At 65.2% G+C, this 53,701-nt stretch carries 57 protein-coding genes, 1 tRNA gene and 1 riboswitch (2 of these 59 only partly in view); of the genes, 37 read left to right on the top strand and 21 right to left on the bottom strand.

Annotated features, from left to right (window positions below; translation table 11 throughout):
* A protein-coding gene (locus ACXAJT_RS04665; RefSeq protein WP_475233339.1) for a DUF1194 domain-containing protein crosses the window boundary here: on the bottom strand, positions 1-622 show its 5' portion. Its footprint begins 95 nt before the window's first position; only the first 622 of its 717 coding nucleotides appear in the window; its start codon is at positions 620-622; its stop codon lies off the left edge, out of view.
* Between the two features lie 207 nt (positions 623-829).
* Between ACXAJT_RS04665 and ACXAJT_RS04660 the strand changes: the two genes are divergently transcribed.
* Entirely contained in the window at positions 830-1,168 is a 339-nt protein-coding gene (locus tag ACXAJT_RS04660) for a hypothetical protein (protein ID WP_475233338.1), read from the top strand.
* On the opposite strand, the gene ACXAJT_RS04655 is transcribed toward ACXAJT_RS04660, so the two are convergent.
* From ACXAJT_RS04655 to ACXAJT_RS04640, 4 genes are all read right to left on the bottom strand, one after another.
* The gene (locus ACXAJT_RS04655) at positions 1,153-1,374 is read right to left on the bottom strand and encodes a hypothetical protein (protein ID WP_475233337.1); all 222 of its coding nucleotides are present in this window, start codon (positions 1,372-1,374) and stop codon (positions 1,153-1,155) included. The two genes, ACXAJT_RS04660 and ACXAJT_RS04655, sit on opposite strands and share 16 nt — an antisense overlap.
* Positions 1,375-1,494: 120 nt before the next feature.
* Entirely contained in the window at positions 1,495-3,453 is a 1,959-nt protein-coding gene (gene parE, locus ACXAJT_RS04650) for a DNA topoisomerase IV subunit B (RefSeq protein ID WP_475233336.1), read from the bottom strand.
* Positions 3,454-3,556: 103 nt separating this feature from the next.
* The gene (locus tag ACXAJT_RS04645) at positions 3,557-3,751 is read right to left on the bottom strand and encodes a hypothetical protein (protein ID WP_475233335.1); all 195 of its coding nucleotides are present in this window, start codon (positions 3,749-3,751) and stop codon (positions 3,557-3,559) included.
* Positions 3,752-4,038: 287 nt separating this feature from the next.
* Positions 4,039-4,644 carry an outer membrane protein gene (locus ACXAJT_RS04640; protein ID WP_475233334.1) on the bottom strand — a complete coding sequence of 202 codons (606 nt, stop codon included), beginning with the start codon at positions 4,642-4,644 and terminating at the stop codon, positions 4,039-4,041.
* A 416-nt stretch (positions 4,645-5,060) separates the two neighbouring features.
* Here ACXAJT_RS04640 and ACXAJT_RS04635 point away from each other — a divergent pair, with 416 nt between their 5' ends.
* A complete protein-coding gene (locus ACXAJT_RS04635; protein ID WP_475233333.1) occupies positions 5,061-5,507 on the top strand; it encodes a BrnA antitoxin family protein in 447 nt (148 codons plus the stop codon).
* Between the two features lie 768 nt (positions 5,508-6,275).
* Here ACXAJT_RS04635 and ACXAJT_RS04630 read toward each other — a convergent pair.
* Together ACXAJT_RS04630 and ACXAJT_RS04625 are read right to left on the bottom strand one after the other, a co-directional pair.
* Positions 6,276-6,755 carry a dihydrofolate reductase gene (locus ACXAJT_RS04630; protein WP_475233332.1) on the bottom strand — a complete coding sequence of 160 codons (480 nt, stop codon included), beginning with the start codon at positions 6,753-6,755 and terminating at the stop codon, positions 6,276-6,278.
* 9 nt (positions 6,756-6,764) lie between these two features.
* Complete coding sequence (locus ACXAJT_RS04625) at positions 6,765-7,595, bottom strand: thymidylate synthase (RefSeq protein WP_475233331.1); 831 nt, start codon at positions 7,593-7,595, stop codon at positions 6,765-6,767.
* A gap of 258 nt (positions 7,596-7,853) precedes the next feature.
* On the opposite strand from ACXAJT_RS04625, the gene ACXAJT_RS04620 reads away from it, so the two are divergent.
* From ACXAJT_RS04620 to htpX, 5 genes are all read left to right on the top strand, one after another.
* The gene (locus ACXAJT_RS04620; protein ID WP_475233330.1) at positions 7,854-8,882 is read left to right on the top strand and encodes a hypothetical protein; all 1,029 of its coding nucleotides are present in this window, start codon (positions 7,854-7,856) and stop codon (positions 8,880-8,882) included.
* 125 nt (positions 8,883-9,007) lie between these two features.
* Positions 9,008-10,309, top strand: a complete 1,302-nt coding sequence (locus ACXAJT_RS04615) for a hypothetical protein (RefSeq protein ID WP_475233329.1) — start codon at positions 9,008-9,010, stop codon at positions 10,307-10,309.
* Positions 10,310-10,497: 188 nt separating this feature from the next.
* A complete protein-coding gene (locus ACXAJT_RS04610; RefSeq protein ID WP_475233328.1) occupies positions 10,498-10,932 on the top strand; it encodes a VOC family protein in 435 nt (144 codons plus the stop codon).
* Between the two features lie 15 nt (positions 10,933-10,947).
* Complete coding sequence (locus tag ACXAJT_RS04605) at positions 10,948-11,676, top strand: DUF1194 domain-containing protein (RefSeq protein ID WP_475233327.1); 729 nt, start codon at positions 10,948-10,950, stop codon at positions 11,674-11,676.
* A 68-nt stretch (positions 11,677-11,744) separates the two neighbouring features.
* Positions 11,745-12,782, top strand: coding sequence for a zinc metalloprotease HtpX (gene htpX / locus ACXAJT_RS04600; RefSeq protein WP_475233326.1), 1,038 nt, complete (start codon positions 11,745-11,747; stop codon positions 12,780-12,782).
* A gap of 13 nt (positions 12,783-12,795) precedes the next feature.
* Here the strand turns inward: htpX and ACXAJT_RS04595 are convergent, their stop codons facing one another.
* The 3 genes from ACXAJT_RS04595 to ACXAJT_RS04585 form a co-directional block, all read right to left on the bottom strand.
* The gene (locus ACXAJT_RS04595; RefSeq protein ID WP_475233325.1) at positions 12,796-13,293 is read right to left on the bottom strand and encodes a winged helix DNA-binding protein; all 498 of its coding nucleotides are present in this window, start codon (positions 13,291-13,293) and stop codon (positions 12,796-12,798) included.
* 117 nt (positions 13,294-13,410) lie between these two features.
* The gene (locus tag ACXAJT_RS04590; RefSeq protein WP_475233324.1) at positions 13,411-13,701 is read right to left on the bottom strand and encodes an FAD assembly factor SdhE; all 291 of its coding nucleotides are present in this window, start codon (positions 13,699-13,701) and stop codon (positions 13,411-13,413) included.
* Between the two features lies 1 nt (position 13,702).
* A complete protein-coding gene (locus ACXAJT_RS04585; protein ID WP_475233322.1) occupies positions 13,703-14,098 on the bottom strand; it encodes a helix-turn-helix domain-containing protein in 396 nt (131 codons plus the stop codon).
* A 91-nt stretch (positions 14,099-14,189) separates the two neighbouring features.
* Here ACXAJT_RS04585 and ACXAJT_RS04580 point away from each other — a divergent pair, with 91 nt between their 5' ends.
* The gene (locus ACXAJT_RS04580; RefSeq protein WP_475233321.1) at positions 14,190-15,392 is read left to right on the top strand and encodes a pyridoxal phosphate-dependent aminotransferase; all 1,203 of its coding nucleotides are present in this window, start codon (positions 14,190-14,192) and stop codon (positions 15,390-15,392) included.
* Positions 15,392-15,808 carry a hypothetical protein gene (locus ACXAJT_RS04575; protein WP_475233320.1) on the top strand — a complete coding sequence of 139 codons (417 nt, stop codon included), beginning with the start codon at positions 15,392-15,394 and terminating at the stop codon, positions 15,806-15,808. The genes ACXAJT_RS04580 and ACXAJT_RS04575 overlap by 1 nt, the downstream gene beginning before the upstream one ends.
* Before the next feature lie 3 nt (positions 15,809-15,811).
* Here ACXAJT_RS04575 and ACXAJT_RS04570 read toward each other — a convergent pair whose 3' ends face one another.
* A complete protein-coding gene (locus tag ACXAJT_RS04570) occupies positions 15,812-16,732 on the bottom strand; it encodes a LysR family transcriptional regulator (protein WP_475233319.1) in 921 nt (306 codons plus the stop codon).
* 191 nt (positions 16,733-16,923) lie between these two features.
* Between ACXAJT_RS04570 and betC the strand changes: the two genes are divergently transcribed.
* The 4 genes from betC (at position 16,924) to ACXAJT_RS04550 (ending at position 21,693) form a co-directional block, all read left to right on the top strand.
* On the top strand, positions 16,924-18,447 hold the full coding sequence (betC, locus tag ACXAJT_RS04565) for a choline-sulfatase (RefSeq protein WP_475233318.1): 1,524 nt from the start codon (positions 16,924-16,926) through the stop codon (positions 18,445-18,447).
* A 108-nt stretch (positions 18,448-18,555) separates the two neighbouring features.
* On the top strand, positions 18,556-20,217 hold the full coding sequence (locus ACXAJT_RS04560) for a BCCT family transporter (protein WP_475233317.1): 1,662 nt from the start codon (positions 18,556-18,558) through the stop codon (positions 20,215-20,217).
* Positions 20,218-20,355: 138 nt separating this feature from the next.
* Positions 20,356-20,787: a hypothetical protein gene (locus ACXAJT_RS04555; protein WP_475233316.1), complete on the top strand. Its 432-nt coding sequence runs from the start codon at positions 20,356-20,358 to the stop codon at positions 20,785-20,787.
* A gap of 114 nt (positions 20,788-20,901) precedes the next feature.
* Positions 20,902-21,693: an inositol monophosphatase family protein gene (locus ACXAJT_RS04550; protein WP_475233315.1), complete on the top strand. Its 792-nt coding sequence runs from the start codon at positions 20,902-20,904 to the stop codon at positions 21,691-21,693.
* A 119-nt stretch (positions 21,694-21,812) separates the two neighbouring features.
* Here the strand turns inward: ACXAJT_RS04550 and ACXAJT_RS04545 are convergent, their stop codons facing one another.
* The 3 genes from ACXAJT_RS04545 to putA form a co-directional block, all read right to left on the bottom strand.
* Positions 21,813-22,208, bottom strand: a complete 396-nt coding sequence (locus ACXAJT_RS04545; protein WP_475233314.1) for a GFA family protein — start codon at positions 22,206-22,208, stop codon at positions 21,813-21,815.
* Positions 22,193-22,969: a rhomboid family intramembrane serine protease gene (locus ACXAJT_RS04540; protein ID WP_475233313.1), complete on the bottom strand. Its 777-nt coding sequence runs from the start codon at positions 22,967-22,969 to the stop codon at positions 22,193-22,195. Before ACXAJT_RS04540 ends, ACXAJT_RS04545 begins: the two co-directional genes overlap by 16 nt.
* 103 nt (positions 22,970-23,072) lie before the next feature.
* Entirely contained in the window at positions 23,073-26,501 is a 3,429-nt protein-coding gene (gene putA / locus ACXAJT_RS04535; protein WP_475233312.1) for a bifunctional proline dehydrogenase/L-glutamate gamma-semialdehyde dehydrogenase PutA, read from the bottom strand.
* 105 nt (positions 26,502-26,606) lie between these two features.
* Here putA and ACXAJT_RS04530 point away from each other — a divergent pair, with 105 nt between their 5' ends.
* The 3 genes from ACXAJT_RS04530 (at position 26,607) to ACXAJT_RS04520 (ending at position 27,884) form a co-directional block, all read left to right on the top strand.
* On the top strand, positions 26,607-27,086 hold the full coding sequence (locus ACXAJT_RS04530) for an Lrp/AsnC family transcriptional regulator (RefSeq protein WP_475233311.1): 480 nt from the start codon (positions 26,607-26,609) through the stop codon (positions 27,084-27,086).
* Between the two features lie 32 nt (positions 27,087-27,118).
* Positions 27,119-27,745, top strand: coding sequence for an META domain-containing protein (locus ACXAJT_RS04525; protein ID WP_475233310.1), 627 nt, complete (start codon positions 27,119-27,121; stop codon positions 27,743-27,745).
* Between the two features lie 53 nt (positions 27,746-27,798).
* Positions 27,799-27,884: transfer RNA gene (locus ACXAJT_RS04520), tRNA-Leu, on the top strand.
* 106 nt (positions 27,885-27,990) lie between these two features.
* Here the strand turns inward: ACXAJT_RS04520 and ACXAJT_RS04515 are convergent.
* The gene (locus tag ACXAJT_RS04515) at positions 27,991-28,392 is read right to left on the bottom strand and encodes a hypothetical protein (RefSeq protein ID WP_475233309.1); all 402 of its coding nucleotides are present in this window, start codon (positions 28,390-28,392) and stop codon (positions 27,991-27,993) included.
* 298 nt (positions 28,393-28,690) lie between these two features.
* Here ACXAJT_RS04515 and ACXAJT_RS04510 point away from each other — a divergent pair, with 298 nt between their 5' ends.
* Both ACXAJT_RS04510 and ACXAJT_RS04505 read left to right on the top strand, forming a co-directional pair.
* Positions 28,691-29,107 carry a hypothetical protein gene (locus ACXAJT_RS04510; protein WP_475233308.1) on the top strand — a complete coding sequence of 139 codons (417 nt, stop codon included), beginning with the start codon at positions 28,691-28,693 and terminating at the stop codon, positions 29,105-29,107.
* 2 nt (positions 29,108-29,109) lie between these two features.
* Positions 29,110-30,345, top strand: a complete 1,236-nt coding sequence (locus ACXAJT_RS04505) for an HlyD family secretion protein (protein WP_475233307.1) — start codon at positions 29,110-29,112, stop codon at positions 30,343-30,345.
* Here the strand turns inward: ACXAJT_RS04505 and ACXAJT_RS04500 are convergent.
* Positions 30,339-30,992: an isochorismatase family protein gene (locus ACXAJT_RS04500; protein ID WP_475233306.1), complete on the bottom strand. Its 654-nt coding sequence runs from the start codon at positions 30,990-30,992 to the stop codon at positions 30,339-30,341. The genes ACXAJT_RS04505 and ACXAJT_RS04500 overlap by 7 nt on opposite strands.
* 323 nt (positions 30,993-31,315) lie before the next feature.
* Between ACXAJT_RS04500 and ACXAJT_RS04495 the strand changes: the two genes are divergently transcribed.
* Entirely contained in the window at positions 31,316-32,830 is a 1,515-nt protein-coding gene (locus tag ACXAJT_RS04495) for an acetyl-CoA hydrolase/transferase family protein (protein WP_475233305.1), read from the top strand.
* Positions 32,831-32,946: 116 nt separating this feature from the next.
* Here the strand turns inward: ACXAJT_RS04495 and ACXAJT_RS04490 are convergent, their stop codons facing one another.
* The 3 genes from ACXAJT_RS04490 to fabA are packed head-to-tail and all read right to left on the bottom strand — an operon-like array spanning position 32,947 to position 35,508.
* Positions 32,947-33,738: an enoyl-ACP reductase FabI gene (locus ACXAJT_RS04490; protein WP_475233304.1), complete on the bottom strand. Its 792-nt coding sequence runs from the start codon at positions 33,736-33,738 to the stop codon at positions 32,947-32,949.
* A 16-nt stretch (positions 33,739-33,754) separates the two neighbouring features.
* Positions 33,755-34,984: a beta-ketoacyl-ACP synthase I gene (gene fabB, locus ACXAJT_RS04485; RefSeq protein ID WP_475233303.1), complete on the bottom strand. Its 1,230-nt coding sequence runs from the start codon at positions 34,982-34,984 to the stop codon at positions 33,755-33,757.
* Positions 34,985-34,998: 14 nt separating this feature from the next.
* The gene (gene fabA, locus ACXAJT_RS04480) at positions 34,999-35,508 is read right to left on the bottom strand and encodes a bifunctional 3-hydroxydecanoyl-ACP dehydratase/trans-2-decenoyl-ACP isomerase (protein WP_475233302.1); all 510 of its coding nucleotides are present in this window, start codon (positions 35,506-35,508) and stop codon (positions 34,999-35,001) included.
* Between the two features lie 188 nt (positions 35,509-35,696).
* On the opposite strand from fabA, the gene irrA reads away from it, so the two are divergent.
* Complete coding sequence (gene irrA / locus ACXAJT_RS04475; protein WP_475233301.1) at positions 35,697-36,113, top strand: iron response transcriptional regulator IrrA; 417 nt, start codon at positions 35,697-35,699, stop codon at positions 36,111-36,113.
* 161 nt (positions 36,114-36,274) lie between these two features.
* On the top strand, positions 36,275-36,961 hold the full coding sequence (locus ACXAJT_RS04470) for an FAD-binding oxidoreductase (RefSeq protein WP_475233300.1): 687 nt from the start codon (positions 36,275-36,277) through the stop codon (positions 36,959-36,961).
* A 41-nt stretch (positions 36,962-37,002) separates the two neighbouring features.
* On the opposite strand, the gene ACXAJT_RS04465 is transcribed toward ACXAJT_RS04470, so the two are convergent.
* The gene (locus ACXAJT_RS04465; RefSeq protein WP_475233299.1) at positions 37,003-37,872 is read right to left on the bottom strand and encodes a hypothetical protein; all 870 of its coding nucleotides are present in this window, start codon (positions 37,870-37,872) and stop codon (positions 37,003-37,005) included.
* A 111-nt stretch (positions 37,873-37,983) separates the two neighbouring features.
* Between ACXAJT_RS04465 and miaB the strand changes: the two genes are divergently transcribed.
* The 15 genes from miaB (at position 37,984) to ACXAJT_RS04390 (ending at position 52,070) form a co-directional block, all read left to right on the top strand.
* Entirely contained in the window at positions 37,984-39,321 is a 1,338-nt protein-coding gene (miaB, locus tag ACXAJT_RS04460) for a tRNA (N6-isopentenyl adenosine(37)-C2)-methylthiotransferase MiaB (protein ID WP_475233298.1), read from the top strand.
* A 266-nt stretch (positions 39,322-39,587) separates the two neighbouring features.
* Positions 39,588-40,199, top strand: a complete 612-nt coding sequence (locus tag ACXAJT_RS04455) for an OmpA family protein (protein ID WP_475233297.1) — start codon at positions 39,588-39,590, stop codon at positions 40,197-40,199.
* Between the two features lie 13 nt (positions 40,200-40,212).
* Positions 40,213-40,524: a hypothetical protein gene (locus tag ACXAJT_RS04450; RefSeq protein WP_475233296.1), complete on the top strand. Its 312-nt coding sequence runs from the start codon at positions 40,213-40,215 to the stop codon at positions 40,522-40,524.
* Positions 40,525-40,684: 160 nt separating this feature from the next.
* Positions 40,685-41,665, top strand: coding sequence for a PhoH family protein (locus ACXAJT_RS04445; protein WP_475233295.1), 981 nt, complete (start codon positions 40,685-40,687; stop codon positions 41,663-41,665).
* 78 nt (positions 41,666-41,743) lie between these two features.
* Positions 41,744-42,259: an rRNA maturation RNase YbeY gene (gene ybeY / locus ACXAJT_RS04440; RefSeq protein WP_475233294.1), complete on the top strand. Its 516-nt coding sequence runs from the start codon at positions 41,744-41,746 to the stop codon at positions 42,257-42,259.
* A gap of 23 nt (positions 42,260-42,282) precedes the next feature.
* Positions 42,283-43,257, top strand: a complete 975-nt coding sequence (locus ACXAJT_RS04435) for a hemolysin family protein (protein WP_475233293.1) — start codon at positions 42,283-42,285, stop codon at positions 43,255-43,257.
* 118 nt (positions 43,258-43,375) lie between these two features.
* On the top strand, positions 43,376-44,806 hold the full coding sequence (gene lnt / locus ACXAJT_RS04430; RefSeq protein WP_475233580.1) for an apolipoprotein N-acyltransferase: 1,431 nt from the start codon (positions 43,376-43,378) through the stop codon (positions 44,804-44,806).
* Positions 44,807-44,843: 37 nt separating this feature from the next.
* A riboswitch (SAM-SAH riboswitch) is annotated at positions 44,844-44,892 on the top strand.
* Between the two features lie 3 nt (positions 44,893-44,895).
* Positions 44,896-46,077 carry a methionine adenosyltransferase gene (gene metK, locus ACXAJT_RS04425; RefSeq protein WP_475233292.1) on the top strand — a complete coding sequence of 394 codons (1,182 nt, stop codon included), beginning with the start codon at positions 44,896-44,898 and terminating at the stop codon, positions 46,075-46,077.
* A 113-nt stretch (positions 46,078-46,190) separates the two neighbouring features.
* The gene (locus ACXAJT_RS04420) at positions 46,191-47,090 is read left to right on the top strand and encodes an EamA family transporter (RefSeq protein ID WP_475233291.1); all 900 of its coding nucleotides are present in this window, start codon (positions 46,191-46,193) and stop codon (positions 47,088-47,090) included.
* A gap of 79 nt (positions 47,091-47,169) precedes the next feature.
* Entirely contained in the window at positions 47,170-47,958 is a 789-nt protein-coding gene (locus tag ACXAJT_RS04415) for an exodeoxyribonuclease III (protein WP_475233290.1), read from the top strand.
* A gap of 127 nt (positions 47,959-48,085) precedes the next feature.
* The gene (gene cls / locus ACXAJT_RS04410) at positions 48,086-49,504 is read left to right on the top strand and encodes a cardiolipin synthase (protein ID WP_475233289.1); all 1,419 of its coding nucleotides are present in this window, start codon (positions 48,086-48,088) and stop codon (positions 49,502-49,504) included.
* 11 nt (positions 49,505-49,515) lie between these two features.
* Positions 49,516-50,202 carry an endonuclease/exonuclease/phosphatase family protein gene (locus ACXAJT_RS04405; RefSeq protein ID WP_475233288.1) on the top strand — a complete coding sequence of 229 codons (687 nt, stop codon included), beginning with the start codon at positions 49,516-49,518 and terminating at the stop codon, positions 50,200-50,202.
* An 87-nt stretch (positions 50,203-50,289) separates the two neighbouring features.
* Positions 50,290-51,201 (top strand): thioredoxin, encoded by a 912-nt coding sequence (gene trxA, locus ACXAJT_RS04400; RefSeq protein ID WP_475233287.1) that lies wholly within the window; start codon positions 50,290-50,292, stop codon positions 51,199-51,201.
* Positions 51,202-51,228: 27 nt separating this feature from the next.
* Positions 51,229-51,873, top strand: coding sequence for an LON peptidase substrate-binding domain-containing protein (locus ACXAJT_RS04395; protein WP_475233285.1), 645 nt, complete (start codon positions 51,229-51,231; stop codon positions 51,871-51,873).
* Entirely contained in the window at positions 51,870-52,070 is a 201-nt protein-coding gene (locus ACXAJT_RS04390) for a Trm112 family protein (protein WP_475233284.1), read from the top strand. The genes ACXAJT_RS04395 and ACXAJT_RS04390 overlap by 4 nt, the downstream gene beginning before the upstream one ends.
* A gap of 97 nt (positions 52,071-52,167) precedes the next feature.
* Here the strand turns inward: ACXAJT_RS04390 and ACXAJT_RS04385 are convergent, their stop codons facing one another.
* Complete coding sequence (locus ACXAJT_RS04385) at positions 52,168-53,139, bottom strand: threonine ammonia-lyase (RefSeq protein ID WP_475233283.1); 972 nt, start codon at positions 53,137-53,139, stop codon at positions 52,168-52,170.
* Between the two features lie 109 nt (positions 53,140-53,248).
* On the opposite strand from ACXAJT_RS04385, the gene ACXAJT_RS04380 reads away from it, so the two are divergent.
* Positions 53,249-53,701, top strand: partial view of a DUF1643 domain-containing protein gene (locus ACXAJT_RS04380; RefSeq protein ID WP_475233282.1) — the 5' portion only. It continues 60 nt past the right edge of the window; the window shows 453 of its 513 coding nt (coding positions 1-453); it begins with the start codon at positions 53,249-53,251; the stop codon falls past the right edge of the window.

Raw genomic sequence — 53,701 nt, 5'->3', positions numbered from 1 at the left:
GGGTCTCTGCGGTGACCACGAAGGCTCCGGTGCCGCCGATAATCAGGTCTTCGTAGCGCGCTTCCAGCCCGCCATGGGCGCGGCCGGGATCATCCGGGCTCAGGATCGGCAGCGCATTGATCGTGACACCTGCGGCGAGGACTTCGTCGCGCGCCTCGGCGATCGTCGGGCCGGTCCAGTTGTTGGCGCTGTCGCCGGAAAAATCAATGACCCGTCGCCAGCCGTCGAAAGCATTGGTTTCCATCTGCCGCAGACCTTCCAGCAGCGCCGCGCCGATGGCGTTGCGGCCATAGGCCTGACGCGGCTCATCAAGCAGGGCGGCGGCAAACCCGCGCGCCGCCTCCGGACCGTCGATCAGCGTCCAGTCCACCACCTGCGCCTGATTGGAGGCCCACTCCACGTAGGTGATCGCGATATGCCCGTAGGCGGTGCCGGCGATGACCGACAGAACCTCTGGGTCGGTGATCGCCTGCGCGTAACCCTCGCGCTGGAACTGCAGTTCCGACGGGGTGATTGAGCCCGAGGCGTCGGCCAAAAGCACAAGCTCGAGGTCGGTGTCCTGCGCCAGCGCCGGAAGGGCAATGGGCGCAGCAATGGCAAGTGGAAGCAATATTGAACGCATCGGCATCTCCGTGCGTGGGCAAGGGGATGCCGACAGGGTGCCACTCCGTGCGCGTTCTGCCTAGCCTTACGTTTGACGCCTTACGTTTGACACAGACCACCGCCACGGCACGATTGCGCGACGGGTCAGGATGCGTCAGAGTCGAAGCACTGTCGACGGCACGTCAGAGGGGATGCGTACGCTGCCACAGCACTAGGGAGTTGCCGCGTGGCTATCTCGGAGAAGTCGTTACTTGCTGCTGAACTCGCCCTCGGGCTTCTGCCGCCGCAGGAGCAGGATGAGGGGCTGCGCGCTGCTGCGCAGGATCCTGAACTCAGCGCCGAGTTGGATTTCTGGGAAAGCCGGTTCATCGGCCTTGCCGGGCCCGCCGAAGAGGTAGCCCCGCCGCCGCGCGTGTTCAACGCGATCCAAGCCCGGCTCTTCGCCGAGGAAGCGCCGCGCAGCTTCTGGCAGGAGATGCTCGCACCAGAGAACCGCGCATGGCTGGTGCTTGCCATCGCGGTCAAACTGGGCGTGATCGGGCTACTGGTCTACGCGCTTTTCTGAACGGCCTGAGCCGTGCCGCCAAGGGCGCGGCCCAAGGTCATCCAGATGGCGATGGCCGCGACGACGGTCGCAAGCAGGGCCACCAGCAACAGGTCGAGCCGACCGCTCAGCCCATCTTTCAGAGCGTAGAACGCGACGGCAATCAGCGGAATGTGCACCAGCACGAAACTGGTGATCTGTAAGCGCAGAAGCATCGATTTGGTCATGGGTCGCCGGTCGTAAGTGAGGTGTCCACCGCAAGGGTGAGACATCCGCCAAGGGAAAACAACAGATTTACACACAGAAGTCGCAGCGTCGCGGACGCTGCGAAGCACAGATAGAGGGACTTACACGTCCAGTTCTTCGACGAAACGCGCGTTTTCCTGAATGTACTGGAAGCGCAACTCGGGCTTTTTGCCCATCAGCCGCTCGACCAGATCGCCGGTTTCGCCGGGCTCGTCCTCGTCGATGGTCACGCGGATCAGCTTGCGGGTGGCGGGATCCATCGTGGTTTCCTTCAGGTCCTTGGCGTCCATTTCGCCCAGACCCTTGAAGCGCTGCACGTCGATCTTGCCCTTGCCGCCAAGGCCCTTGGTCATCATCAGGTCTTTCTCGGCATCGTCTGCCACATACACGCGCCGCGCGCCCTGCGTCAGCCGGTAGAGCGGCGGGCAGGCGAGGTAGAGATGGCCGCCGTCGATCAGCGGGCGCATCTGCGTGAAGAAGAAGGTCATCAGCAGCGAAGCGATGTGCGCGCCGTCGACGTCGGCGTCGGTCATGATGATGATCTTGTCGTAGCGCAGGTCGTCGATGTTGAACTTGGTGCCAAGCCCGACGCCAAGCGCCTCGCAAAGATCGCGGATTTCTGCGTTCGAGCTGAGCTTGTTCGACGCCGCGCCCAGCACGTTGAGGATCTTGCCCTTCAATGGCAGCAGCGCTTGGGTCTCGCGGAACCGCGCACCCTTGGCCGATCCGCCCGCCGAGTCGCCCTCGACGATGAACAGCTCGGTGCCCTCGCGGTTCTTGTTGGTGCAGTCTGTCAGCTTGCCGGGCAGGCGCAGCTTCTTGGTGGCCGACTTGCGGGCGGTTTCCTTTTCCTGACGGCGGCGCAGGCGCTCTTCGGCGCGCAGCACGAGGAAGTCGAGAATAGCGCCCGCCGATTTGGTGTCGGAAGCCAGCCAGTTGTCGAAGTGATCGCGCACCGCGCCTTCGACGAGGCGCTGCGCCTCGGTGGTGGCCAGCCGGTCCTTGGTCTGGCCAACGAACTCCGGCTCGCGGATGAAGCACGACACCAACGCGCAGCCGCCGGTCATCAGATCGTCTCGGGTGATCTGGTTCGCCTTCTTGTTGTTGACCAACTCGCCATAGGCGCGGATGCCCTTGAGGATGGCCGACCAGAAGCCCGCCTCATGCGTGCCGCCCTCGGGGGTGGGGACGGTGTTACAGTAGGACTGGATGAAGCCGTCGCGCGACGGGGTCCAGTTGATCGCCCATTCCACCTTGCCCGGAGCGTTGAACTTCTCGCGGAAGTCGACGGTGCCCGAGAAGGGCTTTTCGGCATAGGTGCTGGCTGTGCCCAGCGTCTCGGTCAGGTAATCGGCAAGACCACCGGGGAAGTGGAAGGTCGCCTCGGTCGGCGTGTCGCCTTCCTCGATGGCGGACTTCCAGCGGATCTCGACCCCGGAGAAGAGGTAAGCCTTGGACCGCACCATCTTCAGCAGGCGCGAGGGTTTGAACCGGTGATGGCCGAAGATGTCCTCGTCGGCGTGGAAGGTCACCGTCGTGCCGCGACGGTTCGGCGCGGCGCCGATCTTCTCGGCGGGGCCCTGCGGAATGCCGCGCGAGAAGCGCTGCTCGAAGAGCTCCTTGTTGCGCGCCACCTGTACGACCATGGAATCCGACAACGCGTTCACCACCGAGGCGCCCACGCCGTGCAGGCCGCCCGAGGTCTCATAGGCGTCGCCCGAGAACTTACCGCCCGCGTGCAGCGTGCAGAGGATCACCTCGAGCGCCGATTTGCCGGGAAACTTGGGGTGCGGATCGATCGGGATGCCGCGCCCGTTGTCCCGTACGGTGAGGGCGTAATCGCCGTGCAGCTCGACCTCGATGCGGTTGGCGTGACCTGCCACCGCCTCGTCCATGGCGTTGTCGAGAATCTCGGCCACCATGTGGTGCAGCGCGCGCTCGTCGGTGCCGCCGATGTACATGCCGGGGCGTTTGCGCACCGGTTCAAGCCCCTCGAGGACTTCGATCGAGGAGGCGTCATAAGAGGCGGCTTCGGTCGCGGCGAGAAGATCGTCTGCCATGTGGTTGCTGCTCGTTCCCGGATTCTGATTGGCATTGATTATGGCAGAGCGAAGGGAGCGGGAAAAGCCCCGCACCCCATCATCATGGGTATGACGCTGTGGATCAGGCCGGATCTTGTGGTTTGATGCTGGACCAATGGGCGCCCATTGCCACGATGCAGGAGGTGCCCGAGGCATAGGATATGACCATGGTCCAGTTGTCGCGCGCATCGAGCCAAAGTTCGACAACCTCGTCGGGACTGCGCAAGCCGGTGGACGCGAGGGTCGCGCCCTGCTGCCGTTTCAAGCGCTTGGTCATCTGCGGCGAGGGCTCGCAGATGGCGTCCGCAATGGGCGAGACGGCCGAAGCAGGGGTGCCGCTGAGCCCCAGAGCGCACATGCCGAGAGAGAGCAAGGTCAGGACCCGCGGGGCCTGATGGGAAGGAAGCTGCCGAGGAATCATGAGAGAGCGCCACATACAAAAGAGTGTAACGCTTTCATGAAAATTCCCCTAACGCCGAGGCGCCGGAGCAAAATATAAAGCGCCCGGCCGCGCAGAGCGGGCCGGGCGCCAAAGGCTCGCGGGCGGTGTGCCCGCGAAAGACCTTAGAAGCGGTAGTTCAGCGAGACGTTGAACTGGGTGTTCTTCAGTTCCATGTCGTCGGCGTCAAAGTCGGTGAACTCGTTGTAGGTGAGCTCGGTGCCGACGGTCCAGTTGTCGTTCAGGAAGGTCTCGGTACCGATGCCCGCGAAGTAGCCGTCGGAGTCGCCGCCGTCGATGCTGCCGCCGTCGGTGTAGGCTTTGGCATAGCCGCCGGTGCCGTAGACCATGGTGTCGCCCAGATCGTAGCCGACACGTGCACCGGCACGCATGATGCCGTCCAGATCGCCTGCGTCGCCAAGCTCTGCGTCGGTCCAGTCGTACTGAACACCACCACCGACGATCCAGTCGCCGAAGTCGTAGTCGTAGTACGCTTTCAGGCCATAGGTCATCGCGTCATCGTAGTCGTCGGGCGTGCCGTCGGTGTCGAAGGCGCCGTAGCCCAGCTGGATGCCGCCAGAGAAGCCGGTCCAGTCGCGCGCGGGGGCGACGGGCACGGGCGCCGGCGTGGGGACGGGCTCGACCACGGTCGGCTCGAGGCTGCCAGCGAAGGCGGGGGCTGCGACGGTGCCGGCGAGGAGAGCCGGGAGGGCGATTTTTGCGAATTTCATCGGGTCTGCTCCATATTCTTTATGGTTCATCATGTGTTGTCCAAGCTCGCTTTGGAGCGTGTGACTGAGGGTACAACCAAACTTTCACTCGGAACGATCCACACATATCGGTCACATGAACGTGCTGTGGCGGAACCACCACGAAAATCGCCAGCGGCACTGGGTCTCGGCCAAATGCAGCCGCCGCGTGAGCGGCTGGTGGCAGGTTTTGGCTTACGTCTGAAAGATTTCGGAACCCTGCGGTGAGCGGTTTACGCGGGGTGATCCGGCGCTGGCGAGAGACTCAGATGGGGCCGCGTGAGCGGGGGCACACGGCATGCACAATCGATGCACAGCGCATGCGCACGGCGCGCTGGGCGCGCGTTAACCATCAAGCGGGAAAGTGGGGCGGAGCGAAAGAGACCGAGGAGAGCGCCATGCGCCGCAAGTTGACCGAGATGAGCAAGACCGAGCGGATGAACTTTCAGTTCGCCGTGGATGCGATGGAGATGGTGGAGCGCGACCTGCTCGATCGCATGTGGGACCGCCGCGGCTGTCCGCCCGAGTGGCACTCGATCTGCCGCGAGACCGACCGGCGGGATCTGCGGCGCACCCGCTGCACCATCGCGCTCGATGCGGATGTGGTGAAATTCTTCAAGGCGCTCGGCCCGGGGTATCAGAGGCGCCTCAACCGGGTGCTGCGCGCCTTCATGCACTACCGGCTGGCCAAGGTGCTCGACGGGCCGGACACATCGGACTTCATCATGCGCCCGGAACTGGTCGAAGAGCAGGCCCGCAAAGAGCGGACCCGCTGGGGCGACACGCAGAATGATATCGTGCGGACCGAAGTGGCACCGGACCCGACGCGGCATTTGAAGGGGTGAGGGGTATGCTTGAAGTGATCTGACTTACTCGAAGCAATTTGAGCGAGGTGGTTACGCTTTTGGAAACTATTGGAGTGGACTGGTGGTGAGATTCGGAGAGACCTCAACAGAACCCCCGCTTCCACCTGTCGCGTCTCCATCGCGTCCAACGGTGGCGTCTCCGCCCTGCATGCAAGAGGTAAGGGTGAAAATCGAAATTAATATAATGACATATCTGTTCATCTGACTCTCCCAAAATGCTCTCATATTGAAAGGCCACCTATTGGAAATCCATTGAAGCCCGGACAGTAGCACGGGGCGCCACGCGGGACGGAGCTTGGCAAAAAGCAATATCCGAAATTCGTTTGGCATTGAGTTGCGAAGATTTGGGGCGCTGGCGTGGGGTGTGCCCGAATTGTACGGGCTTCAAAATCTATGGGGCTGTCTGGGTTGCCGTTTCTATATACGTCCAATGTAGAGCCGTCGCTGTTTATTGTCGTTCTCTCTATGGCCGCCCCGCCGGATGCATCCCCGTCACGGCCAACATATCCATCCCCGCCTTTGATCGTGCAGGATGATAACAAAAATGCCATGAAGAAAATTAGGCTCAATGGGCGCATTAAATTCACCCGTGTGCAGCAGGGTTCTTATATATAATAGAGATAATATATAAGGGCAGCCTCAAAAGTCAATGCGTTTGCCCCCCATTTTGCGGGGCCGAATTGGCGCGACATTCATAGCGGCTATCGCAGATGCTGCCATTGCAGCGTGCGCCTAGTTGCACTAGGGCTAGGTAGTCCTCACCAATTCCCGCACCACGCACTGCGGTCCGTCTCCGCCCAGTTCCTTCCGCCCCAGCTCGCGCCACGCCGCCTCATCAAACGCCGGGAAGAAGGCGTCTGCGCCGTCGACCTCCAGATCGACCTCGGTGACCAGCAGGCGGTCGGCCTTTGGCAGCAGCCCCTCGTACACCGAGGTGCCGCCCATGCCGTAGACGCGGAAATAGCCCTCGGATTTCGCCAGATCCAGCGCCTCATCGAGCGAGCCGACAACGTACTCGGTCAGCGATGTGTCGCGTGAGACGACGATATTCAGGCGGTTCTTCAGCGGCTTGACCGGCAGGCTCTGCCATGTGCGGCGGCCCATGATGAGCGCGCCGCCGGAGGTCTCGCGCTGGAACATCTTGAGATCCTCGGCCTTGAACCACGGGATGTCATTGTCACGGCCAATGGCGCCATTGCGGGCGCGGGCGACGATCAGGGTCAGCATGGGCGGGCCTCAGACGGCCACCGGGGCCTTGATGGCCGGGGCGGGGTCGTAGTTTTCGAAGATGAAATCCTCGAATTTGAAGTCGAAGAGCGAGGGCACGTCGCGCGCGAGCTTAAGTGTCGGCAGCGGGCGCGGATCGCGCGACAGCTGCGTTTCCACCTGTTCAAGGTGGTTGAGGTAGATATGCGCGTCACCGATGGAGTGGACGAAATCGCCGGGCTCGTAGCCGGTGACATGCGCCAGCATCACCGTGAGCAGCGCATAAGAGGCGATGTTGAACGGCACCCCGAGGAACATATCCGCCGAGCGCTGATAGAGCTGCAGATGCAGCTTGCCGCCGATCACCCGCACCTGCCAGAGCGTGTGGCAGGGGGGCAGGGCCATCTCGCCGATCTCGCCGGGGTTCCACGCCGAGACGATGAGGCGGCGGCTGTCGGGGGTGGTCTTGATCATCTCGACCAGCTGCGCGATTTGATCGACCTCGCCGAGCAGCACGCGGGTGGCACCGTCGTCACCGACCTCTTCGCGGATGGTCGGAAAGTGGCGCCATTGATGGCCGTAGACCGGGCCGAGATCGCCGTTCTCATCGGCCCATTCGTCCCAGATCGAGACGCCATTGTCCTTGAGATACTTGATGTTGGTGTCCCCGGCGAGGAACCACAGCAGTTCGTGGATGATCGAACGCAGGTGCAGCTTCTTGGTGGTGACCAGCGGGAAGCCCTCGGACAGCGGATAGCGGCACTGCATCCCGAAATACGAGATCGTGCCGGTGCCCGTGCGGTCGGTCGAGCGGGTGCCGAGATCGCGCACGGTGCGCAGGGCGTCGAGATACTGGCGCATGGGGCCTCCGGGCTGGTCGTGGTGTCCCTTGGCAATAGCGGATCAGGGCGCCGAGGCAAAGCAGGTTCCGCGCGCTCTCGGGGATTTCCGCCCCAGATGTGGGGGTGAATGGCGGCCGCGCGCCGAGATGCTGTGGCGGCAGAATTGCCTCACTTCGTTGATAACAGGCCGCGCGGATGAATCCCGAAGTTGAATGGCGGGAATTCTCTCAGCAATGTGATGGCAATCGAGCAGGGTATTGGCGTGTGGGAGGGTTTCATGCAGAGACTTTGGGCACTTGCGGCGATGGCCGCGTTTCTCGCCGGGTGCGGGGCGACCAGCGACAGTGATGACGACGACTGTATCCGCGACAATCCGTTGCAGGAGTGCGAGACAACCGAAGACGACGACGGCACCGATACGCCCGATGATGTGGACGCGACGGTGGCGAGCTTCAGCTTCGCCGAAGACATGAGCAGCGTCACGGTGCGGATCAACGGGCTCGACACCACGCCGCTTGAGGCGGTCTATGCGCGCAACAACCGTCTGACGGACGCGCTCGATCTCGACGATTATGTGGCCTTCTCGGTGCAGGAGGATCCTCTGGATCGCTTCTTCCTCGCGCTTGGCGGCATGAGTGCCGACGGCAGTGTCTCGGCGGCGGCGGTCGGCGATGGTGGCCAGTTCAACAATGTTTTCCAAGATGGTTCCTATAGCCGCGACGGCGACTTCGACCCGCCCGATTTCAACGATGAAACGAACCCCGAGGTGGGGCAGGTGAGTTACGCCGGAGACTATGCCGCGGTGACCAATCTGGTCACCGGTGGCGGCGTCGATCTGCAGTCAGTGGGCTCCTTGCCCGAGGATTACGAGAACCTCGACCTGCCGGGCGAGCCGTTCCCGATGACCGGTGTGATCTTTCTCAACGTGAACTTCGCCGATGCGGCGGTGAATGGGCAGATCATGAACCGCTCGCTGATCGACATCCGAGGTTATGGCGGCGCCACCGAAGCGGGCAAATCTGGAATCACCGACGTCATTCTGACCGAGGGTACGATCAACGCGGACGGCATCTTCAATGGCTCGGCCGAGAATCCCGACGAAGAGGGGATCGGCAGCTTTTCCGGGATTTTCGGGGGGGAAGACGCGACCTACGCGGCGGGCACCACCGAGCTTTCGTGGACCCTCACGGCGCCGTTCGGCGTCGGCGAAGAGGAGTTCGACATCGAAGAAGTGGGTATGTTCGTCCTGACACAATGCGGCAAGAGCGGTGCGCGCGAGGACATCTGCTCGTTGGTGCGGCCGTAACGCCGCCGATGGTCCTGCCGCGCCTGTTGCTGGCGGCCGTCTTGTTGGCCGGTGCGGTCCTCGCGCCGGCCGTTCCCTTGGCAGCCGCGCCCGATACCCCCGCTTCCACTTCCACAGAGCGGGTGATGACCCTCTCGGCGGCGCAGTTGCGCATCGCTGCGCTGCGCGCCGTACAGCAGGGGCGCTTTGCTCTGGCATCGGAGCTAGGAGCGCTATTGCTGCGGGTCGATCCCGAAGATGCCTATGGGCATTTTGTGATCGCGCAGGCCCAGCTGCGCGGCGGGAATACCGAGCAGGCCCGCCGCGCCGCGCGTCAGGCGCTGCGCTATGCCGACACCGAGGTGCAAAAACATGAGGCGGCGCGGGTCATCGCGGCGGCTTACGCGCGGGACGAACGGTTCTTTCTGTCACAGGTGTGGATGCGCCGCGCGCTGATGGTGGCGCCGAGCGAGGCGCTGGAGGCGCGGGCTGGCCGCGAGTTCCAGCTTCTGCGGGGGATGTCGCGGCTGCGCTTGTCGGCCAATCTGGGTGTCGCGCCGTCGTCCAACGTGAACGGCGGTGCGTCCGAAGAGATCAGCACGGTGGACGGTCTGCCGCTGGTCGGGATCCTTTCGCCTTCGGCGCAGGCACTGGCCGGCACCGAGGCGCAGGGCGAACTGGCGCTGAGCTATGCGTTGTTGCGCGACGCGCGCTCGGAAACCAGATTGCGCGGTTTCAGCTCTGTGCGGCGGGTCTGGTTAAGCCCGGACGCGCAGGACAAGGCGCAGGACGTGGACAACGGAGATTTCGGATCCTCGGCGCTGGAGTTTGGTTTGCAGCACCGGCGCAGGTTAGGCGCCAAGGGGCCGCTCTTGGGGGCCAGCGCCACGCTGGGCCGTGCTTGGCAGGGCGGGGAGCGTGCCTATGACTACCGGCGGGGCGCGCTGAGCGCGATTCAGCGCGTCGGAAAGCGCAGCGCTCTGATCCTCGGCGCGTCATGGCAAGGTCAGCGCGACGCGGATTTCGCGCTTAACGACGTGGCCACGCGCGGGGCGCAGCTTGGGTTGAGCCATGATTTCGGCGCGCCGGGGAAGGTCACGCTGATGCTGCAGGGTGGACGGGCGGAGTCGGACAATGGCCAGATCACCCGCACCACGCGCGGCGCGCGATTGTCCTACGCGCCGGCCGAGCCGCTGGGACCGGTCGAGTTGGATTTGGCTTTGTCTGCCTTTGAGCACCACTACCCCGATTACGAGGTGCTGGTGCCTGTGCCAGGTGGGCGCGAGGACAGAACCTTTCGCGCCGATATCGACGTTGCGTTTACCCAGTTGGATTATGCCGGGTTCATGCCGGTGCTCAACATCAGCGGCGCGCGCTCGGACAGCAATGTCAGCCGGTTCGAGACGGAAACCCTTTCGTTCAGTCTCGGCTTTAAGTCGCGCTTCTGAATGCGCTTCTGAATGTGAAGTCTCGACAAGCGGGCCGGGCCTGCTAGCCTATTGGTCCGGACCTGTGTGCTGCGGCCCTACGGGGCGCGCCCGGACCGGCCCGCCTTGCGGGGCGCGTGGGGTGCGGTGCGAGGCTGCGCCGCAGGTCAGAAATCGAAGACCACAAGACCAAGAGGAAAGGGCAAGAAATGCCGATCCGCTACCTGCACACGATGGTTCGCGTGAAGGATCTCGATAAATCCATCGCCTTCTATGAACTGCTCGGCCTGAAAGAGCGCCGCCGGATCGAGAACGAGAAGGGCCGCTTTACGCTGGTCTTCCTCTGCCCGCCCGAACAGGACGATGGCACAGCCGATGTCGAGCTGACCTACAATTGGGACGGTGACGAGGGGCTGCCTTCGGATTCGCGCCACTTTGGCCATCTGGCCTATACGGTGCCCGACATCTACGAGGCCTGCCAGACGCTGATGGACGCTGGCGTGACGATCAACCGCCCGCCGCGCGACGGTCACATGGCCTTCGTGCGCTCGCCGGACAATGTTTCGATCGAACTGCTGCAGCAGGGCGACGCGAAAGAGCCGGCCGAGCCTTGGGCGAGCATGCCCAACACCGGCCACTGGTGAGCCGAGCCGGTGGGCGTGCGTCTCTCTGCGGTTCTGGGCCTCGGTTTGGGGCTTTTGGGCACTGACGCTCTGGCGCAGCAGACGCATTGCCGGCTGGCGCTACTGCTGGCGCTCGATGTCTCTTCTTCGGTGGATGACAGCGAGTACCGGCTGCAAAAAGAGGGGCTGGCCGGCGCGCTACGCGATCCTGACGTGCGGCGCGCGATCCTCGAGGGCGGCGGAAGCGTCGCCCTTTCGGCCTATGAGTGGAGCGGGCGCAATCAGTCACAGCTGGTGATGGACTGGACCATGTTGAGCGATGAGGCGGCGATCGACGCCGCCGTCGTGCGGCTGCTGAGCGCGCCGCGCAGCTACAACCGCTACCCCACGGCGATGGGCTATGCGCTGGGGTTTGGTGCAGGCATTCTGGAGACCGCGCCGGTCTGCGACCGGCGGGTGATCGATGTCTCCGGCGACGGCATCACCAATGACGGCTTTCGCCCGCAGCAGGCCTATTCGCATTTTCCCTTTGAGGGGGTCACGGTGAACGGGCTGGCGGTGATGGGCTCTGATCCGCGCGTGGTGGAGTATTTTCAGGGCGAGGTGCGGCACGGGCCCGGCGCCTTTGTCGAGATCGCCGCGGGCTACGAGGATTTTCTGCGCGCCATGACCCGCAAGCTGTTTCGCGAGGTCAATGACATGATGGTGGGCGAATTGGCGCCCATACCCGCGCCTGCGGCGCCCGAGGACACCGAACTGCGCTGAGCGGCGCTTGGTTCGCGCGGCGCGCGGCCCTATATCGGGCGCAAGAACATCTGCGCGGAGTGTGATCCATGGGATATGCAAAGACGGCCCTTCTGATGGCTGCGATGACCGCCCTGTTCATGGGGCTGGGCTATCTGATCGGGGGCAGCACCGGCATGGTGATCGCGCTGATCTTTGCGGGCGGGATGAACGCCTTTTCGTGGTGGAATTCGGACAAGATGGTGCTGCGCATGCATGGGGCTCAGCCGCTTTCGCCCGGCGACCGCTACGGTCTGCATGAGATGGTGACGCAGCTGTCGCGCAACGCCGGGCTGCCGGTGCCCAAGGTCTATCTGATGGACACGCCGCAGCCCAACGCCTTTGCCACCGGTCGCAACCCTCAGAATGCCGCCGTGGCGGTAACCTCGGGGCTGATGCGCAGCCTATCGCGCGAGGAACTGGCCGGGGTGGTGGCGCATGAACTGGCGCATATCCGCAACCGCGACACGGCGATCATGACGGTGACGGCGACGTTTGCCGGGGCGATCTCGATGCTGGCGAACTTTGCGTTCTTTTTTGGTGGCTCGCGCGATGAGAACCGCATGGGGCTGGTCGGCACGCTGGCGATGATGTTCCTTGCGCCGATGGCGGCTGCGCTGGTGCAGATGGCGATCAGCCGGACACGCGAGTATGCCGCCGACAAGGCGGGGGCCGAGATTTGCGGCAATCCGATGTGGCTGGCTTCGGCCCTTGGGCAGATCCAGCGCGGCGCGGCGCGGGTCGACAATCTGCGGGCCGAGGCGAACCCGGCCACCGCGCATATGTTCATTATCAACCCGCTGCATATGCACAAGCGCGACAATCTATTTGCCACGCACCCGGCCACCGAAAACCGCATCGCCGCGCTGAAGGAACTGGCCGCGCAGGGCGGCTTCGCACAGGCGGGGCAGGCTCGACCAGCGCAAAATCAGGGCCAAAGCAGCGCTGTGCGCGGGGCAGGGCCGGCGGACTGGTCCGGTGCGGGCGCGGAGTTTGATGGGGAGGAGTCGAACCGGCCCAGCGTTGCGGGACGTCCTAGGCCGGTGCCGCGCAAGCGCCGGGACCGCAGTGACGGACCGTGGAGCTGACCCGGTCGCGCGCCTAGTAGATGTAGCGGATCTGGTCAGTCCAGAACCGTTCGAGGCGGCGCAGGCCCATGTTCACATCCTCGAGCCCTTCGAGATCGACGATCTTTCGCGCCTCCAGCCCCTCTGAGTGGCGGCGGAACAACTCGTCCACCAGATCGCGGATATGGCGGCCCTGATCGGTCAGGCGCACCCGGACCGAGCGGCGGTCTATCTCGCACCTTTGGTGGTGCATATAGCCCATATCGACCAGTTTCTTGAGATTGTAGCTGACGTTCGAGCCCTGATAGTAGCCGCGCGATTTCAGCTCGCCCGCGGTCACCTCATTGTCACCGATGTTGAACAGCAGCAGCGCCTGCACGGCGTTGATCTCGAGGATGCCGACGCGTTCGAACTCGTCCTTGATCACGTCGAGCAGCAATCGGTGCAGCCGTTCAAGCAGTGAAAGGGTTTCCAGATAGCCCGCCACAAAGCCCGTGACCGGCCGGTTTCCGAGGGAAGCGTGGATGCTCATGACCGTCTCCGCCAGTGCCGAATGCCCTAAGGTTCTGGCGGGAAAAGACCAAGAATGGGTTAAATCTAGTCAGATGTGCCGAAAAGCGCAAAGGTCGCGCCTTTCGGCGGGGCGCGCTCAGCCTGCCGAGGCGACGCGCGCGATGTCGGAAATCAGCGGGCGCAGCTCTTCGGGCGCGGGGCGCTGGCCGGAAATCCACTGGTAGAGATCGGGGTCGTATTCCTCGAGCAGCGCCTCATAGGCGTCGAGCTCATCGGCGGTCATCGCGTCGAGCTTGGCGTCGCAGTAGCGCACCAGCAGGATGTCCATTTCCTTGGTGCCACGGCGCATGGACCGCATCCGCAGCCGCTTGAGCCGGTGCTCGCGGGTTTCGCCGCTGGTGTTTTCGGGCGTCGTCTGAGCCGTCATCTCAGGCCCCTTCCTTCAAGAGCTTGCGCAGTTTCTTCTCGAGGCGGCCGAGGCGCTCGCCCGCAGCGCGCATTTCACCGCGCAGCGTGCGAAGTTCAAGCAGCGTTTCATCGAGGTCGGGGGAAATCTGCGGCTCTTCCTCGCTTGGGGCCGACAGCCCGTCGCCTTCGCCGGTGATCAGCCAGACCATCGAGACATTGAGCAGCCCTGCGAGCATCTGCAGCCGATTGGCGCGCGGCTCGGACAGGTCGTTTTCCCAGCCTTGCAAGGTCTTGAGCCGCACCCCCAGCCGTTTGGCCAGAGTGTCCTGCTCCATGCCCGCGGCCTCGCGGGCAGCGGCGAGACGGTCGCCGAATGTGGCGGCGTCGGGGCCGTACCAGTCGTTTTCGTCTTCCATGACATCTCCTGTCGCGACGTTGGGGAAGTCGCTTGAACGGTGTCGGAGCGCAGCCTATGACATGAGGCGCAGCAATACAAACGGTGGTCTAATGTCCTTTCTTTCCGACACCCTCTCCCGCGTGAAACCTTCGCCGACCGTGGCGGTGACCCAGCTGGCCAACGATCTGAAGGCCGCGGGCAAGGACGTGATCGGCCTTGGCTCGGGTGAGCCGGACTTCGACACGCCCGATCACATCAAGGCCGCCGCCATTGCCGCGATGGACGCGGGCAAGACCAAATACACCGCGCCCGACGGCATCATCGAACTGAAGCAGGCGATCTGCGCCAAGTTCAAGCGCGACAACGACCTGACCTACACGCCCTCGCAGATCTCGGTCAGCACCGGCGGCAAGCAGGTTCTGTTCAACGCGCTTCTGGCAACCCTGAACCCGGGTGACGAGGTGATCATTCCGGCGCCTTACTGGGTGAGCTATCCGGACATGGTCAAGCTGGGGCAGGGCGAGCCGGTGTTCATCGATGGCGCACCCGAGCGCGGCTACAAGATCACCCCCGAGCAGCTTGATGCGGCGATCACGCCGAAGACCAAATGGTTCCTGTTCAACTCGCCGTCCAACCCCTCGGGCGCGGGCTATTCGCGCGCCGAGCTGAAGGCGCTGACCGACGTGCTGATGAAGCACCCGCATGTCTGGGTGCTGTCCGACGACATGTATGAGTACCTCGCCTACGACGATTTCGAGTTCTGCACCCCCGCAGAGGTCGAGCCGGCGCTCTACGAACGGACGCTGACCGTCAACGGTGTGTCTAAGGCCTATGCGATGACCGGCTGGCGCATCGGTTATGCCGGCGGCCCCGAGCATCTGATCGCCGCGATGCGCAAGATCCAGTCGCAGAGCACCACCAACCCCTGCTCGATCAGCCAGTGGGCCGCGGTCGAGGCGCTGAACGGGCCGCAGGAGTTCCTTGGCGAGTGGGTCGAGGTGTTCAAGCGCCGCCGCGATCTGGTGGTCAGCGCGCTCAACGCGGTGGACGGTATCGAGTGCCCGACCCCCGAAGGCGCGTTTTACGTCTACCCGACGATCGATGGCCTGCTGGGCAAGACCTCGGCGGGAGGCACCAAGATCGACAATGACGAGGCCTTTGCCAAGGCGCTGCTGGAAGAGACGGGCGTTGCCGTGGTGTTCGGCGCGGCCTTCGGCCTGTCGCCGGCGTTCCGCATTTCCTACGCCACCTCGGATGAGGCGCTGACCGAGGCCTGCAAGCGCATCGCCGCATTCTGCGCAGGGCTGAGCTGATGAACGGGGCGCTGCCGGACTTCTATTACCGGGTCCGCGACAACGGAGCGATGGTGTTCCGCGTGGACGGCGAGAACCGGCAGCGCCGCATCGAGATGGACCAGATCGCTGTGGTCAATCTCAACAAGGGTGAGATCAAGCCGCATGGCGATCACGTCCTGACCCCCGAAGAAACCGCCGAGATCACCGCGTGGATGGAGGCTCGGCGGGCACTGCTGGCGCGGCGCACGCTCGACGACGTGCATCGCACGGTCGATGCGTTGAACGGCACCGCGCAATGGGCGCAGGCGAAGGCCAGCGATGCCGAACTGGACGAAGTCACTGAAGCGCTTCTGCTGGCCATGCACGATCTGCGCAGCGTGCTGGTGCGTCGGCGCGCCGACCGTGTGCTGAAGGGCGGCGACGCAGGAGAGTGAGCCTCAGTCTCCGAACTGCGCGCAGATCCAGTCGAACACCGCGCGCACTTCGGTCGAGGGCTGGGGGGCGACCATGCGCACCACATAGCCCCGCGGGCTTTGCAGTTCGACGGGCAGGGCCGGAACCAAGGTGCCGGCCTCGATCCGGCTGTCGGTCAGTCCGCGCCATCCCAGAGCGACCCCAAGACCTCGTTCCGCCGATTGTATGACGTGATCATAGCTGTTGAAGCTGATCCGCTCGCCGCGGGTTTGCGCCGCGCCTTCACCGCTCTGGGCCAGCCAGCTGCCCCATGTGAACCACGGTGCGTTGCCCGCCGAAGTGAGCTCGATCAGCGGCAGCGCTGGCAGCTGCTCGGGGCGCTCCAACTCGGGATGGCTGTGGAGAAATGCGGGGCTGCATACCGCCTGAACGCGCTCGGGGAAGAGGCAGCGCAGCCTGTCGGTGTCATTCTGCCGGGTTTCCATGCGCACCATCAGGTCGATCTCTGGGCCGGGGGCGTTGTCGCGAAGCTGCCGGGTGAGCAGCGAGATTCCAAGGTCGGGGAACTCTGCGCAGAGCGAAGGAAACACCGGCAGGAAGCGCAGCCCGGCGAAGGCGAGGTCGGTTTCGATCACCACCGTGCGGCGGCGCGCGGGGCGCTGCAACCGGGCGAAGGCTGTGGCGGCTTCACCCAGATGCGGCGCGATGGCGTCGTGCAGTTCTTGCCCGGCGCGGGTCAGGCTGACGCCGCGCCGCTCGCGCAGCAGCAGCGGCTGGCCCAGCGAGTCTTCCAGCGCCTTCATCCGCTGGCTGAGCCGCGGCTGCGACAGCCCTGCGATCTCGGCAGCGCGCGACAGCTGACCACTTTGCGCAACCAACAGGAAGAGGCAGAGATCGGCGCTGTACCGGCTGAATGTGCTATAAGAATTGCCAATATCAGACATAAGCAGATTTCGCGGTTATTTCGGCCAAAAGTCAACTATCGTCCCCGAAACTTATATCACGACACCGAAGGCAATCGCTGCATGACCTCGGCTCCACGCGGGACCGGGGGAGATGCGTGGCGGATGCTGGACGGCAGCCGCGCGACGGCTGCTTGGTTTCACTACAAGACACCGAAAGGACTGCGCCCCGGATGAGCACTCAAGGCCGCCCGAATATCCTGATTTTCATGGTCGACCAGCTGAACGGCACGCTGTTTCCAGATGGCCCCGCCGACTGGCTGCACGCCCCGAACCTCAAGGCGCTGGCCGCGCGTTCGACCCGGTTCCGCAACGCCTATACCGCCTCGCCGCTCTGCGCGCCGGGGCGGGCGAGCTACATGTCGGGCCAGCTGCCCTCGCGCACCGGGGTCTACGACAACGCCGCCGAGTTCGCCTCGTCGATCCCCACCTACGCGCACCATCTGCGTCGCGCGGGTTACCAGACCTGCCTGTCGGGCAAGATGCACTTCGTCGGGCCGGATCAGCTGCACGGCTTCGAAGAGCGGCTGACCACCGACATCTACCCGCCCGATTTCGGCTGGACCCCGGACTACCGCAAGCCCGGCGAGCGCATCGACTGGTGGTATCACAACATGGGCTCGGTCACCGGCTCGGGCGTGGCCGAGATCTCCAACCAGATGGAGTATGACGACGAGGTCGCCTACAACGCCACGCGCAAGGTCTATGACCTCGGGCGCGGCAAGGATGACCGCCCGTGGTGCCTGACCGTCAGCTTTACCCACCCGCACGACCCCTACGTGGCGCGGCGCAAGTACTGGGACCTCTACGAGGACTGCGAGCACCTTCTGCCCGAGGTCGGCGCGATGGCCTACGAGGATCACGACCCGCATTCGAAGCGCATCTTCGACGCCAACGACTGGCGCAGCTTCAACATCACAGAGGACGATGTGCGCCGCTCGCGCCGGGCCTATTTCGCCAATATCTCCTATCTCGACGACAAGATCGGCGAGGTGATGGAGGCGCTGCGCGGCACTCGGCAGGAAGAGAACACCATCATCCTGCTGGTCTCGGATCACGGCGACATGCTCGGCAACCGCGGCCTGTGGTTCAAGATGTCGTTCTTCGAGGGTTCGGCCCGCGTGCCGATGATGATCGCCGCGCCGCAGATGGCGCCGGGCCGGGTCGACACGCCGGTGAGCAACATCGACGTCTGCCCGACGCTCTGCGATCTGGCGGGCGTGGCGATGGACGAGATCACCCCGTGGACCGACGGTCACAGCCTCGTGCCGCTGGGGCAGGGCGAGACGCGCGAGGCGCCGGTGGCGATGGAATACGCCGCCGAGGCCTCTTACGCGCCGCTGGTCTGCCTGCGGCAAGGGCGCTGGAAGTACACCCGCTGCGCGCTGGACCCGGACCAGCTGTTCGATCTTGAGGCCGATCCGAACGAGCTGACCAACCTCGCCGCGGACCCGGCGCACGCCGACACGCTGGCGCATTTCACCGCCATGGCCGATGCGCGCTGGGACCTGCAGGGTTTCGACGCCGACGTGCGCAAGAGTCAGGCGCAGCGCTGGATCGTCTACGAGGCGCTGCGCAACGGCTCTTATTTCCCGTGGGATTTCCAGCCACTGCAGAAGGCGTCGGAGCGGTACATGCGCAACCACATGGACCTCAACGTCGTGGAGGAGAACGCGCGCTTTCCGCGCGGCGAGTGAGCCGCGGTGAAATCCTCTGGCGCGCGGGGTTCCCGCGCGCCCAACCCGGCCGCTCAAAGGGCGCCGCGACCGGGAAACACCAAAGCCCGATCAACAGGGACATCCCGAATGGCAAAAATTGAACCTCCCCTTTCAGACTTGCCGATCAAGACAGCCGACAAGGGCTTCTACAACGGCTTCTCGCTCGACGTGACGGTGACCTCGAAACTCGCGGTGGGCGGGCTGGTGCTCTGGGCCGTCGCCTTCCCCGAGCAGGCCGGCAATGTGCTTGGCGGCCTCAACACCTTCATCCTCGCCAACTTCGCCACATGGTACATCTACGTCATGGCCTTCTTCGTGCTGGTCTGTCTGGCGCTGGCGCTCTGGCCGGCGGCGGGCAAGCTCAAGCTTGGCCATGACGGTGAGGAACCGGAGTTCGGCAACTTCTCGTGGTTTTCGATGATGTTTGGCGCGGGCATCGGGGTCGGCATGCTGACCTGGGCGGTGGCGGAGCCGATCTACCACTTCCGCAACAACCCCGAGGTGATCCAGGGGCTGGCCAATGGCGAGAGCATGAACAACTTCATGAACGCCTATAAGTACAGCTATCTGCACTGGGGCTTCTCGGCGTGGTCCTCCTATGCCATCGCCGGGCTGGCGCTGGGGTATTTCACCTATCGCCGCGGCTTGCCGCTGACCATCCGCTCGTCGCTGACCCCGCTTTTCGGCTCGGCGCTGTCGGGCGTGCTGGGGCATGTGGTCGACATCGTGGCGGTGATCGCCACCATCCTTGGCGTGGCGCAGACGCTGGGCTTCGGCGTTGAACAATTCGTCGCAGGCATGAGCAAGATCGGCATCGGCGACTGGCTCGTGACCGAAGAGGGCAACGCCTCGTCTGCCGGCATCATCGTCGCTCTGGTGGTGATCATGGGCGCCTCCACCCTCTCGGCGCTGTCGGGCGTCGGCAAGGGCATCAAGTGGCTGTCGAACCTCAACATGGGGCTGTCGATCTTCCTGCTCGCCTTCCTGATGATCTTCGGCTCCACCTGGTTCGGCATGCAGGCGCTGTTCATCGGCATGTTCGATTACGTCATCGCGCTGCCGAAGATGCTGTTCACCGTCTACCGCGCCGATGGGTCCGAGACCGGCGACGCGCTCTCGGGCTGGCAGGGTGCGTGGACGGTGTTCTACTGGGCGTGGTGGGTGGCCTTCGCGCCCTTCGTCGGCCTGTTCCTCGCACGCATCTCGCGTGGCCGGACGATCCGCGAGTTCGTGCTGGGCGCGATGATCGTGCCGTCGATCATGTGCTTCGTATGGTTCTCCTTTGCCGGCGGCACGGCGATCGACATGGAGCTTTCGGGGCTGGCGGACGGCGCGATCTTTGCGTCCACCGACGGCGCCAAGATCTTCACCATGACCGGCATCATGCTGGGCGACGTGCTGGGCTGGATCATGGCGGTGATCATCGTGATCTTGCTGATGACCTATCTCGTCACCTCCGCCGACTCGGCGGTGCTGATCGTCAACACGATCAACGCGGCGGGGGATGAGGGCCCGAAGGCGCGCCCGCGCATCATCTTCTGGGGCGTGACGCTGGGCCTTGTCGTCGGTGCGCTGCTGCTGGTCGGCGGTCTGACCGCGATCCAGACCGCCATGGTGATCGGCGCGCTGCCCTTCTCGGTGGTGATGCTGCTGATGTGCGCGGGGCTGTTCAAGGCAATCTACCGCGACGGGCTGCGTGCCCGCCAAGGCGTGCCCTCGGTGACCGTGGAACTGCCGCCCGCCGAGTGATCTTCATCGGGACGGGAAACGCTGGCCGGCGCAGTATTGCGCCGGCCATTTTTGTTTCGCGCGAATCTCGGCGCGCGCGCAGGTGTCGATCTGTCTTCAAAAGACGAAAATGCCTGCGATTGTTTCCGGCGAGATCGGATGTCCGCCAAATTGCGGCGAAATTTTGACTTAGACGCGAGCGCTGCTAACCTGATCGGAAGACAGCCGGATTTTCCGTGTGTGAGGAAGAAGATGCGAGTTCTGAAGTTTTGCGCCGCACTGGCGGCAACCACCTTTTCCGCGGGCGCGGCCCTCGCGGGCGGTCAGGGCTATCCGGGCGACATGTATCTGCCGGGGCAGGCAGGCTTTGCTGTGGGCGGCAGCGATGCGCCGTTGATTCAGGCCTATCCCGGCCCCAACATGTGCCACGAAGGCAAGCAGCCGGTGATCGCGGGCGGGCAGATCTGGTGCGGGATACCGACCGGCGGCAGCTACTATAATCCGGCAGATTACGTGGCGCCGCGCGCCGCTTCGGCGCCGTTGCCCCGGGCCTATGCGCCGGTGGGCGAAAAGGGCATCGCCTCACAGTGAAGGCTGGCAGGATCGCGGCCCAAATCGCATCGGCAGATAGGGGCCATAGAGCCTTGGCTTTTTCCGGCGAGCCGCGTATACGCGCGGCTTGAACCAATTCCGGGAACCATCGCCATGCAGGGCAGTGCCAACCTCAACATCATGATCAAGGCCGCGCGCAAGGCGGGCCGCTCGCTGGTCAAGGACTTCCGCGAGGTCGAAAATCTTCAGGTTTCGATGAAGGGGGCGGGAGACTTCGTCAGCCGCGCCGACATCGCCGCCGAGAAGATCCTCAAGGACGAGCTGCTGGGCGCGCGCCCGACCTACGGCTGGCTCGGCGAAGAGGGCGGCGGTCAGGACGGCGAGGATCCGACCCGTCGCTGGATCGTCGATCCGCTCGATGGCACCACCAACTTCCTGCACGGCCTGCCGCATTGGGCGATCTCGATCGCGCTTGAGCACAAGGGCAAGATCGTCGCCGGCGTGGTCTTCGACCCGGCCAAGGACGAGATGTTCTACGCCGAGAAGGGCGCTGGCGCCTGGCTGAACGACTCGCGCCGCCTGCGCGTCTCGGGCCGTCACCGGATGATCGAGGCGATCTTCGCAACCGGCGTGCCCTTTGCTGCCAAAAAGACCCTGCCGGCGACGCTGAAGGACTTCGCCCGCCTGATGCCCGAATGCGCCGGTGTGCGGCGCTGGGGCTCGGCGGCGCTCGATCTGGCGTATGTGGCCGCCGGTCGTTACGACGGCTACTGGGAGCGCGAACTGAACATCTGGGACATCGCCGCGGGCTCGCTCATCGCGCAGGAAGCTGGCGCGATGCTCGAGGGCGTGCGTGAGGATCAGGACCCGCTGCAAACCGGCTCGATCCTCTGCGCCAGCAACAACATCTTCGATCCCTTTGCCAAGGTGATCCGCGAGCTCTGACGCCGCGCCGCGTATTTTTCGGACCGATGAAAGGGGAGCCGTAGGGCTTCCCTTTTTCTTTGCGCTTCTTCTCTTTGAAAATACGCCCGCCGGAGGCGGTCCGGATCGCGTCACCCGGCTCAGCGGTCGGAAGGATGATTGACCCCGTCGGTCCATGGGATGTCGTAATCGGAAGGGTTCACCCCTTCGATCGCCCCCATGTTCACCCCGTACTCGTTGGGGTTCGAACGGCGGCGGTGGTACATGTAGATGCCGCAGACCGAGCAGAAATGGTGCTGCGCGGTGTTGGTGCCGAACTGGTAGAGCGTCAGCCTGTCGGCGCCCTTCACCACTTCGATCCCGTCCAGCGGTGCCGAGACCGCGGGGGCACCGCGGCGGCGGCAGAACGAGCAGTCGCAGCGGCGGGCGGTGTTCAGCCCGTCGCTCAGGGTCACCCGCAACTCGCAGGCGCCGCAGTGGCAGGTGACCTTCACCGGCGCGGCTCCGACCGGTGCGTCTTTCAGTGGCGTGACCATGGGCCCTTCCTTCCGTTGGTCCGGCGTCCGGCGCGCGGGACATGCGTCCGGCCCATAACATAGCGCGCCTCGGGGTGGGGAGGGGTGCCGTGGGTGCGACTCCAGAACGCCGGGCCGCCGCGCGCCAGCCAGACCGGCGCGATCATCAGCGTTCCAGCGACAAAACCGCCCACATGCGCCCAGTAGGCGACACCGCCCTCGGCTCCGGTACTGCCGATGCCGCTGAACACCTGCATGCCGAACCAGACCGCCAGCAGCAGCCATGCCGGCACCGGCAGGACTTTGAAGATAATGATCAGGATGATCAGAATATCGACCCGCGCCTTGGGGAACATCAGCAGGTAGGCGCCCATCACCCCGGCAATGGCCCCTGAGGCGCCGACCGTGGGGACGCCTGAGGTGGGGTCGGCCAGATATTGCAGCAGGGCTGCGGCGATACCCGCGGCGAGGTAGAACAGCAGGTAGCGCGCGTGTCCCAGCGCGTCCTCGATATTGTCGCCGAAGATGAACAGGAAGAGCATGTTGCCCAGAAGGTGCATCACCCCGCCGTGCAGGAACATCGAGGTCAGGATGCCGGTGTAGCCATAGCCCTCGGAGATATGTGCCGGGAACAGGGCCCAGCGGTCGAAAAAGGCGTTGAGCGCGCGCGGATCGCTGAAGAGCCCCCAGTAGCTGAGGAAAATCGCCACATTGGCGAGGATCAGCGCGTAGGTGACATAGGGCGTGCGGCCCGAGGGGTTGTGATCGCGGATCGGAAACATCGCGCAAAGAGTGACGCGGCGGAGCGCGGCGTCAAGGGGCGAGCGGCGTCGCGGCCGTTGGCCGGGACGGGATCGGGCCGTCCCGGAGGGCGGCCCGCTTGGCTTACATGTTGCCGCCGAGCAGAGCGGCGTTGCCGCCCGAGGCGGTGGTGTCGATGCAGACGTGGCGTTCGGCGCGGGCGTGGCCCTTGTCGGGCGCGCCGGTGATCAGCGTCAGGATCGGCCCCTCGCGCCCGGCGAGGGCCTGCCGGTACGCGCCGGCCTCTGCCGCATCCCCCCACCACAGCGCCGCCGAGATGCCGTTCAGCGCTGCCAGCGTGTCAGGCGTGATCTTGCCGTGGGCGGTGATCGCCACACCGCCAAGGGCGCGGATCGCCTCGGCCTGCGCGTCGGCGGCCTCCTGTCCCGGGCCCATGCACAGCACCGGCTCGCGCGCCAGCGTCATGTACTGGTTGGCCTCGCCGGTCGGGCCGGGCAGGTCGTGACGCTCGGGCTGCGGGGCGCGGCCCGCGGTCTTAAGCGCCTCGCTCAGCCGCGCCGGGACCTCGTCGGTGCTCCAGCTGCCGCCCGCCATCGGCGCGGGATGCGCGCGGAAGCGATCGACGTAGAGCGGCCCGCCTGCTTTGGGGCCGGTGCCCGACAGGCCTTCGCCGCCGAAGGGCTGGCTGCCGACGATGGCGCCGATCTGGTTGCGGTTGACGTAGATATTGCCCGCGTGCACCCGCTCGGTGACGTGCTGAACCCGGTCGTCGATGCGGGTTTGCAGCCCGAAGGTAAGGCCGTAGCCGCGCGCATTGATCCGGTCGATCACCTTGTCGAGATTGTCCGATTTGAACGTGGCGACATGCAGGATCGGGCCGAAGATCTCGCGCTCCAGATCATCGATGCCCGAGACTTTGATCAGCGTCGGCGCCACGAAGTGGCCGGTGCCGGGGACGTTGATCTGCTTGATCATGCGGCCATGGGCGCGCGCGGCCTCGACATGGGCGACGATGCCGTCCTTCGCCTCGGCGTCGATCACCGGGCCGAGGTCGGTCGACAGGTGCCACGGGTCGGCCGGTTTCAGCACGTCCATCGCGCCCTTCAGCATCTCGATGAAATGCGGCGCGATGTCTTCCTGCACGTAGAGGCAGCGCAGCGCCGAGCAGCGCTGGCCCGCCGACTGGAAGGCCGACTCGACGATCGCCTGCACGGCCTGCTCGGGCAGGGCGGTGCTGTCGACGATCATCGCGTTGAGCCCGCCGGTCTCGGCGATGAAGGGGGTGCCCGGCGCGAGATGTTTGGCGATGGATTTGTGGATGATCTGCGCTGTCTCGGTGGAGCCGGTGAAGGCAACACCTTTCACCGCCGGGTTGGAGGTGAGGGCGGCGCCCACGTCACCGGCGCCGGGCAGCAGTTGCAGCGCGCTCTTCGGCACACCGGCCTCGTGCAGCAGCTGCACCGCGCGGTGGGCGATGAGCGGCGTCTGCTCGGCGGGCTTGGCCAGCACGGCGTTGCCTGCCGCAAGCGCGGCGCTGAGCTGGCCGGTGAAGATCGCCAGCGGAAAGTTCCACGGGCTGATGCAGGCGAAGACGCCCTGCGGCCCGGCGCCTTCGGAGCGGGCGGCGTAGTAGCGCAGGAAGTCCACCGCCTCGCGCAGTTCGGCGACGGCATCGAGCTGGGTCTTGCCAGCCTCTCGGGCGAGCACGGCGAAGATCTCGCCGAAATGCGCCTCGTAGAGATCGGCGGCCTTGTTCAGCACCGCCGCGCGCTCGGTGGGCATGGCGGTCCACGGCTGCGCAGCGGCGGCAGCGGCGGCCACCGTCTCAGGCGTGGCCCATGTGATCTCGCCGGTTTGTTGCAGCGTGGCCGGGTTCACCACGTCCTCGGTCGCGCCCATCGGCGCCTCGCAGGCGAGCAGCGGGCCGGCCTGCCAGATCGACGCGGCAAAGGGCGCGCGCGCCGCCTCGATCCGGTCGATGGTCGGACGGTCGGTGAGGTCGAACCCTTCGGAGTTGGCGCGCTCGGGCTGGAACAGCTCGGGGCCGCGGGCGAGGCCGCGCGTGTCCGTGGCGGCGAAGGGATCGGCAGCCACGGTCTCGGGCGCGACGCTTTCGTCGACGATCTGGTTCACGAAAGAGCTGTTGGCGCCGTTCTCCAGCAGGCGGCGTACGAGATAGGCCAACAGGTCACGGTGCGCGCCGACGGGCGCGTAGATGCGGCAGCGGGTCTTTTGCGTGTCGTGGACGATCTCGTGCAGCCGCTCGCCCATGCCATGCAGGCGCTGGAACTCAAAGCTGTCGCGGTCATTGCCGGCCATGTGCAGGATCGCCGCGACGGTATGCGCGTTGTGACCGGCGAACTGCGGGTAGATGCGGTCGGTCATGCCCAGCAGCTTGCGGGCATTGGCGATGTAGGAAATGTCGGTGTTGTGCTTGGCGGTGAACACGGGGAAGTCGGTCAGGCCCATGACCTGCGCGCGCTTGATCTCCATGTCCCAGTAGGCGCCTTTCACGAGACGGACCATGATCTTGCGGTCGAGCCGCTCGGCGGTGGCGTAGAGCCAGTCAAGCGTCTGGCTGGCGCGCTTGCCGTAGGCCTGCACCACCACGCCGAACCCATCCCAGCCGTCGAGCGCGCGCGAGGCCAGCGCGGCCTCGATCACGTCGAGCGAAATGGCGAGGCGGTCGGCCTCCTCGGCGTCGATGTTGAGGCCGATCTTCACCCGTGCGGCCATCTCGCAGAGTTCCACCAGACGCGGCACCAGCACGCGCATGACATCGGCGTGCTTGGCCTCTTCATAGCGCGGATAAAGCGCCGAGAGCTTCACCGAGATGCCGGGGTTGTCGCGCAGATCGTCCGTTTTGGCGGCCTTGCCGATGGCGCGGATGGCGTCGGCGTAGGCGGTGAAATAGCGTTGGGCGTCGGGCTCGGTGCGGGCGGCCTCGCCGAGCATGTCGTAGGAATAGCTGTAGCCTTTGGCCTCCATCTGCGCGCCGCGTTTCATGGCGCTCTGGATGGTCTCGCCCAGCACGAACTGCGCGCCCATCTCTTTCATGGCACGGCCCACGGCCTTGCGGATCACCGGCTCGCCGAGCCGGCGCATGGCCGAGCGCAGGTGGCCAACGGGGCCGGGGCGCTGGTCGGGGTCGAGCACCTTGCCGGTGAGCAGCAGCGCCCATGTCGAGGCGTTGACCAGCGGCGAGGTCGAGCGGCCCATGTGCTTGCCCCAGTCCGAGGGGGCGATCTTGTCTTCGATCAGCGCGTCGATGGTCTCGGCGTCGGGGACGCGCAGCAGCGCCTCGGCAAGGCACATCAGCGCGATGCCCTCGTCGGTCGACAGGCCGTATTCGGCGAGGAAGACCTCCATCAGCCCCGGCTTGGCGCTGGAGCGGATGCCGCGCACAAGGTCCGCGCCGCGGGTCACGATCTGGGCGCGGTCGGCCTCGCTCAGCGCTGCAAGGTCGCGCATGCGGGCGACGGTCTCGGCCTCGTCGGCATAGGTGGCGGCATCCATTTCGGCGCGCAGGTCGTGCAGGGTGTCGTAGGGCATGGTTCTCTCCGGGCGTTTGCTCTAAGATACAGCAGGTCTGGCAGTCGATTTTCCTTAAAAGGGTATTTCTAGGGGGCGGGTGATCCGAAAATGATGGAAGTCACGATGCAAAACGTCACGGACGAATTCGATAGGTTCGACCGTGCGATTCTCACCACGCTGGCCGAGGAAGGGCGGCTGTCGATCACCGAACTGGCGCGGCGCATCGGTCTGTCTAAGAGCCCGACGCAGGCGCGGCTGCGGCGGCTGGAGGATCTGGGCGTGATCCGTGGCTATCGGGCCATTCTGGACCCGATTCAGCTGGGGCTCGATCATGTGGCCTTTGTCGAGGTGCGCATGTCCGACACGCGCGAGACCTCTCTGGATGCCTTCAACAAGGCGGTGGCGGCGATTCCCGAAATCGAGCAGGTCCATCTGATTGCAGGGAATTTTGATTATCTTCTCAAGGTGCGGACCTCGGATATGCGCAGTTACCGGCGGGTTCTGGCCGAAAAACTCTCGACCCTGCCACATGTCTCGACCACCTCGACCTATGTCGCCATGCAGGCGGTGAAGGAGGACGGGCTGGCAGAGATCTCTGTCTGAGGCCGCGTCCCCGGCGCCAAAGGAGTACCCAGATGAGACATTCTGCGATTTTTGCTCTTTGCCTCGTGTCCGGGCCGCTGGCAGCGCAGGAGCTTCCGATGCATGTGGCGCTGACCTGCGACGAGGGCGCGGCCACGCTCACCCTGCAAGGTGAGGTCGGCACGCTGCATTTCAGCGGGGCCGAGATGCCGGTGGCGCAGGTGCCTGCGGCCTCGGGTCTGCGGTTCGAGGCGATCGACGATCCGGAAACCTTTGTCTGGACCAAGGGCGAGGAGGCGATGCTGCGCGTGACGGCTCAGGACCTGCGCAATTGCACGGTCAGCGCCACGTCCAAGATCACCGGCGGAAGTTGGCGCGTTGCTACGCTCGATGCTGCGCCGATCACCGGCAAGCCCCCCGAGATCAGCTTTGGCGAGGACGGAAGTCTGACCGGCAACACGGGGTGTAACAGCTTCACCGGCGCCTGGGCGACGGAGGAAGGCATGTTCGAGCTTGGTCCGCTGGCGACCACCCGCAGGGCGTGCGCGCCAGAGATCATGGCGCAGGAAGATGCGTTTCTTGCCCTGATGTCCGCGCTGTCCGACGTGCGTTTCGGTCCGGACGGAGACCTTTGGCTGATCGCCGATGATGTGACGCGGGCGACAGCGATGCGCGAATGATCCTCTCTGCAGCCTCTGGTCAAGCAGGGCAAAATCCGGCACAGAGGGCACGGGCCCGCGTGGTGGAATGGTAGACACAGGGGACTTAAAATCCCTAGCCAGGAATGGCGTGCCGGTTCGAGTCCGGCCGCGGGTACCATGTTTGAGGCGCATCAAGCCTCGGTCCGTCCTGTGACGCGGCCCGCCATGTGCGGCACGCCGCGCGGGCGGCGTGCCAAGGCGTGCAAGGGGATCGCCGGAGCGCCTCAGTTGCTGCCGATCAGCGCTTTGATGCGCGCGGTCTTTTGGTCGTCGTTCTCGTCGCCAGCAATGATCGCAAGCGCGTCGCCCATTTGCTGACCGGTCATCATTGCGACCTCTTCAGGCGAGACATATTCCTCGATGCGGCCAATCTGCTCGTCGGAAAAGGTCATCGGTTCGGCGGAGCCGCCGCTTGCGATGAACTCGATCCGCGAGCGCTTTTCGGCATCCGTGTCAGAGCCGTTGGCCGCCGCGAAGGCCTCGGCTACCTGCTCGTCGGTCATCATCGAGACGTCGACATCCGGCGCGTATTGCGTGATCGCCGCGGCCTGTTCGGGGGTTGCCTCTGCGAAAGCGGTGGTGGCGGTCAGGCCAGAGAGGGCGAGGATTGCAAAAAAGCGTGTCATTAAGGTCTCCCGTCGTGGGCACAAAGTGGTCAGGTCAATCTCGGTCGGCTGTCAGGCCGGTCCGGCGCTGCCGGGGCGGCACCGGGGTCTTGTTACCTGCCGGGTCATAAGTTTCCCGGCGATACCGGAGGCCACGCAATACGTCGCGGTGCCCCGGGCTTGGATGATGGTAGGGCCCGACGTTGCGTAAACCAGTGCCGCCGCAATTGCTGCGGCTCGCGCGGCGTCGAAAAAGCTAACCCTGCTTGCGCGAATCTGCCTATCGTGACGCAATTAATTGAAATTCATGGAGTTGGCGGTGGAGTCTCAAAAGATCCACCCATTGGCTCCCGACCACATTCCTGGATACGTGGCCGGAGCGGATGGCAGTGATGTATTGTTCACGGCGATGACGATATTCGGGATCGTGCTGATCATCGGGCTTGGCGTTCTTTATCTGACGCTGCATTCGATCCCCGAGCGCATGGCGCACAAGTCGAGCCACCCGCAACTGCAGATCGTCGGCATCCTCGCGCTGTTGGCGCTGTTCACCCACAACAACCTCTTCTGGGTCGCGGCGGTGCTGGTCGCGGGCTTCCAGTTTCCCGACATGCTCTCACCGCTGCAGTCTATCGCGCGGTCTCTGGCGCGGCTGTCGGGGCGACCGGTCGACGAGGATGTTGCCGAAGGCGATGCGCCCCAGCCAGCCTTTCGCCACCGCGACGAGGAGGTCTGAGCATGCTCGAAGCCATTCTTTGCTCGCTGGTCTCGCTGCTGCCGGACTACCTCTATCGCCGCTATGCGCAGGGGAAGCGGTTCGGGCATGAGCTGACGCTGTTCTCGGTCTGGTACGAACTGCGCTGGGGGCTGACGCTCTGGATATTCCTGACCGTGTCGCTGATCACCGTGCTGTTCTACTACCACCCGGCCAGCATCTCTGTGTCTTCCTATTTCCGCACGGTGACGATCCTGCCGCAGGTGAGCGGGCGGGTGTCGGAGATCTACGTGGAAAACAACCAAAGGGTCGCGGCGGGTGATCCACTGGTGCGGCTCGACGGGCTGTCTCAGCAGGCGCAGGTGGATGCCGCGCTGGCGGTGGTGGCCGAGACCGAGGCCTCTGCCAAGCTGGCGCAGACCGATTTGGCGACGGCGGATGCGGGGATCGCGCAGGCCCGAGCCGGATTGGCGCAGGCGCAGGAGGAGTTGCAGCGCAATGAGCAATTGCGGGACGAGGGCTCGAGCGCGGTGCGGCTGGTCGACATCGAGCGCTTCGAGAACATCGTCGACCAGCGCGAGGCGCAGCTGCGCGCCGCCGAACTGCAGAAAGAGAGCGCCCAGCAGCAGATCGACGAGGTGCTGCCCGCCAAGCTCGAAAGCGCCCGCGCGCAGTTGGCGCTGGCCCGCGCCGAAATGGACAAGACGCTGATCTCTGCCGGGGTCGATGGGCGCATCGAGCAGCTGGCCCTGCAGGTGGGGGATTTCATCACCCCGTTGGCGCGTCCTGCGGGCATCTTCGTGCCCACCGGGGCAGGGGCCGAGCGCTTTCAGGCCGGGTTCAACCAGATCGCCGCGCAGGTGATCCATCCGGGTATGGTTGGCGAGATGGGCTGCATGAGCAAGCCGCTCGACATTATCCCGATGGTGGTGACCGAGGTGCAGGACGTCATCCCCTCGGGCCAGCTGCGCCCCTCGGACCGGCTGGTTGACCCGCAGGACGACGTGCGCCCTGGCAGCGTGCTTGTCTACCTTGAGCCGCTCTACAGCGAGCAGCCGACCAACGTGCCGCCGGGCAGCAGTTGCACCGTCATGCTCTATACCGACAACCACCACAGGCTCGAGCATGAGGAGATGAGCACCGGCAAGCGCATCTTCCTGCATGTGGTCGACACGATTGGCGTGGTGCATGCGGCGGGGCTGCGGCTGCGCATGCTGTTCCTGCCGGTGCAGACGCTGGTGTTCTCCGGCGGTCACTGATCGGGCAGGGGCGTTCGGGCGGCCTGCGGCAGAGCTTCGAGATGGTCCAGAACGTCGGCCAGTGGCAGCACATCGGCATAGCGCCGCCCCATGTCGCCGAGGTTGGCGGCATGGGTCTGCGGGTCATGATCGCCGCTGCATTCTTCCGGGATGATGACCCGGAACCCATGCGAGAAGGCATCGATGACCGAAGCGCGGATGCAGCCGGAGGTGGCGCAGCCGGTGACGATCACCGTGTCCACGGCCTCTTGCGTGAAGAAGCTCGATACGCCGGTCTGGAAGAAGATCGAGGGGGCACGCTTGATCACCTGCGTGTCGTAGGTGGGGTCGATGATGCGCGGGTCGAACTCGCAGCCCGGGGTGCCGAGGATCCAGTTCTCGACATCGGCGATCTTCCAGCGCAGGGCATCGCGGGTGGAGGTATAGCCGGTCACGCAGTTGGCGACCGGCAGCCCGGCGGCGCGGGCCGGGCCGAGCAGGCGGGCGGTGGCCTCCACCGCTGCATCGATCCGGGCGCCGCCGCCGATCGGGAAGGCTGGGTCGGTGAGGCTGCGCTGGAAGTCCACCACAACGATGCCGCAGCGGCGGCCAAAGCCGATCCTGCTGCTGTCGAAACCGAGTGCGGCGTACCGGCTGTGCATGTCCATGAAAGATATCCTTGAATAAGTCCGGACAAGATGAGCCGCGTCGCAGCCTGTCTGTCAACGCGGATAGCGTGTCTGCGGGGCGGCCATCCCGCGATGTTCCGCGGATGCCCAAGCGCTCAGCATGAGTGTATAAGCTAGTCGCTGGCGTATTGGCTCTGATGGATGGGTATGCGCTTATTGCATACCCGGCCTGCGGGGCAGATCTCCGTCTGGCCGCGCCGGGGAAGAGTTGCATAGATGTTGCCCAAGGCGCTCTGGCGCCGCGGCACTGGCGCGCGCCGGTGCGGCGCGGCTGGACCCGGGCGCGCACCGGAGGAGCAGATATGAACACGCACGCCCGCATCGCCTTTCCCGATCTCCGCGCCAAGACGATGAGCGCCGAGGATGCTGCCGCCTTTATCCACGATGGCATGACCGTCGGCATGAGCGGTTTCACGGGGTCGGGCTATCCCAAGTCCGTACCCACGGCGCTGGCCGCAAGGATCGATGCCGCCCATGCCGCCGGTGATCCCTTCCGTGTGAAGGTCTGGACGGGCGCTTCCACGGGCCCCGAGCTTGACGGTGCTTTGGCGGGTGCGCATGGCATCGAATTCCGCATGCCGTATAACTCCGACCCCATCGCCCGCGAGCAGATCAATTCGGGCGAGATGAACTACGTCGACATGCATCTCAGTCAGGTGGCGCCGGTGGTCTGGGAAGGGTTCCTCGGCAAGCTTGATGTGGCGGTGGTCGAGATCTCGGGGATCACCGCAGAGGGCGATCTCATCCCGTCGAGTTCGATCGGCAACAACAAGACGTGGCTCGATCAGGCCGAGAAGGTGATCCTCGAGGTCAATCGCTGGCAGAGCGATGCGCTGAACGGCATGCATGACATTTACTACGGCACCGCGCTGCCGCCGAACCGGGTGCCGATCCCACTGGTGCGCCCCGACGACCGTATCGGCCAAAAGCATTTCCGCATCGACCCCGAAAAGGTGGTTGCCGTGGTCGAGACCGACGCGCCGGACCGCAATCTTCCGTTCGCCGAGCCCGACGCGGTGGCGCAGGCGATTGCCGGTCATCTGCTGGATTTTCTCGCCCATGAGGTGGCGCGCGGCCGCCTTCCGCCCAACCTGCTGCCGCTGCAGTCGGGCGTGGGGAACGTGACCAACGCGGTGCTGTCGGGGCTGATGGAGGCACCGTATCACGATCTGACCGCGTATACCGAAGTGGTGCAGGACGGCATGCTGGATCTGCTGGATGCGGGCAAGCTGCGTATGGCCTCGGCCACGGCGTTTTCGCTGAGCCCGGATGCGGCAGAACGCTTCAACAACGACGCCATGCGCTATCGCGACAAGCTGATCCTGCGCCCGCAGGAGATCTCCAACCACCCCGAACTGGTGCGCCGCCTTGGCTGCATCGCGATGAACGGGCTGATCGAGGCGGATATCTACGGCAACGTCAATTCGACGCATGTCATGGGCTCGCGCATCCAGAACGGCATCGGTGGTTCGGGGGATTTCGCGCGTAATGCTTACCTGTCGATCTTCATGACGCCCTCGACCGCGAAGGGCGGCAAGATCTCGGCCATCGTGCCGCAGGTGGCGCATGTGGATCATATCTCGCAGGACGTGCAGGTGATCGTCACCGAGCACGGTCTCGCGGACCTGCGCGGGCTGGCGCCGCGGCAACGCGCCGGGGTGATCATCGACCGCTGCGCCCACCCCGACTACAAGCCGATGCTGCGCGACTACTACGCGCGCGCCCTGCAGGGCTCCTTTGGCAAGCACGCGCCGACGCTGCTGAACGAGTCGCTGAGTTGGCATCAGCGCTTCGTCGAGACGGGGTCGATGAAGTAGGGCGGGGATCCCATCCGTGCGGCGGTTTTGCCTCGACTCCGGGCCATAGACGCTCGATGGCAAGAAAAAAGCCCGGCCAATGGCCGGGCTTTTGCATCTCGAGAGAGGGCAGGGCCTCAGATGTTCTCGGCCTGCGGCATGCCCAGGATGTGGAAGCCGCCGTCCACGTGCAGGATCTCGCCGGTCGTATAGGCGCCCGCGTCCGACACCAGATACACCGCGGTACCGCCCACCGCTTCGAGCGTCGCGTTGGAGCGCAGCGGGGTGTTCTGCTCGGTGAACTTGTAGGTCTTGCGGGCACCGCCGATCGCCGCGCCAGCGAGCGTCTTCATCGGGCCGGGCGAGATCGCGTTGACGCGGATGCCGTCGGGGCCGAGGTCGTTCGCAAGATAACGCGTCGCCGATTCCAGCGCCGCCTTGGCCACGCCCATGACGTTGTAGTTCGGCACCACCTTGATCGATCCGTCGTAAGTGAGCGTCAGCATCGTGCCGCCGTTCTCGACCATCAGCGGGTGCGCGCGCCGCGCCACTTCGATGAACGAGTAGCACGAGATGTCCATCGAGTTCTTGAAGTTCGAGCGGCTGGTGTTGAGGAACCGGCCGGTCAGCTCGGACTTGTCGGAAAACGCGATGGCGTGCACCACGAAGTCGATGGTCGGCCAGCGCGCGCCCAGCTGTTCGAAGGCGGCGTCGAGCGAGGCGTCGTCGGTGACGTCCACATCGACCATGAAGTCCGACCCGACGCTCTGTGCCAGCGGCTCGAGCCGCTTGCCGAAAGCCTCGCCCTGATAGGTGAAGGCAAGCTCCGCCCCCGCCTCGTGCAGGGCCTTCGCGATCCCCCATGCGATGGAGCGGTCATTCGCCACCCCCATGATCAGCCCGCGCTTGCCCTTGAGAAGCTCGCCCATGTCCGTCTCTCGCCTGTTATTCTTGATATTTGCTCAGCAGCATCGAACCGTTCGTGCCGCCGAAGCCGAAGGAGTTGGTCATCACCGTGTCGAGCCCTGCGGTCTCGACGAGGCTGGTGGCAATTTCTTCGGGTTTCAGCGCCGGGTCCAGCGTCTCGACGTTGATCGACGGCGCGATGAAGTCGTTCTGCAGCATCAGCAGGCAGTAGATCGCCTCCTGCGCGCCGGTGGCGCCTTGGCTGTGGCCGGTCATCGACTTGGTCGAGGACACCGGCGGCGTGCTGCCGTCGCCAAAGACGCGGCGTACCGCTTCGATCTCGCCGACGTCGCCGACCGGGGTCGAGGTGCCGTGGGCGTTGATGTAGCCGACCTGACGGCCTTCGGGCAGGGTCTGCAGCGCAAGACGCATGGCGCGCTCACCGCCCTCGCCCGAGGGGGCGACCATGTCGTGGCCGTCGGAGGTGGCGGCATAGCCGGTCACTTCCGCGTAGATCTTCGCGCCGCGCGCCTTGGCGTGCTCGAGTTCTTCCAGCACGACGATGCCGCCGCCCGCCGAGATCACGAAGCCGTCACGGCCCTCGTCGAAGGCGCGCGAGGCCTTCTCGGGGCTGTCGTTGTACTTCGAGCTCATCGCGCCCATGGCGTCGAAAAGGCACGACAGGGTCCAGTCAAGCTCTTCGCCGCCGCCGGCGAACATCACGTCCTGCTTGCCCATCATGATCTGCTCTGCGGCGTTGCCGATGCAGTGCAGCGAGGTCGAGCAGGCCGAGGTGATCGAGTAGTTGATGCCCTTGATCTTGAACGCGGTCGACAGGTTTGCCGAGATGGTAGAGCACATCGCCTTCGGCACAGCGAAGGGGCCGACGCGCTTGGTGCCGCCGGTTTTCAGCACGGTCTGATGCGCGGTCAGCAGCGCCGAGGTCGACGGCCCGCCCGAGCCGGCGACGAGGCCGGTGCGCGGGTTGACCACATCCGACTCTTCAAGACCGGCATCGGCGATGGCTTGGCTCATCGCGATATGGGCGTAGGCCGCCCCCGGCCCCATGAAGCGCAGGGTGCGCTTGTCCACGTGCTCGGCCACGTCCAGATCAATCGCGCCGGCGATCTGGCTGCGGAAGCCGTGTTCCTTCATCTGCTCGTTGGCTGTGATGCCCGAGCGGCCCGCCTTCAGCGAGGCGAGCACTTCTTCGGCGTTGTTGCCGATGGACGATACGATGCCCAGTCCGGTGACGACGACTCGACGCATGGGAAACCTCCCTCTCAGCTCTCGGACAGAGCGACTTTCATGTCTTTGACTTGATAGATGACCTCACCATCCGCCTCGACGATGCCGTCGGCAACGCCCATGGTCAGACGGCGGGTCTGCACGGCCTTGGTGAAATCGATCTTGTAGGTCAGCATTTTCCGCTCGGGGCGAACCATCCCGGTCAGCTTCACCTCGCCCACGCCAAGCGCGTAGCCGCGGCCTTGCCAGCCGCGCCAGCCGAGGTTGAAGCCGGTCAGTTGCCACAGGCCGTCAAGGCCGAGGCAGCCGGGCATGATCGGGTTGCCTGGGAAGTGGCATTCGAAGAACCACAGGTCCGGCGTGATGTCGAATTCCGCCACCACGTGGCCCTTGCCGTGCTGCCCGCCGTCACCGGAGATATCGGTAATGCGGTCCATCATCAGCATGGGCGGCGCCGGAAGCTGTGCGTTGCCCGGTCCGAAGAGCTCGCCACGCGCGCATTTCAGAAGATCTTCCTTGCCGAAGCTGGTGGGATAATCGGCCATGCAGGCGCGCCCCTTTGTCCTTTGTTTCAGGTTGCGCCCCCTCTATCACCGCGAAACCGCGCCATGCAAGCCTGCGCATCGATGCGTCACGTCGCGGTGCGGGGACTTGGCGCGAAGGATTTCCGTTTGAAATAGGGGGGGCTGGTCCCCTATATATGGCAGGCACAGACAGCCAAGCGGACCAAGCAATGACTTCCGAAGCCATCCAGAGAGGCAGCGACTGGTTGAACCAGGCAGGGCTCCGGCCCACACGGCAGCGCGTGGCGCTGGCGGCGCTGCTTGTTGGTGACGGCAAGGATCGGCACGTCACGGCGGAAAGCCTTTTTGCCGCGGCGCAGTCGCAGGGCGAAAGCGTGTCGCTGGCCACGGTCTACAACACGCTGCGCGCATTTTGCGAGGCGGGGCTGATTCAGGAAGTGACCGTCGACGGCAACCGCAGCTATTTCGACACCAACACCCATGACCACCCGCATTTCTTCTGGGAAGGCGAGGGGCATCTGACCGACGCACCGTCGGAAGATCTGGTGATTTCGAAGTTGCCGCAGGCGCCCGACGGCGCAGAGATCGCCTCGGTGGACGTGGTGATCCGGCTGCGCAAGAAGTAAGAGCGGCGCGATCGCGTCTTCAGGGGCGCTGCCCCTCTTGGCCGTTGGCCAATTCACCCCGGCGTATTTGGAAAGAGAAGAAGCGGGCAGAGCTTTGCGCTGCGCGGGAACCCTGCGCGCGACACGGGCGTTTTTCGGGCAACCTAGAAAGGAGGCCCATCATGAGCCGCAAGCTGACCCTGCAATCCATCGAGCCTGTTACGCATGACGTGAACCATCTGGTGTTCGACAAGCCCGAAGGCCTGGAGTTCACCCCTGGGCAGGCCGTTGACATGGCGCTCGACCGCGACGAGTGGCGTGACGAGCAGCGCCCCTTCACCTTCACCTCGCTGCCCGGCGAAGACCGTCTCGAGTTCGTCATCAAGTCCTATCCCGAAAGCGCCGACGGCCACGACGGTGTGACAGAGCGTATCGGCAAGCTGCAGCCCGGAGACACGGTGCTGGTTGAAGAGCCGTGGGGCGCGATCGAGGATAAAGGGGATGGTGTGTTCATCGCCGGCGGTGCCGGGGTGACGCCCTTCATCGCGATCCTGCGCAAGAAGTTGGCCGAGAAAGGAACGCTGGAGGGCAACACGCTGGTGTTCTCCAACAAGACCGAGGCTGACATCATCCTGCGCGAGAGCTTTGAGCAGATGTCCGGGCTGAAGACCCGCTTCATCGTCACCGACGAAGAGAGCAGCCCTCTGCACCGCGCGAAGATTGATGCTGATCTGCTGGCCGAGGTGGTCTCTGCCGAGCGCGACGTCTGCTACGTCTGTGGCCCGGACCCGATGCTCGACGATATGGCCGCGGCGCTGAAGTCCATCGGCGTGGACGAGGAGCGGATCGTTATGGAAGAGTTCGACTGAGCAGGTATTGCCCGAGGACGAAAGGCGGCGGGGAGCCGGGCTCAGAACCACTGTCCCGGCTCGATGAGCCCCAGATCCAGCAGTTGCCGCGAATGCCACTCGAAGCGCGCTGAGTTGTGCCAGCGAAAGCTGTCGATATCGTCGCTGGAACCGGGGTTGCGCTTCAGCGCCTTGGCGGTGCGGAACGAGGCCAGTGCCGCGGTGATGTTGTTGTGCCACGGGCAGGCGTAGGTGTTGTATTCCTCGTCCGAGAACGTGTGGTCCTCACGCAGCAGCAAGCCGGGTTTGGCGCGGAACAGGGCAATACGGTCGATCTTGCGCCGCTGCGCCGGGACGTGTTCCTCGTAGCGCCAGCGCAGCCCGCCGAAGAAATCCAGCTGCCGCTCTTTGGGGTGGCCGCTGCGCAGCCCATCGCTGCGGGCGAGAGCATAATAGCCGGAGCGGTCGAGCCACGCATCATCCAGCGACACCGCGTCCGGCGCCTCGTCGAGATCGCCTGCGTAAAGGTCCACCACATGCGTGAGCATGGCATCGCGGCGCTCTTCGCTGTGAAACGCCAGCAACTCGCCGATGCTGCGGGTCTCGCAGAACGGGTAGAACAGGAACTCGGCATTGTAGCAGTAGTGCATCCAGCGGCCCGGCGCGGCCGCGATGACCCGGCTGATAGCGCGCTGCACCGCGCCGGGAGAGTGGGTGTCAAAGCTGATGCGCGCGCAGCGCTCGGCGACATCCGGGGCGAGCACCAGATGCGGCGGCATGAACAGCAGCACCGGCGCGAAGCCTAGCTGCACCAGATGCCGGGCGGTGGTGTCGATCTCTGCCTGATCCTCGCAGAACACCATGCCGAGCGGACGCTTGCCCGACCCAGTCACGCCGCGTTTCAGCGCCTCGTTCAACCCGCTATAGTGCATCCGCTCTTCGCCCGGCGTTTTTCGCGACAGTCAGGGAAAAGCCGATGCATTGCAAGTCGGGGCCTGTTTGCGGTATGCGCACGCCTTGAACCGCGGAACCGGAGTCGCCCCATGTCCCAGTCCAAGACGTCCCACACGAAGACCTCGGAGCCCAAGAAGCTCTTTATCAAGACTTACGGCTGTCAGATGAACGTCTATGACAGCGAGCGCATGGTCGAGGCGCTTGGCGGTCAGGGCTATGTGGAAACGCAGAGCCCCGACGACGCGGATATGATCCTGCTCAACACCTGCCACATCCGTGAAAAGGCGGCCGAGAAGGTCTATTCCGAGCTGGGCCGCTACAAGGGGCTGAAGGCCGAGAAGCCAGACCTGAAGATCGGCGTGGCGGGCTGCGTGGCGCAGGCCGAGGGTGAAGAGATCATTCGCCGCCAGCCGATGGTCGATCTGGTGGTCGGCCCGCAGAGCTATCACCGGCTGCCCGAACTGGAAGCCAAGGCCGGGGCGGGGGTTAAGGCGCTGGACACAGACTTCCCCGAGGAGGACAAGTTCGAGAAGCTCAAGCAGCGCCCGAAGGCAAAGCGCGGGCCTTCGGCGTTCCTCACCGTGCAGGAAGGCTGCGACAAATTCTGCGCCTTTTGCGTGGTGCCCTACACCCGCGGTGCCGAGGTCTCGCGCCCGGCAGAGCGGGTGATGGCCGAGGCGCGGGATCTGGTCGAGCGCGGCGTGCGCGAGATCACCCTGCTGGGGCAGAACGTCAACGCCTACCACGGGCACGACAAGGGGCTGGCCGGGATCATCCGCGATCTGGCGAAGATCGATGGGCTCGAGCGCATCCGCTTCACCACCTCGCACCCCAACGACATGGACGACGCGCTGATCGCCGCCCATGGTGAGGTCGAAAAGCTCATGCCCTACCTGCACCTGCCGGTGCAGGCCGGGTCGGACAAGATCCTCAAGCGGATGAACCGCCAGCACACCGCCGAGAGCTACCTCAAGCTCATCGAGCGCCTGCGCGCTGCGCGCCCCGACCTGCACATGTCGGGCGATTTCATCGTCGGCTTCCCCGAGGAAACCGAGGCGGACTTTCAGGCCACGCTCGATTTGGTCGAGGCGGTGCAATACGGCTCGGCCTTCTCGTTCAAATACTCCGAACGTCCCGGCACGCCGGCGGCAGAGCGCTCGCAGGTGCCCGAGGACGAAAAGGACGATCGTCTGCAGCGGCTGCAGGCGCTGCTCACCCGCCAGCAGCGGGCGCTTCAGGATGCGATGGTGGGCCGCGAGGTTGGCGTGCTGTTTGAAAAGCCCGGCCGCCAGCCGGGGCAGATGGGCGGCAAGTCCGATTATCTGCACGCGGTGCACGTGATGGCAGAGGGTCTGCAGCCGGGCGATCTGCGCCGGGTCCGCATCGTCGACTCCGGGCCGAATTCGCTGAAGGGCGAGCTGGTCTGAGCCTGACGCCGAGCTTCCGAAGATGCGCCGCGAAATGCGGCGCATTTTTGTCACAGCCCTGCGGGAACTTCCTCGACTGACCTCGGTTGCGCGACAATCCGGCCACGCCACGCCCGGTGGTCCCTGTGCGGACACAATATCTGGTGGTTTACCCTTCACAGGCGAGAATTTGCTGATACTCTCACGAACCGTAATAGGTTTGTGTGGGGGAGGCATGCGTGCTGGCTCCCGCTGGAATTGGTATCATATTGAAGGGGACAGAGGCTGTGGTGAAACGCTTTTCCAAGGCCCTCCGCGGCGTTCTGGGGGTGGCGGCCGTATCGGCGCTCGCCCTGACCGGGATCGCCGCCCCGGCGGCATCGGCCGCGGACGGCTACAACACTCCGGTGATCTCGACGCAGAACACCCGCACCATCCGCGGGCAGCAGTACATCCCGGGTATCTCGATCTCGCCCGACGGCTGCGAGATCTGGGTCATGGACGATGGCGCCGAAGGCTACGCGGTGTCGCGGGTGACGCGTGACGGTCGTCCGGTCTGTCACGACATCAACGTCTGCGGCACGCTCAAGGCGGATCAGTATTTTGCCACCGACAGCTACAAAATCTACCCGCAGAGCCGCTATCGCCTCGATGAGTTCTTCAGCGAATCCAACGCTTTCGGCTACATCATCGTGGGCCACACCGACGCCCGCGCCAGCCATGCCTACAATGACCGGCTGAGCCTCAACCGGGCCAACTCGGTGGCCGCTGTGGCCAGCGCAAACGGCGCGCGGGTGATCGACGTGCGTGGCTATGGCGAGAACTACCCGGTGGCGAGCAACCGCACCGTCGAAGGCATGGCGAAGAACCGCCGCGTCGAAATCCTGTGCGTGCGCTGAGGGGGGCTGGCAGATGACATTCGCGAAACTCGCCTGCGGGCTGCTTGCCGCCTCGATGCTCTCGGCCTGTGATGTGCCGATCGGCCCGGACAAGAGCCAAGACGTCAACCTCATCGACCGCAACGACCTGTCGCAGATCCGCTGGGGTGTCTGGGTGGACCCGGACGGCTGTGACAACTGGATCGCCGATGATGGTGTCGAGGGGTACCTCGCGCGGCGCCTCGACAAGTACGGCAAGCCGATCTGCTCGGGCGTTGCACCGCCGACGGTGGCCACGGGCGACTTCAAGCAAGGCGCAACATCGGTGATCGGAGACCCGCTCTGAGCGGCGCTTTGCCATCCCAATGCCAACGGCCGCGCGGTGCTTACCGCGCGGCCGTTTTTCTTCTGACCGCCGCTTTCCCTCTGCCACCCGCGCGAAGCTGCTTGACCTTCTCCCCCCGGGCTTGGCACCATGAAGACGCACTCAAGCGCAGGAGACATGCGTGAACACAGGCATTCTGACCGAAGCCATCCTGGAATTCCCGGACAATCGCCTCCTCATCGATCTGTGCGGCGAATATGACCGAAACCTCACCGACATCGAGACCCGCACCGGCGTGCAGATTCTGCGCCGTGGCAACCAGCTGGCGCTGCATGGCCCTGCCGAAGCGCAGGAGGCCGCGCGCGAGGTGCTCAATGCCCTTTACCAGCGCCTCGAACAGGGCCGCAGCGTTGGCCGTGGTGACATCGACCGCGAATTCCGCCTCGCGCCCGAAGAGGCCGAACCGGAAAGCCAGCTCGAGATGTTCTCGGGCGGCAAGGTCGAGATCAAGACCCGCAAGAAGCTGATCGAGCCGCGCACCGACGCGCAGAAGGCATACGTGCGCGCGCTGTTCGAGCATGAGCTGGCTTTCGGTATCGGCCCGGCGGGCACCGGCAAGACCTATCTTGCGGTCGCCGTCGGCGTGAACCTCTTCATCACCGGACAGGTCGACAAGATCATCCTCAGCCGTCCGGCGGTCGAGGCGGGCGAGAAGCTCGGCTATCTGCCCGGCGACATGAAGGACAAGGTCGATCCCTACATGCAGCCGCTCTACGACGCGCTGAACGATTTTCTGCCCGGCAAACAGCTGGCGAAGATGATGGAAGAAAAGACCATCGAGATCGCGCCGCTGGCCTTCATGCGTGGCCGCACGCTGGCCAACGCCTTCGTGGTGCTCGACGAAGCGCAGAACGCCACCTCGATGCAGATGAAGATGTTCCTCACCCGTCTCGGCGAGGGCAGCCGCATGGTGATCACCGGCGACCGCAGTCAGGTCGACCTGCCGCGCGGGGTGCAATCGGGTCTGCGCGATGCCGAGCGTCTGCTCAATCATATCCCCGACATCAGCTTCAACTATTTCACCGCCGCCGACGTGGTGCGCCACCCCCTTGTGGCGAAGATCATCGACGCCTACGACAAGGACGCGGAAAGCGGCGCCTGAACAGGTCCCACTCTTCGTCTAGAGCAAAATATCCCGGGGGTCCGGGGGCAGCGCCCCCGGCCTTCGAAAGGCGTTCGCATGACACAGCTGACCGACACCCTGATCGAAGACGACCGCTGGCAGACGGCCGGGCTGGAAAGCCTTGCCGAAACGGCGGCACGCGCAGCGCTCGAACATCTCGGGCTCTCCCCGGAGGGGTTCGAGATCGCGGTGTTGGCTTGCGACGACGCGCGCATTGCCGAACTGAACGCCGAATTTCGCGAGAAACCGACGCCGACCAATGTGCTGTCATGGCCGTCCGAAGAGCGCGGCGCAGCGGTTGAGGGACAAAGCCCCGAGCTGCCGGACGCTGAAGAGGGGCCCTTCGCCACCGAGCTTGGCGATCTGGCCATCGCCTTTGAGACCTGCACCCGCGAGGCCGAGGCGGCGGGCAAGCCGTTCGCCGACCATGTGACGCATCTGGTCGTTCACGGAACCTTGCATCTTCTGGGCTATGACCATCAGCGTGACGGCGATGCGACGCTGATGGAAAATATTGAGACGGAAATACTTGGCAAAATGGGTATCGCGGACCCATATTCCTCTGACCTCTAAGCGAAACAGGATCACAAGGACCGATGGGAGATACCGACGACTCGTCTAACGCAGCGCACTGCGCGCAGCAAAACGAGCAGATAGAGCGGCCTCAAGGCTTTTTTAAACGCATTTTCTCGAACCGCCCCAATGGGCTAGAGGAAGGCGAGGAGCCGGGGCAGGACCTCTTGGCCGCGCATGAGCGGCCGACACATGGCATGATGAACCTGCGGCGCATGCGCGTCGAGGACGTGGTGATTCCCAAGGCGGAAATCGTTGCCGTGCCCGACACCCTCACCCAAGACGAGCTTGTTGCGGTGTTCCGCGACAGTGGCATGACCCGCCTGCCGGTCTATTCCGGCACGCTCGACACGCCTGTGGGCATGGTGCACCTCAAGGATTTTGCGCTGCTGCACGGCTTCAACGGCAACGACGAAGACTTCGACATGAAGAAGATGCTGCGCCCGCTGCTATTCGTGCCGCCTTCGATGCCGCTGGGTGTGCTGCTGACCAAGATGCAGACCGAGCGCCGCCATATGGCCCTTGTGATCGACGAATATGGCGGGGTCGACGGGCTGGTGACCATCGAGGACCTGATCGAACAGGTGATCGGCGAGATCGAGGACGAGCACGACACCGAAGAAGGACGCAACTTCTTCCGCGAAAAGGCCGGAAGCTGGCTGGCGCTGGCCAAGACCCCGCTGCAGGAGTTCGAGGCGGAAACCGGGCTGGCGCTCACCGATCGCGAAGAGATCGACGAGGAAGAGATCGACACGCTGGGCGGGCTTGTCTTCATGCTCGCGGGCCATGTGCCGGCGCGCGGCGAGGTGATCCCGCACCCCGACGGGATCGATTTCGAAGTGGTCGACGCCGACCCGCGCCGCATCAAGCGGCTGCGGGTGCGCCCGCCGCTGCCGGAGGGAACTGTCGCGACGCCAACCCCGGCGCTGCTGCCGCCGGCCAAGCCCGAGACGGCGATCCAAGTGAACGGTAGCGAGGCAGGGGCGGGGCGTGGCTGACACAAGGTCGCGTGCCCCCGCACACACCGACCCTCAGGGCCGCCGCGATCCGGCGGCCCTTGTACTGCGCGTATTGACCGGGCGGGCGCGGCTGATCCCGGCGCTGCTCTGCGGGGTCATGATGGCTCTTGGGCAGGCCCCGTGGGACTTGTGGTATCTGGCGCTGGCTGGGCTGGTTCTGTCGATGGCGCTTTTTGCCCTGCAGCGCACGCCGCGCGCCGCCTTACTGGTCGGCTGGGCCACCGGGACCGGCTACTTCGGTCTGGGGCTGAACTGGCTGACCGAACCGTTTCAGGTCGATGCCGCCGTCACGGCTTGGATGGCGCCCTTCGCGCTGGTGCTGATGGCTGCCGGGCTGGCACTGTTCTGGGCGGTGGCGTTCTGGGCGGCGGCGCAGGCCCCGCGCCGGGCTTTGTTCGCGCTGGTGGTCACTTGGTCGCTGGCGGAACTGGCCCGCGGCTTTCTCTTCACCGGCTTTCCATGGGCGCTGGTGGGATACCTCTGGGAGCCGACCTCGGCCATACAGTGGGTCGCGCTGACCGGCTCGTATGGGCTGACCCTTGTGACGCTGGCGCTTGCGGCGCTTGCAGCGCGCGGGTCTTGGCCCTCCGCCGGTGCCTCTGCGGGTCTGCTGGCGCTGCTGCTTGTCGGCGGCGCGCAACTGATGCCGCCTTTGCAGGACCTTTCGGGGCGACCGGTGGTGCGGCTGGTGCAGCCCAACGCGGCGCAGAGCCAGAAGTGGAACCGCGACTACATCCCGCTCTTCTTCGAGCGTCAGGTGGATTACACGGCGGCCCCGGCGCAGGACGGCTTGCCGCGACCGGACCTCATCGTCTGGCCCGAAACCGCCGTGCCGACGCTGCTGGGCAACGCCGACGACGCGCTGCGGATCATCACCGATGCGGCGCTGCCGGCGCAGGTGGTGCTAGGCATCCAGCGCAGCGAAGGGCTCGACTATTACAACTCGCTCGCGCTGGTCTCTCAGGGCCCGCAGGTCGAGGCGGTCTACGACAAGCATCATCTCGTGCCGTTCGGGGAATACATGCCCTTCAAATGGCTGTTCCGGCGGATCAATATCAGCGGCCTCGCCGCCCGCGCCGAAGGCGGCTATGCCGCGGGTCCGGGGCCGGAGCTGCTCGATCTGGGCGGCGGTATCGGCCACGCGCTGCCGCTGATCTGCTACGAGGCGGTGTTCCCGCAGGATCTGCGCGCCGCGGCGCGCCCCGAGCTATTGTTGCAGATCACCAATGACGCGTGGTTCGGCAACTTCTCGGGGCCCTATCAGCATCTCGCGCAGGCCCGTATCCGCACGATTGAACAGGGGCTGCCGATGCTGCGCGCGGCCAACACCGGGGTCTCGGCGGTGATCGACGGGGCAGGGCGTGTGCTTGATGCGCTGCCGCTGAACGAGGCGGGGTTTCTGGACACCCGCCTGCCACCGCCGCTGCGCGTCACACCCTATAGTCGCACGGGCGATCTGCCGCTTCTTGCGCTGCTCGCCGCGCTTGTGCTTCTCGCCTTCTGGCCACGGGCTCGCAATTTGGATTGACGCCGCTATCTCAGGCGCGTAGCGAGAGGCATTCATATCCCTGTCACAACGGCTTCCTGGCGTGACAGCTGGTACCTAATGGAGCGCTTATGTCCCGACAGAACTATATCTTCACTTCGGAATCCGTCTCCGAAGGGCACCCCGACAAGGTGTGCGACCGGATTTCCGATGCGGTGCTTGACGCGCTGCTGGCAGAGGACCCGCTGGCGCGCGTCGCCTGCGAAACCTTCGCCACCACCAACCGCGTGGTGATCGGCGGCGAGATCGGTCTGACCGATCAGGAAAAGCTGCACAATTACATGGCGCATATTCCTGACATCGTGCGCGCCTGCATCAAGGATATCGGCTACGAGCAGGACAAGTTCCACCACGAGACCGTCAAGATCACCAACCTGCTGCACGAGCAGTCGGCGCATATCGCGCAGGGCGTGACCGGCGGCGGCGACCGTGACGAGGGGGCGGGCGATCAGGGCATCATGTTCGGCTATGCCACGAACGAGACGCCGGAACTGATGCCGGCGCCGATCCTCTACTCGCACGCCATCCTCAAGCGGCTGGCCGAGGCACGCAAATCCGGCGCCGAACCGCTGCTTGGCCCGGATGCGAAGAGCCAGGTCACCGTGCGCTACAAGGATGGCAAGCCGGTGGGGGTGACGCAGATCGTTCTGTCGACCCAGCACACCGATGCCGGACAAAGCTCGGACGACATCCGCGCCATCGTCGAGCCCTACATCCGCCAGACCCTGCCCGAGGGGTGGATCACCCCCGAGACCGAATGGTGGGTCAACCCGACCGGCACCTTCGTGATCGGCGGGCCGGACGGCGACGCGGGCCTGACGGGCCGCAAGATCATCGTCGACACCTATGGCGGGGCGGCGCCTCACGGCGGCGGCGCCTTCTCGGGCAAGGACCCGAGCAAGGTCGACCGGTCTGCGGCTTACGCGGCGCGCTATCTGGCGAAGAACGTGGTCGCTGCGGGCCTTGCAGCGCGCTGCACGGTGCAGTTGTCCTACGCCATTGGCGTGGCCAAGCCGCTGTCGATCTATGTCGACACCCATGGCACCGGCGATCTTGCGGCCGAGGCGATCGAGCGCGCGATCCCCAAGGTCATGGACCTGACCCCGCGCGGCATCCGCACCCACCTCGAGCTCAACAAGCCGATCTACGAGCGCACGGCGGCCTATGGCCATTTCGGCCGCGCGCCGGACAGCGACGGCGGCTTCTCGTGGGAGCGTACCGATCTGGCTGAGGCGCTGAAAAGCGAGGTCTGAGGCCGGCACGATCGATCGAATTTGACGCGGGTCCGGGGCATGCCTCGGGCCCGCGTTGCGTCTGGGGGGGGGCGCGCTATGGCCAATGCCGCAGCGTCGGGCTACTGCGGGCCATGGATTTGTGGATCATCGTCACGCTCAGCGCCGCGTTTTTCCAGACCTTGCGCTTCATGCTGCACAAGGTGCTAAGCAATGGCGCGCTGACCGCCACAAGTTCGACCTTCGCCCGCTTTGCCTATGCCGCGCCGGGGGCGGTGCTGGTGGTTGGCAGCTATCTGGCCGCCAGCGGACAGGGCTGGCCGACGCTGAGCGGGCTGTTCTGGGCCTATGCGCTCTTCGGCGCGCTGGGGCAGATCCTCGCCACCGTCTGCGTGGTGGCCCTGTTCCGGCAGCGCAACTTCGCCGTGGGCATCACCTTCAAGAAGACCGAAGTGATCCAGACCGCGCTGCTGGGGCTTCTGGTTCTGGGCGAGCGTATCTCGGCGGCAGGCTGGGGCGCGATCCTGATCGGCCTTGTCGGCGTGCTGTTGCTGTCGGATACCCCCGGTCCGGGCGGGCTGCTGCGCCGCATGGGCAGCCGCGCGGTGGCGCTGGGGCTGGCGTCGGGACTGTTCTTCGCGGTCTCGGGAGTGGGCTACCGGGGCGCCTCGCTGGAGATCGCCTCGGACGACCCCTTGCTGCGGGCTGGGGTGACGCTGGTCTGCGTGGTGGTCTCGCAGACTCTTGGCATGGCCCTGTGGCTGCGGCTTTTCGAGCCGGGGCAGATCACCGCGGTCTGGGCGGCACGGGGCACCGCGCTCTGGCTTGGCCTCACCTCCATGGCGGGCAGCCTGTCGTGGTTCACCGCCTTCACCCTGCAGACCGCCGCCTATGTGCAGGCGCTGGGGCAGGTGGAACTGGTGTTCTCGCTGATGGCGTCGTCGCTGGTCTTCCGCGAGCGCATCACGCGGCGCGAACTGACCGGCATCGGGTTTCTGTGCCTGTCGGTGCTGATCCTCGCGCTGGTGCTCTAGCGGCAGTGTAACGCCCGGAACCGGGTTGCGCCCACCCCGGCAGGCTGACATTTTCCGCCCCAGAAAAGGAGCCCGCCCCATGTCCTTCACCCTTGCCACCTGGAACATCAATTCGGTCCGTCTGCGCGAGCCCATTGTCCTCAAGCTGCTGGCCGAGGAAGGGCCGGACGTTCTGTGCCTGCAGGAAACCAAAAGCCCGGTGGAGAAGATCCCGCTCGAGCAATTCGCGGCGCTCGGCTACAGCCACATCGTGGCACGCGGGCAGAAGGGCTACAACGGGGTGGCGATCCTCTCGAAGCTGCCAATCGTCGACGCCGGTAACCGCGATTTCGCCGCGCTCGGTCATGCCCGCCACGTGTCGGCGACGCTGGAGAACGGCGTGACCATCCAGAACTTCTACGTGCCCGCAGGCGGCGACGAGCCCGACCGCGAGAAGAACGAGAAATTCGGCCAGAAGCTCGACTACCTGACCGAGATGCGCGACTGGTTCCATGCCGAGGCGCCGAAGAAATCCATCCTCGTCGGGGACCTCAATATTGCCCCGCGCGAAGACGATGTCTGGAGCCACAAGAAACTGCTCAAGGTGGTGTCGCACACGCCCGTCGAGGTCGATCATCTGGCGCAGGTGCAGGACGCGGGCAAATGGGTCGACATCACCCGGCAAGACATCCCCGACGGGCAGCTTTATTCGTGGTGGTCCTACCGTGCCCGCGACTGGGACGCGGCGGACAAGGGCCGGCGGCTCGACCATGTCTGGGCGACGCCCGACATTGCCAGCGCCGGGCATGGCTCGCGCGTGCTGCGCGCCGCCCGCGGCTGGGAGAAACCGTCCGACCACGCGCCGGTCTTCGCCACCTTCGATCTGTGAGCGCCGGGCGCTGAGCCCTCCGGTCTGGCGGGCGCAAGGTCGGACACTTGCGGAACAATTCGTGATGCGCTCTGGTTGAGGGCGGGCCGGTTCGCGAACGCCGGCGCGCAACAGCGGAGAGCGGTGTATGGGCTCGAACAGCACGATCTTTGCCGTCGCCTTGGCGGTGGTAGTGCCGCTGGCGGTGGCCTTTGCCGTCTGGCGGGCGGTGTCGACCGCGCGCACGGCGCAGGGTGCGGCTGCTTGGGCGGTGTTCCTGCTGGCGGCGCCGTGGTTCGCCCTGCCGGCATATTTGTTTTTCGGTCAGCACAAGCTTCGTGGCTATCGCATCACCCGGCGCAGCAGCCGCCGGGTGCGCCGCGAACTGGATGCTTTCTGCGCCCATTACCCGCCCGACGGCAGCGATCCTTCACGCTATCACGCGTTCGAAAAGCTTGCGGCGATGCCGGTGGTGGGCGGCAATTCAGCCGATCTCTTGGTGAATGGCGCAGCCACCTTCGAGGCGGTCTTCGCCGCCATTGACCGCGCCGAACATTACCTGCTGGTGCAGTTCTACACGATTGCCGACGATGATCTTGGGGATGACCTTGCCGATCACATGATCGCCGCCGCGCATCGTGGCGTGGCGGTGCGGCTGATTTTCGACGGTGTCGGCAGCTACGGGCTGCCCGGAGGCTATCTTGCGCGGCTGCGCGAGGCCGGGGTGCAGGTGGTCGATCCCAAGAACGCGCCGGGGCCGACCTCGCGCTTTCAGATCAATTTCCGCAACCACCGCAAAACGGTGATCATCGACGGGCACGAGGGCTTCATCGGGGGGCACAACGTCAAGGACGACTACCTTGGCAAGAACCCGTCGTTCGGCCCGTGGCGGGACACTCATCTGCACCTGCGCGGACCGATGGTGGCGCAACTGCAATTGGTCTTTGCCGAGGACTGGCACTGGGCGACGCTGGACAGCATCGGAGAAACCCTCAACTGGCGCCCCGATCGGTCGCCCGAGGACATGTCGGGCCTCGTACTGCCCACCGGACCGGCCGACGATATGGATACCGGCGCGCTGTTTTTCATTTCTGCGCTGGCCGAGGCGCGCGAGCGGGTGTGGATCGCCTCGCCCTATTTCGTGCCCGATCAGGAGGTGCTCTCGGCGCTGATCAGCGCCGCGCTGCGTGGCTGCGACGTCAAGGTTCTGGTGCCCGACAGCATTGATCATTACCTGCCGTGGCTGGCCGCGCATGCGTATTTCGACGAAGTGCGCGCCGCCGGGGTCGAGGTGCTGCGCTACGAGGGCGGATTCGTGCACCAGAAGGTGGTGCTGGTGGATGATGATTTTGCCGCCGTGGGCTCGGCCAATCTCGATAACCGCTCGTTTCGGCTCAATTTTGAGACGATGGCCCTGCTTTTCGACCGTGGTTTCGCGCAGCGGGTGGCAAAGATGCTGGAGGCCGATTTCTCCAGCGCCTACATCATGGAAAAGCCATTGAGCGAACACCCGCGCTGGATTCGTCTGGCGGCGCCTTTCGCCCGGCTGCTGGCGCCCATCCTCTGAGGACTTTTCGCATGTCTGCCCCGTTGAAGATCGCCAGCTACAACATCCGCAAGGCCATGGGGATCGACCGCCGCCGTGATCCGGCGCGCATCTTGCAAGTGCTGGGGCAGATCGACGCCGACGTGGTGGTGCTGCAGGAAGCCGACCTGCGGCTTGGGCCGCGCCCTGCGGCGATCCCCCGGTTCCTGATCGCTCAGGAGACCGACTACGAGGTGGTGCCGCTGGCGCGCAACGAGGTCAGTCTTGGATGGCACGGCAATGCGATTTTCGTGCGGCGCGGGCTGCAGGTGACCGAGACCCGGCGCTTCGAACTTTCGGGGCTGGAGCCGCGCGGCGCGGTCATGGCGCGCGTCGAAGGGGTCAACGTGGTGGGGGCGCATCTGGGGCTGCTGCGCCGTTACCGGCTGCGCCAGATGACCGAGATCCGCGAGCATCTGGGGGTGAGGTGCGCCGAAGCCGCGATCCTTGGGGATTTCAACGAATGGTCGGACGTGCGCGGTTACGAGCCGTGGGAACGTGCCTTCACCCTCACGCTGCCGGGGCGCAGCTATCACGCCTCGCGACCCTTCGTCGCGCTTGATGGGGTGGCATATGGCAGCGCGCTGACGCTGCAGGCCGCGGGGGTCGAGCAGACGGGCGCGGCGCGGCGCGCTTCGGATCACTTGCCGATCTGGGCGGAACTCACCCGCCGCGCCTGAGTGGCGCGCGCGGGGCCGCCCTTGCATCATGCCCCCGCCTACGCCATGTAACACGCCAAGCAAACCGCCGCAGCGGAGGATTAAAGCATGCTGGAACTGGGCAAGACCGAGGCCCCCAAGGCCGACCTCATCAAAGACGTCAGCGAAGCCGACTTCATGGCCGAGGTGATCGACGCCTCGCAGGAAGTGCCGGTCATCGTTGATTTCTGGGCGCCTTGGTGCGGCCCGTGCAAGCAGCTTGGCCCGGCGCTCGAGGCGGCTGTCACCGAGGCCAAGGGCGCGGTGAAGATGGCCAAGGTCAACGTTGACGAGGCGCAGATGATCGCCGGTCAGCTGCGCATCCAGTCGATCCCCACCGTCTATGCCTTTTACAAGGGCCAGCCCGTCGACGGCTTTCAGGGCGCGCTGCCGCCGTCAGAACTGAAAAGCTTCATCGATCGCGTTGTGCAGGCTGCGGGCGGGGACACCTCGGGTGGGCTCGACGAGGCCATCGCCACCGCCGAGGAAATGCTCGAGCAAGGCGCTGCCACTGACGCGGCGCAGGTGTTTGCCGCAATCCTCGAAGAAGACCCGCAGAACGCCAAGGCCTTTGCCGGGATGGTATCGTGCCATCTGGCGCTTGATGACATCGATCAGGCCGAGGCCGTGCTCAACGGCGCGCCGGTCGAGATCTCCAAGGCGCCCGAACTGGAAGCCGCCCATGCCAAGATCGAGCTGGCCAAGCAGGCGAGCAACGCCGGCCCTGTTGCGGAGCTGACCGCCAAGGTCGAGGCCGACCCGGCGGACCTGCAGGCGCGCTTCGATCTGGCGCAGGCGCTCTACGCGCACGGCCAGACCGAAGAGGCGGTGACCCAGCTGCTCGAACTGTTCCGCCGCGACCGCGAGTGGAACGACGGGGCCGCCAAGGCGCAGCTCTTCACCATCTTCGAGGCGCTGAAGCCGAACGATCCGGTTGTTCTCAATGGCCGTCGTAAACTCAGCTCGATGATATTTGCCTGAGCGCCGCGGCGCTCTAGCTGGCAGGTCATGGTGAGACGAACCGATCTTCCGGGTGTCATCCCGGTTTTCCCGCTTCCCGGTGCCCTGCTGCTGCCGCGCTCGCGCCTGCCGCTGCACATCTTCGAGCCGCGTTATCTGGCGATGCTGGATGACGCGCTGAAGACTGACACGCGCCTCATAGGCATGGTACAGCCGCTGGGCCACGATCAAAGCGAAACGCCCGCCTTGCAGCGCATTGGCTGCGCCGGGCGGATCACGCAGTTCTCGGAAACCGAGGACGGGCGCTACATGATCACGCTCTCGGGCCTGTCGCGCTTCCGCATTCAGAAGGAGGTCGAGGGGTTCACCCCTTACCGCCGCTGCGAGGTCGACTGGAAAGGCTTCGAGCATGACCTTGACCCGCACGCGGACAGCGATGACACCTTTGACCGCCCGGCCTTCCTGCGCCTTCTGGACCGCTATTTCGACGCCCGCGGGCTGTCTGCGGACTGGGATACGCTGAAAGAGGCAGAAGACGAGTTGCTGATCAATTCGCTGTCGATGCTGCTCGATTTCGTTCCGGAGGAAAAGCAGGCGCTGCTCGAGGCGCCGCGGCTGGCGTCGCGGCGCGAGACGCTGGTGACGCTGATCGAATTTGCCCTGCGGGGCGGAGAAGAGGACCTGATGCAATGACCGAAGATCGCGCCGAAGAGATCATCGTCTTCGACCGCCGCATGCTCGAGGCGCTGGTGTGCCCGGTGACCCACGGCGTGCTGGAATATGATGCCGAGCGGCAGGAGCTGATCAGCAAGAACGCGGGGCTGGCCTTCCCGATCCGCGAGGGCATCCCGGTGATGCTGCTCGACGAGGCGCGGCGCATCGACGACTGAGCAGCCGCCCGGATGCGAGGGGCCAGCCCCTCGCGCTCCCCGGCGTATTTGCCAAGAGAAGAAGAGGCGCGGTCCGGGCGGGGCCGCGCCCTTTTCGTCAGATATCGAGCGCGAGGGACCGGGCAAGGATCGCCGGATCGACGTTGCCGCCAGAGACGGTGCAGATCACCGCATCGCCCTCGATATCGGCAGGGCGGAACAGCGCCGAGGCCAGCGCCACCGCGCCGCCCGGCTCGGCGACGATCTTGAGGTGGCGCACTGCGAGTTGCATCGCCTTCAACGCCTCGTCCTCGGTCACCGCGAGACCGGGGCCGCAGAGCCGCTGCATGATCGGAAAGGTGATGTTGCCGGGCTGCGGCGTGACAATCGCGTCGCAGATATTGCCGCCCATGGTCTCGTTGCGCTGGATCGCGCCTGCCGCCAGAGAGCGCTTCACATCGTCGAACCCCTCTGGTTCGGCGGGGCGTACGCGCAGGCCGGGGGCCTTGGCCTCCAGCGCCAGCGCGATGCCCGAGGTCAGACCACCGCCGCCGCAGCAAACGAGCACATCGGCCTTGGTCACACCTGCCTCGGCGGCCTGTTCGGCGATCTCCAGCCCGCAGGTGCCTTGCCCGGCGATCACTTCCGGCTCGTCGAAGGGTTTCACCAGCGTCAGGCCGCGCTCTGCGGCCAGCGTCGCGCCGAGCGCGTCGCGGTCTTCGGTCTCGCGATCGTAGGGCACCACCTCGGCGCCCAGCCCCTTGGTGCCCGCCACCTTCGCGGCGGGCGCGTCGGCGGGCATGATGATCACCGCAGGCACGCCGAAGCCGCGTGCCGCGGCTGCGATGCCCTGCGCGTGATTGCCCGAGGAAAAGGCGATGACGCCCTTGGCCCGGACCTCGGGATCGAGCGCCGAGAGCGCTGACCATGCGCCGCGGAACTTGAAGCTGCCGGTGTGCTGCAGGCACTCCGCCTTGACCAACACCCGGCGGCCGGCGATCTCGTCGAGAAACGGCGAAGAAAGCAGCGGTGTGCGGCGGGCGTGGCCCATAAGCCGCCCGGCGGCGGCCTCGATCCGGGTGATGTCCATCTGGCAGGGGTCCTTGCTGTGGTGATCCGTGGCGGACCCTGAGCCGGGCCGAGTGGCAAGTCAACGGGCAGGGCTTGCGCCGGGGCGGCGGCGCGGCCAGAAGGGCGCCATGATCGAACGGCGGCATGAACAGGGCGGCATACGCTCGCGGGCGCTCTACTCGCCCTGCGAGGCGTATCGCTATGGCCTCGAACGTATCTGGCAGGCGGGTCACCCGGAGGACCTGCTGCTGTGGATCATGCTCAACCCCTCGACCGCCGACGAGTTGCGCAACGATCCCACCATCGAACGGTGCCAGCGCCGCGCGCAGGCGCTTGGTTTCGGCGGCATGCGGATTGCCAATCTGTTTGGCTACCGCGCCACCAAGCCCGCCGACCTGCGCCGCGCCGCCGCGCCGGTCGGTCCTGAAAACGACGGCTTGTTGCTGCGCTGGCACGCCGAGGCCGGGCTGACGCTGGCGGGCTGGGGCGTGCATGGCGCGCATATGGGCCGCGGCGCCGAGATCGCCGCACGCCTGCCGGGCGACCTGCATGTGCTGGGGCTGACCAAGGACGGCCATCCG

This window comes from Salipiger sp. ABF4_146, from assembly GCF_056161345.1.
Note: the sequence above shows the minus strand (reverse complement) of the source record. Positions and strands in the feature narration are given on the sequence as shown.

Excerpts from the sequence above, each read along its gene's own strand:
- ACXAJT_RS04465 (WP_475233299.1), bottom strand. The coding sequence starts at position 37,872 with ATGCACTATAGCGGGTTGAACGAGGCGCTGAAACGCGGCGTGACTGGG.
- ACXAJT_RS04570 (WP_475233319.1), bottom strand. The coding sequence starts at position 16,732 with ATGTCTGATATTGGCAATTCTTATAGCACATTCAGCCGGTACAGCGCC.
- irrA (WP_475233301.1), top strand. The coding sequence starts at position 35,697 with ATGACTTCCGAAGCCATCCAGAGAGGCAGCGACTGGTTGAACCAGGCA.
- ACXAJT_RS04525 (WP_475233310.1), top strand. The coding sequence starts at position 27,119 with ATGAGACATTCTGCGATTTTTGCTCTTTGCCTCGTGTCCGGGCCGCTG.
- ACXAJT_RS04530 (WP_475233311.1), top strand. The coding sequence starts at position 26,607 with ATGCAAAACGTCACGGACGAATTCGATAGGTTCGACCGTGCGATTCTC.
- putA (WP_475233312.1), bottom strand. The coding sequence starts at position 26,501 with ATGCCCTACGACACCCTGCACGACCTGCGCGCCGAAATGGATGCCGCC.
- ACXAJT_RS04505 (WP_475233307.1), top strand. The coding sequence starts at position 29,110 with ATGCTCGAAGCCATTCTTTGCTCGCTGGTCTCGCTGCTGCCGGACTAC.
- ACXAJT_RS04515 (WP_475233309.1), bottom strand. The coding sequence starts at position 28,392 with ATGACACGCTTTTTTGCAATCCTCGCCCTCTCTGGCCTGACCGCCACC.
- ACXAJT_RS04420 (WP_475233291.1), top strand. The coding sequence starts at position 46,191 with ATGGATTTGTGGATCATCGTCACGCTCAGCGCCGCGTTTTTCCAGACC.
- metK (WP_475233292.1), top strand. The coding sequence starts at position 44,896 with ATGTCCCGACAGAACTATATCTTCACTTCGGAATCCGTCTCCGAAGGG.
- ACXAJT_RS04610 (WP_475233328.1), top strand. The coding sequence starts at position 10,498 with ATGCCGATCCGCTACCTGCACACGATGGTTCGCGTGAAGGATCTCGAT.
- ACXAJT_RS04385 (WP_475233283.1), bottom strand. The coding sequence starts at position 53,139 with ATGGACATCACCCGGATCGAGGCCGCCGCCGGGCGGCTTATGGGCCAC.
- ACXAJT_RS04495 (WP_475233305.1), top strand. The coding sequence starts at position 31,316 with ATGAACACGCACGCCCGCATCGCCTTTCCCGATCTCCGCGCCAAGACG.
- ybeY (WP_475233294.1), top strand. The coding sequence starts at position 41,744 with ATGACACAGCTGACCGACACCCTGATCGAAGACGACCGCTGGCAGACG.
- trxA (WP_475233287.1), top strand. The coding sequence starts at position 50,290 with ATGCTGGAACTGGGCAAGACCGAGGCCCCCAAGGCCGACCTCATCAAA.
- ACXAJT_RS04645 (WP_475233335.1), bottom strand. The coding sequence starts at position 3,751 with ATGACCAAGCGCTTGAAACGGCAGCAGGGCGCGACCCTCGCGTCCACC.
- fabA (WP_475233302.1), bottom strand. The coding sequence starts at position 35,508 with ATGGCCGATTATCCCACCAGCTTCGGCAAGGAAGATCTTCTGAAATGC.
- lnt (WP_475233580.1), top strand. The coding sequence starts at position 43,376 with ATGATGGCTCTTGGGCAGGCCCCGTGGGACTTGTGGTATCTGGCGCTG.
- ACXAJT_RS04625 (WP_475233331.1), bottom strand. The coding sequence starts at position 7,595 with ATGCGCCAGTATCTCGACGCCCTGCGCACCGTGCGCGATCTCGGCACC.
- ACXAJT_RS04415 (WP_475233290.1), top strand. The coding sequence starts at position 47,170 with ATGTCCTTCACCCTTGCCACCTGGAACATCAATTCGGTCCGTCTGCGC.
- ACXAJT_RS04575 (WP_475233320.1), top strand. The coding sequence starts at position 15,392 with ATGAACGGGGCGCTGCCGGACTTCTATTACCGGGTCCGCGACAACGGA.
- ACXAJT_RS04435 (WP_475233293.1), top strand. The coding sequence starts at position 42,283 with ATGGGAGATACCGACGACTCGTCTAACGCAGCGCACTGCGCGCAGCAA.
- cls (WP_475233289.1), top strand. The coding sequence starts at position 48,086 with ATGGGCTCGAACAGCACGATCTTTGCCGTCGCCTTGGCGGTGGTAGTG.
- ACXAJT_RS04585 (WP_475233322.1), bottom strand. The coding sequence starts at position 14,098 with ATGGAAGACGAAAACGACTGGTACGGCCCCGACGCCGCCACATTCGGC.
- ACXAJT_RS04550 (WP_475233315.1), top strand. The coding sequence starts at position 20,902 with ATGCAGGGCAGTGCCAACCTCAACATCATGATCAAGGCCGCGCGCAAG.
- ACXAJT_RS04545 (WP_475233314.1), bottom strand. The coding sequence starts at position 22,208 with ATGGTCACGCCACTGAAAGACGCACCGGTCGGAGCCGCGCCGGTGAAG.
- betC (WP_475233318.1), top strand. The coding sequence starts at position 16,924 with ATGAGCACTCAAGGCCGCCCGAATATCCTGATTTTCATGGTCGACCAG.
- ACXAJT_RS04555 (WP_475233316.1), top strand. The coding sequence starts at position 20,356 with ATGTCCGCCAAATTGCGGCGAAATTTTGACTTAGACGCGAGCGCTGCT.
- ACXAJT_RS04560 (WP_475233317.1), top strand. The coding sequence starts at position 18,556 with ATGGCAAAAATTGAACCTCCCCTTTCAGACTTGCCGATCAAGACAGCC.
- ACXAJT_RS04540 (WP_475233313.1), bottom strand. The coding sequence starts at position 22,969 with ATGTTTCCGATCCGCGATCACAACCCCTCGGGCCGCACGCCCTATGTC.
- ACXAJT_RS04580 (WP_475233321.1), top strand. The coding sequence starts at position 14,190 with ATGTCCTTTCTTTCCGACACCCTCTCCCGCGTGAAACCTTCGCCGACC.
- ACXAJT_RS04470 (WP_475233300.1), top strand. The coding sequence starts at position 36,275 with ATGAGCCGCAAGCTGACCCTGCAATCCATCGAGCCTGTTACGCATGAC.
- ACXAJT_RS04655 (WP_475233337.1), bottom strand. The coding sequence starts at position 1,374 with ATGACCAAATCGATGCTTCTGCGCTTACAGATCACCAGTTTCGTGCTG.
- ACXAJT_RS04405 (WP_475233288.1), top strand. The coding sequence starts at position 49,516 with ATGTCTGCCCCGTTGAAGATCGCCAGCTACAACATCCGCAAGGCCATG.
- ACXAJT_RS04450 (WP_475233296.1), top strand. The coding sequence starts at position 40,213 with ATGACATTCGCGAAACTCGCCTGCGGGCTGCTTGCCGCCTCGATGCTC.
- ACXAJT_RS04635 (WP_475233333.1), top strand. The coding sequence starts at position 5,061 with ATGCGCCGCAAGTTGACCGAGATGAGCAAGACCGAGCGGATGAACTTT.
- ACXAJT_RS04500 (WP_475233306.1), bottom strand. The coding sequence starts at position 30,992 with ATGGACATGCACAGCCGGTACGCCGCACTCGGTTTCGACAGCAGCAGG.
- ACXAJT_RS04630 (WP_475233332.1), bottom strand. The coding sequence starts at position 6,755 with ATGCTGACCCTGATCGTCGCCCGCGCCCGCAATGGCGCCATTGGCCGT.
- miaB (WP_475233298.1), top strand. The coding sequence starts at position 37,984 with ATGTCCCAGTCCAAGACGTCCCACACGAAGACCTCGGAGCCCAAGAAG.
- ACXAJT_RS04640 (WP_475233334.1), bottom strand. The coding sequence starts at position 4,644 with ATGAAATTCGCAAAAATCGCCCTCCCGGCTCTCCTCGCCGGCACCGTC.
- fabB (WP_475233303.1), bottom strand. The coding sequence starts at position 34,984 with ATGCGTCGAGTCGTCGTCACCGGACTGGGCATCGTATCGTCCATCGGC.
- ACXAJT_RS04390 (WP_475233284.1), top strand. The coding sequence starts at position 51,870 with ATGACCGAAGATCGCGCCGAAGAGATCATCGTCTTCGACCGCCGCATG.
- ACXAJT_RS04595 (WP_475233325.1), bottom strand. The coding sequence starts at position 13,293 with ATGAGCATCCACGCTTCCCTCGGAAACCGGCCGGTCACGGGCTTTGTG.
- parE (WP_475233336.1), bottom strand. The coding sequence starts at position 3,453 with ATGGCAGACGATCTTCTCGCCGCGACCGAAGCCGCCTCTTATGACGCC.
- ACXAJT_RS04620 (WP_475233330.1), top strand. The coding sequence starts at position 7,854 with ATGCAGAGACTTTGGGCACTTGCGGCGATGGCCGCGTTTCTCGCCGGG.
- ACXAJT_RS04395 (WP_475233285.1), top strand. The coding sequence starts at position 51,229 with ATGGTGAGACGAACCGATCTTCCGGGTGTCATCCCGGTTTTCCCGCTT.
- ACXAJT_RS04590 (WP_475233324.1), bottom strand. The coding sequence starts at position 13,701 with ATGACGGCTCAGACGACGCCCGAAAACACCAGCGGCGAAACCCGCGAG.
- ACXAJT_RS04615 (WP_475233329.1), top strand. The coding sequence starts at position 9,008 with ATGACCCTCTCGGCGGCGCAGTTGCGCATCGCTGCGCTGCGCGCCGTA.
- htpX (WP_475233326.1), top strand. The coding sequence starts at position 11,745 with ATGGGATATGCAAAGACGGCCCTTCTGATGGCTGCGATGACCGCCCTG.
- ACXAJT_RS04490 (WP_475233304.1), bottom strand. The coding sequence starts at position 33,738 with ATGGGCGAGCTTCTCAAGGGCAAGCGCGGGCTGATCATGGGGGTGGCG.